The organism is Paraburkholderia sediminicola (assembly GCF_046027825.1).
Taxonomy (GTDB): Bacteria; Pseudomonadota; Gammaproteobacteria; order Burkholderiales; family Burkholderiaceae; genus Paraburkholderia; species Paraburkholderia sediminicola_D.
In genome coordinates this window covers 56733-109208 of sequence record NZ_JAQQDU010000020.1, presented here as the reverse complement: position 1 = coordinate 109208, position 52476 = coordinate 56733, and the positions used below count along the sequence as shown (strand labels likewise).

At 63.6% G+C, this 52476-nt stretch carries 52 protein-coding genes, 2 tRNA genes and 1 pseudogene (1 of these 55 cut by a window edge); 30 read left to right on the top strand and 25 right to left on the bottom strand.

The features are described 5' to 3' along the window. From PQQ96_RS13960 to PQQ96_RS13920, 9 genes and pseudogenes are all read right to left on the bottom strand, one after another. Positions 1-326: pseudogene (locus PQQ96_RS13960) on the bottom strand (polysaccharide biosynthesis/export family protein); the annotation flags it as partial. Between the two features lie 37 nt (positions 327-363). Next, positions 364-1317, bottom strand: a complete 954-nt coding sequence (locus PQQ96_RS13955; RefSeq protein WP_408292487.1) for a glycosyltransferase family 2 protein — start codon at positions 1315-1317, stop codon at positions 364-366. Between the two features lie 2 nt (positions 1318-1319). Then, positions 1320-2705 (bottom strand): undecaprenyl-phosphate glucose phosphotransferase, encoded by a 1386-nt coding sequence (locus PQQ96_RS13950; RefSeq protein ID WP_408292485.1) that lies wholly within the window; start codon positions 2703-2705, stop codon positions 1320-1322. A gap of 45 nt (positions 2706-2750) precedes the next feature. Next, complete coding sequence (locus PQQ96_RS13945; protein WP_006048767.1) at positions 2751-3485, bottom strand: Crp/Fnr family transcriptional regulator; 735 nt, start codon at positions 3483-3485, stop codon at positions 2751-2753. A 631-nt stretch (positions 3486-4116) separates the two neighbouring features. Continuing rightward, entirely contained in the window at positions 4117-6660 is a 2544-nt protein-coding gene (locus PQQ96_RS13940) for a glycosyl hydrolase 2 galactose-binding domain-containing protein (protein WP_408292499.1), read from the bottom strand. A 114-nt stretch (positions 6661-6774) separates the two neighbouring features. Further along, complete coding sequence (locus PQQ96_RS13935; RefSeq protein ID WP_408292483.1) at positions 6775-7839, bottom strand: DUF1839 family protein; 1065 nt, start codon at positions 7837-7839, stop codon at positions 6775-6777. Then, positions 7836-8900 carry an amino acid--[acyl-carrier-protein] ligase gene (locus PQQ96_RS13930; RefSeq protein WP_408292481.1) on the bottom strand — a complete coding sequence of 355 codons (1065 nt, stop codon included), beginning with the start codon at positions 8898-8900 and terminating at the stop codon, positions 7836-7838. The genes PQQ96_RS13935 and PQQ96_RS13930 overlap by 4 nt, the downstream gene beginning before the upstream one ends. Position 8901: 1 nt before the next feature. Continuing rightward, positions 8902-10200: an acyl-CoA dehydrogenase family protein gene (locus PQQ96_RS13925; RefSeq protein WP_408292479.1), complete on the bottom strand. Its 1299-nt coding sequence runs from the start codon at positions 10198-10200 to the stop codon at positions 8902-8904. Then, positions 10197-10448 (bottom strand): acyl carrier protein, encoded by a 252-nt coding sequence (locus tag PQQ96_RS13920; protein WP_408292477.1) that lies wholly within the window; start codon positions 10446-10448, stop codon positions 10197-10199. The genes PQQ96_RS13925 and PQQ96_RS13920 overlap by 4 nt, the downstream gene beginning before the upstream one ends. Before the next feature lie 369 nt (positions 10449-10817). On the opposite strand from PQQ96_RS13920, the gene PQQ96_RS13915 reads away from it, so the two are divergent. Genes PQQ96_RS13915 through PQQ96_RS13890 form a run of 6 tightly spaced genes read left to right on the top strand, consistent with a single transcriptional unit; the run spans position 10818 to position 18815 of the window. Further along, a complete protein-coding gene (locus tag PQQ96_RS13915) occupies positions 10818-11351 on the top strand; it encodes a GNAT family N-acetyltransferase (RefSeq protein WP_408292475.1) in 534 nt (177 codons plus the stop codon). Next, positions 11351-12895 (top strand): O-antigen ligase family protein, encoded by a 1545-nt coding sequence (locus tag PQQ96_RS13910; protein ID WP_408292473.1) that lies wholly within the window; start codon positions 11351-11353, stop codon positions 12893-12895. The genes PQQ96_RS13915 and PQQ96_RS13910 overlap by 1 nt, the downstream gene beginning before the upstream one ends. Positions 12896-12918: 23 nt before the next feature. Beyond that, on the top strand, positions 12919-14097 hold the full coding sequence (locus PQQ96_RS13905; RefSeq protein WP_408292471.1) for a glycosyltransferase family 4 protein: 1179 nt from the start codon (positions 12919-12921) through the stop codon (positions 14095-14097). Then, positions 14094-15248 carry a glycosyltransferase family 4 protein gene (locus PQQ96_RS13900; protein ID WP_408292469.1) on the top strand — a complete coding sequence of 385 codons (1155 nt, stop codon included), beginning with the start codon at positions 14094-14096 and terminating at the stop codon, positions 15246-15248. The genes PQQ96_RS13905 and PQQ96_RS13900 overlap by 4 nt, the downstream gene beginning before the upstream one ends. Before the next feature lie 13 nt (positions 15249-15261). Then, positions 15262-17658, top strand: a complete 2397-nt coding sequence (locus tag PQQ96_RS13895) for an NHL repeat-containing protein (protein WP_408292467.1) — start codon at positions 15262-15264, stop codon at positions 17656-17658. After that, positions 17655-18815 carry a glycosyltransferase gene (locus tag PQQ96_RS13890; RefSeq protein WP_408292465.1) on the top strand — a complete coding sequence of 387 codons (1161 nt, stop codon included), beginning with the start codon at positions 17655-17657 and terminating at the stop codon, positions 18813-18815. Before PQQ96_RS13895 ends, PQQ96_RS13890 begins: the two co-directional genes overlap by 4 nt. 120 nt (positions 18816-18935) lie before the next feature. On the opposite strand, the gene PQQ96_RS13885 is transcribed toward PQQ96_RS13890, so the two are convergent. Then, positions 18936-20393, bottom strand: coding sequence for an oligosaccharide flippase family protein (locus PQQ96_RS13885; protein WP_408292463.1), 1458 nt, complete (start codon positions 20391-20393; stop codon positions 18936-18938). 217 nt (positions 20394-20610) lie between these two features. Here PQQ96_RS13885 and PQQ96_RS13880 point away from each other — a divergent pair, with 217 nt between their 5' ends. The 7 genes from PQQ96_RS13880 to lepB all read left to right on the top strand — a co-directional run bounded on the left by PQQ96_RS13880 (position 20611) and on the right by lepB (position 28484). After that, entirely contained in the window at positions 20611-21609 is a 999-nt protein-coding gene (locus PQQ96_RS13880; RefSeq protein WP_408292461.1) for a glycosyltransferase family 2 protein, read from the top strand. Positions 21610-21767: 158 nt separating this feature from the next. Next, positions 21768-23696, top strand: coding sequence for an alpha/beta hydrolase family protein (locus PQQ96_RS13875; RefSeq protein ID WP_408292459.1), 1929 nt, complete (start codon positions 21768-21770; stop codon positions 23694-23696). Between the two features lie 52 nt (positions 23697-23748). Continuing rightward, positions 23749-24582, top strand: coding sequence for a class I SAM-dependent methyltransferase (locus PQQ96_RS13870; RefSeq protein WP_408292457.1), 834 nt, complete (start codon positions 23749-23751; stop codon positions 24580-24582). Positions 24583-24690: 108 nt separating this feature from the next. Continuing rightward, entirely contained in the window at positions 24691-25308 is a 618-nt protein-coding gene (locus PQQ96_RS13865) for a flavin reductase family protein (RefSeq protein WP_408292455.1), read from the top strand. Between the two features lie 523 nt (positions 25309-25831). Beyond that, positions 25832-26551 (top strand): FadR/GntR family transcriptional regulator, encoded by a 720-nt coding sequence (locus PQQ96_RS13860; RefSeq protein WP_408292453.1) that lies wholly within the window; start codon positions 25832-25834, stop codon positions 26549-26551. 127 nt (positions 26552-26678) lie between these two features. Continuing rightward, complete coding sequence (locus PQQ96_RS13855; RefSeq protein ID WP_408292451.1) at positions 26679-27665, top strand: Gfo/Idh/MocA family protein; 987 nt, start codon at positions 26679-26681, stop codon at positions 27663-27665. Between the two features lie 120 nt (positions 27666-27785). Further along, a complete protein-coding gene (lepB, locus tag PQQ96_RS13850; protein ID WP_408292449.1) occupies positions 27786-28484 on the top strand; it encodes a signal peptidase I in 699 nt (232 codons plus the stop codon). A 91-nt stretch (positions 28485-28575) separates the two neighbouring features. Here the strand turns inward: lepB and PQQ96_RS13845 are convergent, their stop codons facing one another. The 7 genes from PQQ96_RS13845 to PQQ96_RS13815 form a co-directional block, all read right to left on the bottom strand. Beyond that, positions 28576-29235: an amino acid ABC transporter permease gene (locus PQQ96_RS13845; protein ID WP_408292447.1), complete on the bottom strand. Its 660-nt coding sequence runs from the start codon at positions 29233-29235 to the stop codon at positions 28576-28578. Between the two features lie 137 nt (positions 29236-29372). Then, a complete protein-coding gene (locus PQQ96_RS13840; RefSeq protein WP_408292445.1) occupies positions 29373-30167 on the bottom strand; it encodes a cystine ABC transporter substrate-binding protein in 795 nt (264 codons plus the stop codon). A gap of 177 nt (positions 30168-30344) precedes the next feature. Beyond that, positions 30345-31406, bottom strand: a complete 1062-nt coding sequence (locus tag PQQ96_RS13835) for a quinone-dependent dihydroorotate dehydrogenase (protein WP_408292443.1) — start codon at positions 31404-31406, stop codon at positions 30345-30347. A gap of 164 nt (positions 31407-31570) precedes the next feature. Beyond that, positions 31571-32392 (bottom strand): arginyltransferase, encoded by an 822-nt coding sequence (locus tag PQQ96_RS13830; protein ID WP_408292441.1) that lies wholly within the window; start codon positions 32390-32392, stop codon positions 31571-31573. Between the two features lie 116 nt (positions 32393-32508). Continuing rightward, positions 32509-33246, bottom strand: a complete 738-nt coding sequence (gene aat, locus PQQ96_RS13825; RefSeq protein WP_408292439.1) for a leucyl/phenylalanyl-tRNA--protein transferase — start codon at positions 33244-33246, stop codon at positions 32509-32511. Positions 33247-33255: 9 nt separating this feature from the next. After that, the gene (locus tag PQQ96_RS13820; RefSeq protein WP_097392281.1) at positions 33256-33801 is read right to left on the bottom strand and encodes an NUDIX hydrolase; all 546 of its coding nucleotides are present in this window, start codon (positions 33799-33801) and stop codon (positions 33256-33258) included. 401 nt (positions 33802-34202) lie between these two features. Then, positions 34203-34279, bottom strand: a tRNA-Met gene (locus PQQ96_RS13815). A 264-nt stretch (positions 34280-34543) separates the two neighbouring features. Between PQQ96_RS13815 and PQQ96_RS13810 the strand changes: the two genes are divergently transcribed. Both PQQ96_RS13810 and PQQ96_RS13805 read left to right on the top strand, forming a co-directional pair. Then, entirely contained in the window at positions 34544-35041 is a 498-nt protein-coding gene (locus PQQ96_RS13810) for a heme-degrading domain-containing protein (RefSeq protein ID WP_120304017.1), read from the top strand. A gap of 10 nt (positions 35042-35051) precedes the next feature. Then, positions 35052-35384 carry a DMT family transporter gene (locus PQQ96_RS13805; RefSeq protein WP_408292497.1) on the top strand — a complete coding sequence of 111 codons (333 nt, stop codon included), beginning with the start codon at positions 35052-35054 and terminating at the stop codon, positions 35382-35384. Positions 35385-35387: 3 nt separating this feature from the next. On the opposite strand, the gene PQQ96_RS13800 is transcribed toward PQQ96_RS13805, so the two are convergent. Further along, positions 35388-35771 (bottom strand): hypothetical protein, encoded by a 384-nt coding sequence (locus PQQ96_RS13800; RefSeq protein WP_408292495.1) that lies wholly within the window; start codon positions 35769-35771, stop codon positions 35388-35390. A 64-nt stretch (positions 35772-35835) separates the two neighbouring features. Continuing rightward, positions 35836-36027, bottom strand: coding sequence for a hypothetical protein (locus tag PQQ96_RS13795; RefSeq protein WP_408292438.1), 192 nt, complete (start codon positions 36025-36027; stop codon positions 35836-35838). Between the two features lie 274 nt (positions 36028-36301). Here PQQ96_RS13795 and PQQ96_RS13790 point away from each other — a divergent pair, with 274 nt between their 5' ends. After that, entirely contained in the window at positions 36302-36586 is a 285-nt protein-coding gene (locus PQQ96_RS13790) for a DUF1488 family protein (RefSeq protein ID WP_408292436.1), read from the top strand. Between the two features lie 78 nt (positions 36587-36664). Here PQQ96_RS13790 and PQQ96_RS13785 read toward each other — a convergent pair whose 3' ends face one another. Next, entirely contained in the window at positions 36665-37675 is a 1011-nt protein-coding gene (locus PQQ96_RS13785) for an NAD-dependent epimerase/dehydratase family protein (RefSeq protein WP_408292434.1), read from the bottom strand. A gap of 134 nt (positions 37676-37809) precedes the next feature. On the opposite strand from PQQ96_RS13785, the gene PQQ96_RS13780 reads away from it, so the two are divergent. Further along, complete coding sequence (locus PQQ96_RS13780; protein ID WP_408292432.1) at positions 37810-38823, top strand: TetR/AcrR family transcriptional regulator; 1014 nt, start codon at positions 37810-37812, stop codon at positions 38821-38823. Between the two features lie 46 nt (positions 38824-38869). Beyond that, complete coding sequence (locus PQQ96_RS13775; protein WP_408292430.1) at positions 38870-40006, top strand: enoyl-CoA hydratase/isomerase family protein; 1137 nt, start codon at positions 38870-38872, stop codon at positions 40004-40006. A gap of 106 nt (positions 40007-40112) precedes the next feature. Here PQQ96_RS13775 and PQQ96_RS13770 read toward each other — a convergent pair whose 3' ends face one another. After that, positions 40113-40538 carry a hypothetical protein gene (locus PQQ96_RS13770; RefSeq protein WP_172312382.1) on the bottom strand — a complete coding sequence of 142 codons (426 nt, stop codon included), beginning with the start codon at positions 40536-40538 and terminating at the stop codon, positions 40113-40115. Positions 40539-41099: 561 nt separating this feature from the next. Here PQQ96_RS13770 and ssuD point away from each other — a divergent pair. The 6 genes from ssuD (at position 41100) to PQQ96_RS13740 (ending at position 45194) form a co-directional block, all read left to right on the top strand. Next, positions 41100-42260: an FMNH2-dependent alkanesulfonate monooxygenase gene (ssuD, locus tag PQQ96_RS13765; protein ID WP_408292429.1), complete on the top strand. Its 1161-nt coding sequence runs from the start codon at positions 41100-41102 to the stop codon at positions 42258-42260. A gap of 57 nt (positions 42261-42317) precedes the next feature. After that, the gene (gene ssuC / locus PQQ96_RS13760) at positions 42318-43166 is read left to right on the top strand and encodes an aliphatic sulfonate ABC transporter permease SsuC (protein WP_408292427.1); all 849 of its coding nucleotides are present in this window, start codon (positions 42318-42320) and stop codon (positions 43164-43166) included. Beyond that, on the top strand, positions 43163-44164 hold the full coding sequence (locus PQQ96_RS13755) for an ATP-binding cassette domain-containing protein (protein ID WP_408292425.1): 1002 nt from the start codon (positions 43163-43165) through the stop codon (positions 44162-44164). The genes ssuC and PQQ96_RS13755 overlap by 4 nt, the downstream gene beginning before the upstream one ends. Before the next feature lie 47 nt (positions 44165-44211). Further along, positions 44212-44427 (top strand): TOBE domain-containing protein, encoded by a 216-nt coding sequence (locus PQQ96_RS13750; protein ID WP_028198179.1) that lies wholly within the window; start codon positions 44212-44214, stop codon positions 44425-44427. 219 nt (positions 44428-44646) lie between these two features. Continuing rightward, positions 44647-44844, top strand: a complete 198-nt coding sequence (locus tag PQQ96_RS13745) for a hypothetical protein (protein WP_054034588.1) — start codon at positions 44647-44649, stop codon at positions 44842-44844. Positions 44845-44951: 107 nt separating this feature from the next. Then, positions 44952-45194, top strand: coding sequence for a DUF6566 family protein (locus PQQ96_RS13740; protein ID WP_408292423.1), 243 nt, complete (start codon positions 44952-44954; stop codon positions 45192-45194). Between the two features lie 128 nt (positions 45195-45322). On the opposite strand, the gene PQQ96_RS13735 is transcribed toward PQQ96_RS13740, so the two are convergent. Continuing rightward, positions 45323-45589, bottom strand: coding sequence for a hypothetical protein (locus PQQ96_RS13735; RefSeq protein ID WP_408292422.1), 267 nt, complete (start codon positions 45587-45589; stop codon positions 45323-45325). A 349-nt stretch (positions 45590-45938) separates the two neighbouring features. Between PQQ96_RS13735 and dusA the strand changes: the two genes are divergently transcribed. Together dusA and PQQ96_RS13725 are read left to right on the top strand one after the other, a co-directional pair. After that, a complete protein-coding gene (dusA, locus tag PQQ96_RS13730; protein ID WP_408292420.1) occupies positions 45939-46940 on the top strand; it encodes a tRNA dihydrouridine(20/20a) synthase DusA in 1002 nt (333 codons plus the stop codon). Between the two features lie 103 nt (positions 46941-47043). Further along, a tRNA-His gene (locus PQQ96_RS13725) sits at positions 47044-47119 on the top strand. A gap of 130 nt (positions 47120-47249) precedes the next feature. Here PQQ96_RS13725 and PQQ96_RS13720 read toward each other — a convergent pair. Then, complete coding sequence (locus PQQ96_RS13720; protein ID WP_408292418.1) at positions 47250-47573, bottom strand: hypothetical protein; 324 nt, start codon at positions 47571-47573, stop codon at positions 47250-47252. A gap of 367 nt (positions 47574-47940) precedes the next feature. On the opposite strand from PQQ96_RS13720, the gene PQQ96_RS13715 reads away from it, so the two are divergent. The 3 genes from PQQ96_RS13715 to PQQ96_RS13705 all read left to right on the top strand — a co-directional run bounded on the left by PQQ96_RS13715 (position 47941) and on the right by PQQ96_RS13705 (position 50869). Then, a complete protein-coding gene (locus PQQ96_RS13715) occupies positions 47941-49533 on the top strand; it encodes a tetratricopeptide repeat-containing sulfotransferase family protein (RefSeq protein ID WP_408292416.1) in 1593 nt (530 codons plus the stop codon). Next, positions 49530-50102, top strand: coding sequence for an adenylyl-sulfate kinase (gene cysC / locus PQQ96_RS13710; RefSeq protein WP_408292414.1), 573 nt, complete (start codon positions 49530-49532; stop codon positions 50100-50102). The genes PQQ96_RS13715 and cysC overlap by 4 nt, the downstream gene beginning before the upstream one ends. A 107-nt stretch (positions 50103-50209) precedes the next feature. Continuing rightward, positions 50210-50869 (top strand): trimeric intracellular cation channel family protein, encoded by a 660-nt coding sequence (locus PQQ96_RS13705; RefSeq protein WP_408292412.1) that lies wholly within the window; start codon positions 50210-50212, stop codon positions 50867-50869. On the opposite strand, the gene PQQ96_RS13700 is transcribed toward PQQ96_RS13705, so the two are convergent. Beyond that, positions 50855-51067 carry a DUF3820 family protein gene (locus PQQ96_RS13700; protein WP_006048800.1) on the bottom strand — a complete coding sequence of 71 codons (213 nt, stop codon included), beginning with the start codon at positions 51065-51067 and terminating at the stop codon, positions 50855-50857. The genes PQQ96_RS13705 and PQQ96_RS13700 overlap by 15 nt on opposite strands. Before the next feature lie 138 nt (positions 51068-51205). On the opposite strand from PQQ96_RS13700, the gene PQQ96_RS13695 reads away from it, so the two are divergent. Then, positions 51206-52258, top strand: coding sequence for an NADP(H)-dependent aldo-keto reductase (locus tag PQQ96_RS13695; protein ID WP_408292411.1), 1053 nt, complete (start codon positions 51206-51208; stop codon positions 52256-52258). Between the two features lie 202 nt (positions 52259-52460). On the opposite strand, the gene PQQ96_RS13690 is transcribed toward PQQ96_RS13695, so the two are convergent. Continuing rightward, positions 52461-52476, bottom strand: partial view of an MFS transporter gene (locus PQQ96_RS13690; protein ID WP_408292409.1) — the end only. Its footprint extends 1268 nt past the window's final position; the window shows 16 of its 1284 coding nt (coding positions 1269-1284); its start codon lies beyond the right edge, outside the window; the stop codon is at positions 52461-52463.

Genomic DNA, 52476 nt, shown 5'->3' with positions numbered 1-52476 from the left:
CCCCCCCCCACGCCCGTGCCACCGCCGGTCAGTTCCGGGTGATCCCAGACGATGATGCTCAACTGGTCGCCGATACCGAGCCGATAGTCGTAGGCGCCGCGCGTCTGCGGCGTCAGGCACGATAGCGGGCAGACGGCCGGCACCGCGGCCGCGCGTTGCCGGCGAAAATAGCTGACATCGATGGTGTGCACCGGAAACTTCTCGGCGGTCTGCTCCGGCGGAGGAGGCGGCTCCAGCCGCTTGGTGTCCAGATAAGGTCCTGGCGCCAGTGAACAGGCGCATAGAGATGCAGCCGCGAGCCCTGCGGCAATCGTTCTGATAGTCATTTTAGTGGTCCCTCGCGTGAAGCAGCACGTTGATCGGTCAGCGCGCTGCCTCCTGCCATGCCCCGCGCATCGCGCGTAAACCAACTCGCCATTTGCGAAGCGCGAGTGCCACGCCGCCGCGCTCGAATGCCAACGACAATGCGCGCAGGAACCCCGGGTCCGCGCGATCGCCGATCAGCGTCGAGTAAACGACGAACGCCCATCGGCCGGGTGGCGTCAGGTATTCGCACATGATGAGTCGGAGATTGAATGACGCGTTATAGAAGGCGGCGTCGTTAAATGTGAAGCGCTGGTCTTCGTCGCTGCGCTGGGCCGGGAAGTGCTCCACCAGCAGCGACGGGTCGTAAATCAGGGTCCAGCCGCGCCGCTGCACGTCCAGACTGAAGCCCATCTCGCAGTGAACCTGCGCGCCGGTACCGCGCAAGCGGGCGTCGAAGCGCAGCGTGCCGATCGCCTCGCGGCGAAACGCCATGTTGACGCCCTTGAGCACCTGGACTTCGCGTGCCGCGCCGTGGCCGATATGGTGATTGCCGATGGTCCGGCCATACCAGCGCACGAGGCCGACGCGTGGCTTCTGCCCCTGGAGAATGCCATTGCGTTCATGCACGATGTCGCGTCCACCGAGGCCGCCGAGCGCCGGGTCGTTGTTGAACGCGCGGGTGATCCGCGCGATCCAGTCGGAATGCGGCGCGGCGTCGTCGTCGGTGAAGCAGAGCACGTCGCCGCTCGCGCTGTCGATGCCGAGGTTGTAGGCCGCGACCACGCCCGGCTTGTGCACCAGCACGATCCAGCGGCGCGGGTCGGGCCGGGTCGCGTCGCGCGTGCGCAACCAGTCGAGCGTCGCGTGGTCGTCGTGACGTGCTATCACGATCACTTCGTCGGCACGGCGCTCCTGCGCATCGAGTGCCGCGAGACAGCGTGCGAGATCCGCCGTGCGCCGGTACGTCGGCACGATCACGGAGACTTTCACAGACGGTTTCCGGAGTGGCATGGTCAGAATGCGTTGTGGCCGACGAAACCCTTGAAAATCGTGATGAACACGATCTTCATGTCGAACCAGAACGACCAGTTGTGGATATAGAAGAGATCGAACTTGACGCGCGCCTCCATCTTTTCGACCTTGGTGGTGGCGCCGCGATAACCGTTCACCTGCGCCCAGCCGGTGATGCCGGGTTTGATCCGGTAGCGGTTCATATAGCCATACACTTGATCCTTGTAGAGGTCGTCGTGTTCGACCGCATGGGGACGTGGCCCGACCACCGACATCTGGCCGAGCAGCACGTTCAGGAATTGCGGCAATTCGTCGAGACTGGTGCGACGCATGAAGCCACCGAGCTTCGTGACGCGCGTGTCGTTGCGCGCGGCCTGCGTGACCTGGCCGTGCGCTTCGTGGTGCACGGTCATCGAACGGAACTTGTAGATCGCGAACGGCTGGCCATCGACGCCCTTGCGGGTCTGGCGGAAGAACACCGGCCCGGGCGAGCTCAGCTTGATGCCGATCGCGAGCGCGATGAACACCGGGGCGAGCGCCACCAGCGCGGCCGCCGCGAACAGGCGGTCGAAGATCAGCTTGGGCCACATCTGCGGCGACGCGACGGGTGTCGCGCTCAGATTGAGCGTCGGTAAACCGACGACATCGACCAGCGCGTGGTTGAAAAGCGAGAGGCTGCGCACATCGGGAATAAATCGCAGATTCACGAAGTCATGTCGGAACATGTGCGTGAAGCGATAGATCATGTGTTCTTCTGAGAGCGGTAAAGCGAGCCACACCTCGTTCACATGCTCTTCGCGCACCTTGGCGGCGAACGCATTCAGATCGGTCAGCACGGGGAGGCGATTGAGACGCACGCCATAGGTGCCCGCCGCTTCGATGCTGGTGTCGAAGACGCAGACGGGCCGGAAGCCGGCTTGTGGCGCATGGTTGAGATGCGCAAGCAAGGTACGCGAGAAACCGGGTGCGCCGACGATTGCGACCGTGCGGAAGTTCATGCCGCGCCGGCGCACGCTCTGCAAGGCCACATGCACGAGGCACTTGGTGATGATGATCAGCGCGCCGGAGATCAGCGTCGAGTACGCGAACCACAGCCGCGACACCGCATCCATGCGGTGCAAGGTGAACGCCAGCAGAAGGGCGGTGGCGACCACCACCAGCCAGGCGGCGGCGACTCTCAGCAGCATGGAAGGCAGCGCCTTGCCACGCCACGTTTCATAGACGCCGAAGCCGGGAAACATCAGCAGCACGAGCACGCAGTTGAAGGCGATCAGAAGGCGCTCGGTGTCCGACAACGCAATTGGCGTCGAAAAACGCATCCAATGAGCGAGCAGTCCGCCCGCAATCACAAAGAGTGCGTCGAGACATCGCGCAGTATTCCTGAACATGTTGATCTACCCTGTAATCGAACGATGCAGCCCCTGGTCGATTGCTTACTCGACGGTTTCAGCCTGACGCAGGCGCGGCAGCAGGCGATCGAATTCGCGCTTGACGAGGCCGTAGCATTCGCAGGCGCGCGCTTCGAGACCTTTGCGGTCGAGTACCTTGATGTGGCCGCGGCTGTGATGAATCAGGCCTTCGTCGTGCAGCTTGCCGGCCGCTTCGGTGATGCCTTCGCGGCGCACGCCGAGCATGTCGGCGATCAGTTGCTGGGTGACCGTCAGATCGTTCGATGCCACGCGGTCCACTTCGATCAGCAGCCACCGGCACAGTTGCTTGTTCAAGGCGTGGTGGCGATTGCAGGCGGCGGTTTGCGCGACTTGCGTGAGCAGCGCGTGCATGTACAACAGCATCAGGCGGCGCAGGAAATCAGAGCGTGCGAATTGCTGCTTGAGCGCCTGTGCGCTCATCCGGTAGGCGAAGCCGGCGCATTGCACCTGCACGCGGTTCGGCATGGTTTCGCCACCTGTCAGCACCGGCACGCCGGTCATGCCTTCGCGGCCGACCGCGGCGATTTCGACCGAACTGCCGTCTTCCATCGTCGAGAGCATCGAGATGATCGCAGTGGTCGGGAAGTAGACGTGATGGATGCGTTGACCAGAATCGCACAGCAGTTGCTCGGTGCGCAGATGAACCAGTTCGAGATGCGGGGCAAGGGCTTGCCATTCGTGTGACGGCAACGCGCCGAGCAAATGGTTGCCGTGCAGATCTGATTGAAGTGTCAACATGATCGGTCCTCGCTGAAGCCGCGCGCAGCGTGACTTCGTGTTTTTTGATCCGATGCCTGCACCCTTGAATAAACGACATGCTGCCTGGCGAGCAGCGAGGGATGGACAGGAACGGCCCCGTATTGGCCTGATGCGTCACCGCGGTTCTTGTAGGTCGCGTTGCGGCGACGCGGTGTTGCGCTTTCTCTTTAGCGAGGAGCGTGCCAACCCTGGGGAAAACGAGTGCTGGTGCGGCGCAGCGAACCAGGCCTTAGCGGTGCGCGAAGCCAAATGTGACTTTTTGTTTCAATTCTGTACAACGCCTGCTTAATGCGCGCGCCCTACGCAGGGTATTTCTATTCGAGTCAAGTCCTTGATCGGATTGGGTTAGAGGCTGATGAGCATACCTTTGCAGGGGGTGTCTCATGGATGAAATAGCCTTTGTGCGCGCGTTGCCGGGGGGCGTCCGGAATGTGCCGGAATTGATTCAGATGTGTTCCATGCGTTGCGTACGGTGCCGCACGCATTGTCTTTTTTTGAAGATCGGAAAGTCGCAAAAGAACTAACAGTGTTTCTGTAGACCAGACAGTGGATTCGCACAGCGCGAGGTTTTACGCGGCTTGCGAAGGCAAAGCTAGTTCAGGGACGACAATCAACCGTAAAACGTGGCGGACATCGCATTGATTGCGCGCACTTCACCGGCGGGTGCCTCGCATGTTGCGTCAGCTTTAAACACCGCGTTAGATGCACGCGCAACGAATTGCTCAACGGGTAGGAGCGGCACAACGCAGGGGCCGTTCGGCGGCAGATGGAACCAGTCGTGCGCCGCGCGGTAGTGCGTGTCAATGATATGAACGAAGCGCGCAAAGCGCTTCGCTTCGATGACCAACTGCCAGCCGTCGGCGGTGCGCTCGGCGCCGACCGTAAGGCCTAGGTCGTGACGAACGTCTGCGCGCCGCTCCGGCAAATGAACCGCTTCTGAGACAACCCGGCCGCTCGCTGATTCGCGCAGCGTCGCAATCGTGACGTCGTGGGCGCGCGGGCCGAAGCGGTAGGCGTGCGTGAAATCGAAGAACTGGCCGAGGCACGCGGCCGCGCTGATGCGCTGGGTGCTGTGCGGCGCCAGTTCGACCGCGCGGCTGGCCGATGCGACCTTGACGCTGCCCTCGCGCAGGCAGACCAACTCCAGTTGCACCTGCAAGGGCCGAGCACGTTCGTTCAGCAGATGAATATCGAGGCCGTTGAGGCCTTCGTCAGTCATGACCACCTGGATGGGTTGCAGCGCCCGCGCGAGGCCGTGCAGGGCGCTTTTAGGCCGTCCTGTGGCATCAATCAAGCCCCAGCCTGCGCCGGCGCGCAGATCCTGGAGCTGCCAGACCAGCGCGCCGCCGCACGTCGAGCCGGCGCGCCGCCATTCGGCGAATACGTCGGCCATCAGGTCGGCGACCACCGCGCGCGACAGGTCCAGATAGCGCTCGGGGTCTTCGTAACGCAACCGCACCGGATCGACGCTGTAAAGCGTCTGAAGATAATGGTCGCGCACGTCGTCGAAATCCCAGCCGGCGCCGGGGTCACGCGGCACGGCTGCTTTCCAGCGCGGATCGTGCAGATGAATTGTGCCCAGCGCGCCGTGCAAGGTGGCGTCGTCGGGCACATTAGCGAAGGCGAGGCATTCGGCGGCGAAACGCACCTGCGAACGTCGGACGTCGTCGAGCGGGCGTTGATAGGCGCCCACGCCGTAGTAGTGCGTGATGCCCTCATTAGTTGAAAACGGCCACGCGCCGCCCGAGGGCGAGTTGCTCACGTACGGAACATCCGACCGCTCGCGCGCAACGATAGCCGGTAACTGTTCGGTAAAAAGTGGTTGCGCGCGCATCGAAGCGGGCAGGCCGAACATGGCTGCCTGCTGGTCGACTTCGCTGCCGCCGCACAGCACCGCGAGCGATGCGAAGCGGCGCGTGCGGGTCAGAAATTGGGTTGCTTCGCGTTCAATGGACGCACTGAAAGCGGCATCGTTCGGGTAGTCGAAATTCGCCAGCGCGAAGTCTTGCCAGACGAGCAGGCCGTATTCGTCAGCAAGCGAATAGAAGGTGTCGGACTCGTACACCATCGTGCCGCCGACTCGCAGCATGTTCATGCCTGCATCGCGAGCGAGCGCGAAAGCGTGACGCAATTGCGCCTCGGTGCCGGTCAGCGTGACGAGATCCGCGCTGGTCCAGCAGGCGCCGCGGCAGAACACCGGCGTGCCATTTACGCGTAAAGCGAAGCCCGCACCGTCCGCGCCGCGATCCACTTCGATGCTGCGAAAGCCGATCGATCCCAATGATTGGGATATGACGCACTCGTCATCAAGCTGCAACGTCAGAGGATATAAAGTGGGCTCGCCATGCGTGTGCGGCCACCAGCATTCAACATGCGGTACACGCACGCTGCCGGTCAGCGTATAGGCATCGTGCCATTGCAAGGACGAAACAACGCCACCGCAATTCAACGAAGCGGTGCACGTGTCGACGTCATGCGGGTGAAGGAAATGTAGCGTTAACGAAACAACGCCGTCGTCGTCTTCGAGTCGGCTTGTCAGATCAATCGTGTCGAATGCGTGTGGCACGTCGCTCAACATTTCAATCGGTCGCCATGGGCCGACTGCCTGCACCGACGGACACCATCCCGGCATATGGCCGAGCAGGGTGGTGCGCACGTTGCGCAAGGTGGAGGGTGTGACGAGCCGCGGCCGCCAGCGGGCGCGTGAGCGTTTTGCCGCCAGCGCCGGGGTCAGCGAGCGAAAGCACAGCGCGAGTGTCGCGCTGCCGTGCAGTTCGATGTCGAGATCGTGCGTGACGAACATCGAATCCGACGCCAGACGCTTGATACCATCGAGCCAGACTTCCGCGAGCGTGGCGAGGCCGTGCAGGCGCAAGCGGCGTTTGCCGGTGCCGGTCAGCGTGAGCCGATACCAGTGGTCGTCGAAGGCGAGCGGTGGCGGATTCGCGGTGTCGAGCAGGTCTGCGGCTCGGCGCGCGCTTGCCACCGTGCCGGGCACTTGCGCGGCGAGCCAGCCCTGTGCGGGCAACTCGGCGGGCGACGCGCAGGCACCAGCCGGCGTGCTGACGCATTGCCAACCCATGTCGAGTTGCTGCGGCCAGAGCTCCTGGGATTCCTGAGATAGTGCGGTGGGCGCGGCATCGACCGTTGTCATGCCGGCCGCGTCGGCCGTCTCAGCAAACGGCGGCGGGAGCGAGCCGCCTTCATCGGGTACCAGGTCAGTCGTCAGCGCGTCCACGGCAATTTCCTGAAGCTCGACTCGAGCTCGTCACAGCACCAGCGCGGCCAGCGGCGGCAGCGTCTTTTCGTAGGCGCTTTCGAGTACGTCGAAGCAGTCTTCACACGAATCGCGGCGTCCGCGCGCGATGGCCCGCACGAGCCGGAACTGCATGACCATCGACTCCGATGCGATACATTGCGCTGCCGCCGGAATCGACGCCGGCACCTCGAAACCTTGCGCGGAGAGCCACACCAGATACTTCGAGAGAAACTCGAAGTTCGCGCCGAGCTGCCGCATGAGGTTGAACGAGTACGGATGAAAGAATGCCTCACCGCGTTCAAGCAGCGTATCGAGATGCGCGGGAAACGCGGCGCGCCACTGCGAGATCGGATTGGTCAGCGGCCGCCGGTTTAGATGCGCGCACAACAATTCCGCGGATGCTTCGGCGAGTGCGGTGCCCTCCAGCGCGGGCCGCGCCTGCTTGGCGAATTCGACGTATGGAAACAGCAGATCGGGCTGTTGCGCGAATTGCGGCAGCTTGCGGAATACGCCGTCGTAGTCTTCGCCGTCGAGCACGTGGTAGCCGGTGTTGTGGAAATAGCCGAGGCGGCGCGCGGGCGGATCGATAAAGTCGATCCCCACCGTGGTTTTCGGATGTTCGCGCCGATACGACGTGGCGCGCGTATTCGGCAGGTAATAGCCGTCCACTTCCACCAGCACGGTATGGCCGCGCGAGGTCTGTGCGAGCACGCGGGCTTCGAGCGAGTCGTAGATCGCCAGTTCCTGCACCTGGGTGCCGTACAGCCGCTCCAGGTCTTCGAGCGGGAATTTGAAGAACGTGAACTGATCGCCTTCGAAGTCCTGCGTGACGGTAAAACCGAGCGCCGCGCGCGGATCGAGCCCGAAGCCGTGCAGCAGTTCGATCCACAGGTCGACGTAGCAGTTGGTCTCCTGCCAGACGCGCTCGCCTTGATGCAGCGCGTGCGACGCGTGCTGGCGCAACGGCGCGGCTGCGGGCGCAGTCGCGCCGCCCGCAGCCGGCAAATCGATCCGGCGGGGCAGCGGGAAGGGGGATGGCACGCCTTTGGGCACGGGGATCGGCGAGGGATTCATGCGCTATCTCCGGCACCCTGAGCCGCCGCCCCGGAAGCCGGCTGCATGGACTGCATACCCTGCGCCACGCGCGCCTTGGTGTCGCCCCACAGCAGCGCGCGAACATCGTCCGGCCATGCGTCGACGTGGAGCCCATGATGACGGAACAGCGCCAGCGTGATGCGCTCCATGCCGAAGCCGACGCAGCCTGTGTGCGCCACCGCGCCGTCTTCGCATGCAATTTTCCAGATCGCGCCGAAATGGTCCATGTGATAGTTGAACGAGAGGCATGCGGTCTTGCCGCGCGGGTCGGCGACCGGAATCAGCAATTCGAATTTGAGGGCCTGGGCACGCTGGCTATCGGCGACGATCTTGCCGCCGCGGCCGAAGAACGGATCGTTGGCGAGATCCACTTCCACCGGCAATTGCAGTAGCGTAATCAGCAGCGAGCCGCGCTCCACCCACATCTGCCGGAACGCCATCACCTGCTCGGCGCTGCCGAGACGCACGTATTCGCGCTGCCGGAACATCTGCATGCGGCCCGGATCGAGCGACGGTTCGTGGCGGAAGCAATACGACAGCACGTCGATGGTGCGGCCGCCGGCGGGCAGCGGGCCGCGCCGTGCCATCACGGGATAGATCGGATAGCAGGCGGCCGGCGTGAGAACCACGCGAGTCGGTTTTTGTTGCGCCATCCATTCTTCGCTGCGTTCGTCGTCGCGCTCGGTCATGGCGTCGTCGAGTGCGCGCAACAGGCGCTGGTGGCCCATGTCGTTGCCGCAGAACGAGTGGATCGTGCCGGCGAGGTTCGGGAAGCTTTTCAGATACTCGCTGTCTTCGAAATCGGTGCGGCGCATGGCGGGCGGAAAGCGCAGCACTTCCGGCTGCTGGTCCGCGCCGAGATGCGTGATCGCCACGTTCAGGCGCTCCACTACGTCTTCGAAAATCTGGCTGCGGCCGTACAGGCCGTCTTCGCCGGTATCGATCAACAGGCCCGCGGCCAGCAGTTCGTCGCGGAAAGTCGGCGCCGCGGCTTCGGGGGCGGCAGCGGCCAGCGCGGCGGTATCGGTCATCGTGTTCATGTCAGGCTCTCCCCGGGGTGGCAGGACGCTGCGCGAGCAACAGGCTCGCCGTGTTCTGCGCGATACGGTCGTTATTGATCATCAGGGGCGCGGAGTAGAGGTCGCGCAGATGCCGTCCCACGCTGTATTCCGTGCCGTTCTTGTAGCCCGCCATGCCGCAGATCATCAGCACTTCCTGCACGACTTGCAGCGCCGTGGTCGAGATGCTGGTTTTCAGCGTATTCATGTCGGAGGCGAAGCCGAGCATCGCCGAGAGCGGCGCATCGGCCTGGCAGCCGCCGTGCCGCGCGTGGTGGGCGGTGCGCGCCGCGTCGAGCGCGACCGACAGGCGCGCCTGCATCATCTGCAGCAGACCGACCGCTTCGGCGAGGCGCAGGCCGGCCGGCGGAATCGCACCGGGTTTTGAGCGGGCCTGCGCACGAAAGAAGGCTTTCGCGCGATTCACGGCGTCGCTGGCCACGCCGGTCCATACCGAGGCCCACAGTGTGTGCGAGACCGGCAGCATGGTCTGATCGGCGATATCGGCGAAGGGTGTCGGCAGGATCTGCTCGGCCAGCCCCGTGGCGACGAGCCGGAAGCCCTCGCTGCAGGTGCCGCGCATGCCCATCGAATCCCAGCCGCCGCGCTTTTCCAGTTGCGTTTCCTCACGTAACGCGACGATCAGCACCTGGTCGGCCGCAGCCGATTCGGCGGTGCGGCGCGCGGTGACCAGAATGCCGTCGGCGTGCGCGCCGTACGAGATCGTCGGCGCGAGCTTTTCGATGCGAAAGCGCTGCTTGCCTGGCTCTCCGTCGAGCTCGACCGAGCAGGCGCTGGTGCGCATATTGCCGCCGATGGTTTCTTCGGAGGTCGCCGAAGCCAGCAGCCATTGATGCTCGACCAGTTGTGCGAGCAACTGCCGGTGCCATGCCGACTCGCTGCCGTGCGCCTCGATGCAGGCCACCTGGATCTGATGCATCGCGTACACCATCGCGGTCGAGGCGCATCCCTGCGCGAGCGTGTCGCAGATCGCACCGACATCCGCGAGCGAGAGCCCCGCGCCGCCGAACGCGGCCGGCACCATCGCCGACAGCAGAAGTTCGCGCTTGAGCGCGTCGAAAGCCTCGTGAGGAAAGCGCGCTTCGCGGTCCACCGGATCGGCGAACTGCGCGGCCACGGCGGCGCAGCGCTGCGCGGCGGCGCGCCAGGCGGGTTCGGATTCCACCGTGCTCAGTACGACGCCTGCGCCGGCGGGTTGTGCCGCAGCGGGGTCGGCGAGCGGCGCCGCCACTGCGGCTGTGTCCAGCAGCGGGGCGTTCATGCGGCCGCCTGCGCCCGTTGCAGCTCGACGACCGCGGCGGCCATCGAATCGATGCTGGAGAACAGCCGGCGCGTGAGCATGCGGTCCGGAATTTCGATGCCGAATTCATCTTCGATGGCGAGCATCAGATGCACTGTCGCAAGCGAGGACAGGCCCGCGGAGTACAGATCGGCGTCGTCGGCCAGGGTATCCGGCGGAACGTCGAGACGGGCCGATTCGGAAAGGATGCGTCGCAGTGCGGTTTTCATGTTGAGGTGCCCCCTTGTTGGTCAACGGTCCTTCGAGTGTGGCGACGTAAAACGAACGGATGTCGTCGTTTCTGGGTGTCTATCGCGGCGCGTGACGTCATCGCGGCGCGTCTGGTGGCGGTTCGGTGCGTATCTTTGTCGCCCAGGCACGGTCCCCTGAAGCCGTTTTGGCGGTTTCTTGCTACAGCATGTCCCGACGCCCCGTATTTAAGAATTGTCAAAGCCCAGCGTCAGTGCGATGGCGCACGGAAACACGCGTTTCGCGGACGTACCGTGTAGCCATGACAACAGGCCGGCGTGTTGAGCCAGGCCGGCGAGGGCGGCGTGCGACGCCGGTCTCGCTGAACTTATTTACCGCTGGGGAATGCGATGAACTGGAAAACGCTGGACTTCGAGCAGCTTTCGGCACGCGAGTTGTATCTGATCTTGCGGGCGCGCAGTGCGGTCTTCGTCGTCGAGCAATCGCACGTCTGTCTTGACGCCGATGGACGCGACGAGAACGCGTTGCATGTCTTTGCAGTCGAGGACATGGCGCGGCCCATGCCGATTCTGGCGTACGCACGCCTGCAACCCGGCGACGCCGAAGATCCGGAAGTCACCATCGACAAGGTGCTGACGAGCCCGCTGCGGCGTGGCGACGGCACCGCTGAACAGTTGCTCGAACGGGTGCTGCAGGCAATCGCGGAGCGTTGGCCAGGACACGCTGCGCGCGTGAGCGCGCCGCTTGGGTTGCGCGACTTCTACGAGCAGTTCGGTTTTCGTAAAACGGAAGGGCCGTATCTGGAGCATGGCGTGCCGTTCATCGGCTTGACGCGCCAGGTGCGCGGCAGCCAGCCGTTCTTCGGCATACGGCGCCGCGAACGCGATGGCGTGGCGCTCGTCAACACCTTCGAGCTCCTGTAATGGTGCGAATGCTGATCACGCCTTCCACGCAGGTTGGACTATCGACGTCGCCGGGCATACCGCGCGCGCTACCCGGTGAGACGGTTGCGCCTGATCGGGCCATGCCTGCCGCCCCGGCAGCCCGCACGGGGCGCAAGGGCTTGCGTCATCCGCTGATCTTGCCCTTGCTCCTGTTTGCCGCGACCCTGGGCTTGATCCTTTTGCATCAAGGCAGGCTGGTCGAATATTTCTTTCCGCTCGGCGCGTTCGGCGTGGCGGCGGTGTTGTACTGGCGCTCGCCCGCGCATTACATCGGATTCGTCTGCTGGCTGTTTTTTCTGACACCGGAAGTGCGGCGCCTCGCGGACTTCATCAACGGTTCTTTCAATGAGCAAAGTCCGATCATGGTGGCGACGTTGCTCGCCGTCGCGCTCACCGGCCTGACGCTGATCCGGCGTGTCGCGTTGCTGGGGCAACGCCGTGCAGCGCCGCTGGTGCTGATCGTGATCGCGTTGCTCTATGCCTTTGTGGTCGGCATGGCGCAAGTCGGCCCCGCGGCCGCGACGTTTACGCTGATCAACTGGCTCTATCCCGTGATGGTGGCGTTCTATCTCACCGTGACGTGGCGCCACTATCCGGACTATCACCGCGTGCTGCTCAAGACCTTCGTCTATGGCGGACTCCTGATGAGCGTGTACGGCCTGCTCGAGTTCGTTTCGCCGATGCCGTGGGATGCGTTCTGGCTGATCTCCTCGAAGATGCTGTCCGAGGGGCAGCCGGTGCCGTTCGGCATGCGCATCAGCAGCACGATGAATTCATGCGGCCCCTTCGCGGTCACGCTCATGACGATCCTGCTGATGTCGCTGGCCGCGCGGGGTAAAGCGCGCATTGTGCTCGGCTGCGTGGGGATTCCCGCGCTGCTGCTCACCAGCGCGCGCAGCACGTGGGGCGGCTTTGCGATTGCACTGGTGTATTCCTTCGCCATGCTCGACGGCAAGAACCGGATGCGGTTGATGGCCGGCGTGCTGGGGCTGGCCGTGGTGGCCGCGCCGCTGATGATGATCGATCAGGTCGCGGAACCGGTGATGCAGCGCTTGAGCTCGATTCAGGACCTCGGCAAGGACAACAGCTTCCAGGCGCGCGCGGATTTTTATAAATCGTTCATGTCGTCGGCGCTAACCGATATCGCCGGCCAGGGGCTCGGCACGACCGGCCTCGGCAGCAAGCTGTCCAACGACACGGCGGCGCAGGCGATGCTCAATTTCGACAGCGGCCTGATGGAGGTGCCCTACGTGATGGGGTGGCCAGGCACGCTGCTTTACACGACCGGCATCGTGATGTTGCTGTGGCGCGCGTATCGGGCGAGCCGGCAGCACCCGTCCGACCTGCTGGCGATCTCCGGCGTCGGCGTAGCCGTGGCGATTCTGTCGATGATGGTTTTTATCAACACGCTGACTTCGGTGTCGGGGATGTTTTTCTTTCTCGGCGTGACCCTACCGGTGATTTCGCTGCGCTATGCGCGTGAACGCCACAGCGCGGTCACTGCCGCGCCGGCACGACCCTAAAAAATACCAGGAAGAAGGACCACATGCGGATTTTGATTGTCACCCACGTCGTGCGCAAGAACGATGGGCAAGGACGCGTCAACTACGAGATCGTGCTCGCAGCGCTCGCGGCCGGCCATTCGGTGACACTGCTCGCCGCCGAGGCGGCCCCCGAGCTGGTGCAGCACCCGCTTGTGCGCTTTGTGCAGATTGCCGGAAGCCGGCTGCCCACCAAACTCGCCCAGTACCAGATGTTCGCGTGGCGTTGCGGTGCTTGGATCCGTGCACATCGTCAGGCGTTCGATGTGATTCACGTGAACGGCTTCATCGCCTGGGCGCGCGCCGATGTCAACGCGGCGCATTTCGTCCACGACGGCTGGTATCGCTGCGGTTTCTATCCGTTCCGCCTGTTTCGCAGCGTCTACGACGCGTATCAGGTCACCTACACGTTGCTGAATATCGCCTGCGAAAAATGGGCCTTCCGGCATTCGGAGGTCATCGTGCCGGTCTCGCATGCGGTCGCCGCCGAGGTGCGCGCGCTGGACATCGGCCCGGCGCAGCTGCAGGTGATTCATAACGGTGTGGATGTCGACGAATTCGCACCGGGTGCGCCTGAGCGGGCCCGCTTCGGTTTGCCGTCAGGGCCGTTCATGCTGCTGTTCGCGGGCGACCTGCGCATGTCGCGCAAGAATCTCGACACGGTGCTGCGCGCCCTCGTGCACACCTCGCCCGATGTGCATCTGGCGGTCGCGGGGATTCTGCACAACAGTCCGTATCCGGCGCTGGTGGCTTCGCTCGGGTTGACGGAACGGGTCCACTTCACGGACATGGTGATGGACATGCCCGCGTTGATGCGTTCGGTCGATGCGTTCGTGTTCCCCTCGCGTTACGAACCGATGGGACTGGTGCTGCTCGAAGCGCTGGCCGCGGGATTACCGGTCATCACCGTGCGCAGTGCGGGCGGCGCGGAAGTGATTACGGCCAGAAGCGGCATCGTGCTCGACGATCCCAACGATGCGGCCGCGCTTGCCGCGGCGATCGAACGCCTCGCGAGCGATCGCGACTACGCGCGCCGCCTGGGGCAGGCAGCGCGCGAAGTCGCCAGAACCTTGAGCTGGCAGGCCATGGCGGAGCGCTATCTGGCGGTCTATGAGCAGGTGCATGCGCGGCACACGGCGCAATCGTTGCCGGCCGGCTGTGCGACCGCATCGGTGGACCTATGAGCGCGCCGATCGATTCGCTGCAGATTGGTATGCACTGGTTCAACGAGCGGCCGGGTGGCCTCGATCGCATGTTCAAGGCGCTGATCGATACGCTCCCGGAGCAGGGCGTCAATGTGCGTGGGATGGTGGCGGGCAGCCCCGCTGTGTTCGATGCGTCGGGCGGCAGCGTGCTGGCCTTCGCCGGCGTAGAGGCGCCGCTTGGCACGCGCCTGTGGGGCTCGCGCAGGCAGTCGCGTGCGCTGCGGGCCGCGAAGATGCCCGACGTCGTCGCCGCGCATTTCGCGCTCTACGCGGCGCCGACCGCGGGCCTGTTCAGAAACGTGCCGAAGGTCGTGCATTTTCATGGGCCATGGGCGGCCGAGTCGTATCCGGGCGGCGGTGGCGGCTGGTCGCGCGCGATGCGGGTGGCGCTCGAACGCTTCGTGTACCAGGGCGGCACGCGTCATATCGTGCTGTCGCAGGCGTTCGGGAAGATTCTGCGCGAGACCTACGGCGTACATGAGGAACGCATCCGGATCGTGCCAGGCTGCGTCGACGTTGGGCTATTCGATACCCGCGTGACGCAGCGGCGGGCGCGTGAGCGCCTCGGTTTGCCGCTGGATCGGCCACTGCTTTTCTGCATGCGCCGCCTGGTCTCACGCATGGGACTCGAGGACCTGATCGATGCGATGGCCATCGTCAAGCCCTTGCTACCCGACGTACTCCTGACGATCGCCGGTAAAGGACCGTTGGAGGCGAAACTGCAGGCGCGCATCGCGGCGCGCGGGCTTGAGCGCCACGTGCGGCTCGCTGGTTACGTGCCCGACGACAAGGTACCGCTCTGGTATCGCGCCGCCGATTTGACGGTCGTGCCGACCGTGTCGCTCGAAGGCTTCGGGCTCACGACGATCGAATCGCTTGCCGCCGGCACGCCGGTTCTGGTGACGCCGGTAGGCGGTCTGCCGGAAGCGGTCGCGCCGTTATCGGCTGAGCTGGTGCTGCCCTCGGGGGGATTCAAGGCGATCGGTGACGGCATTGCCGATGTCCTGCTTGGCAGGCGTGTGGTGCCGGACTCGCAGGCATGCCGCGCGTATGCCCGCCGGCATTTCGACCGGCCGGTGGTCGCCGCGCAGGTCGCGCAGATTTACCGCGAAGCGATCGACGCGTTCTGACGCGTAGAAGATCATGCGACGCATTGCACGCAAAACCTTCGAACGGCTCGTATGCGCCGCCGCGCTGGCGTTGCCGGTGCTCGTGCTGATCGCGGCAAGCGGCTCGGGAGGCGGCACGACACTGGGGCCGGCGCAGACCACCCAGGCCGCGCCGGGTCCAAACGTCGTGGCTTCCGCTAGCAAGCCCGCCGCCGAAGCACGCGCCGCCGCCGCGCATCCGTCGTTGTCGTACCGCACTTCGTGGATCGGCAACACCTGGGGCTACGCGGATCATCGCTGGGTGCAGATCGACGTGCAGGCGCTCGCTGTCACGCCTGATGGCGACGTCTTCACGAACGCGCCCTGGGACGAAGGCGGCGGCGAGATTGGCCAGTACCGCAACGGTCAACTGGTTCGCTACGGCGGCGAGTCGCACGGCTGGGGCATGATGGGCGGCGACGCGATCGCCGTGAACGATGAATACGTGTTCGTCGCGCAAACCGTCGTCAGTCTCGGCAACGAGATGGCTCAACACCGGCGTATGCCGCGTGAGGGCGAACAGTGGACCGGCGTGGCGCGGCGCAGCCGCACCGATATCCGTGACGGCGTACCGTTCGCCGGGCAGGTGAGCTGGCCGGGCGGCAGCCGTCTGGCGTTTCTGCTGGTCTCGACTTTTTCGAGTAAGGAAGATTACGCGATCCGCGGGCTCGCCGCGGACGAGACGCGGCTCTTCGTGTCGAATCAGCGTGACAACCGCGTGCAGATCTTCGATGCCCAAACCATGCAGGCGGTCGGCAGTTTTCCGGTGCACGAACCGGGCCGCCTCGCGCTCGCGCCCGACGGCTCGCTGTGGCTCGTCGAGAACAGCCGCACCGAAGGCGCCGAGCGCGTGGTCCACCGTGCACGCGATGGCGCACGCCTGGGCGAGCTCGCCTTGCCGCGAGGCGTGGCGCCCGCGGATCTGACGGTCGACACCCGCGGGCGATTGCTGATCGCCGACAACGGCGCGCGCCAGCAGATCCTGATTTTCACGGCGAATCCTGACGTGGCGGCATCCGGCGCTGCGCAGGCGGGAGCGGCCATGCACCTGTCGGCGAGCTTTGGGGAAGAGGGCGGCATTTATGCCGGCCGCGCCGGTGCGCCAGGGCCGCGGCGCTTCAATGGTTTGACCGGCGTCGGCGTGGACCGGGCCGGCAACATCTACGTGTCGATGAACGGGGCGGGACCGCGTGCCATCGGCACGGGGCCGAGCACTTACGACGGCGCGCTGATCGAGAGCTATGCGCCCGACGGTACGCAGCGCTTCAGTCTGCAAGGGCTGCTGTTCGTCGATGGGGCGCAGTTCGTCGATGGCGAGCCGCCCTCGGTCTATAGCGGCAGCAAGCGGTTCACACTCGATCTGACACGTCCGGTCGGCGAGGAGTGGTCTTACGCCGGTTACACCGCCGACCGTTTCCGCTATCCCTACGATCCTTACTTCCATCTGTACCTCGGCGGCCAGCGCGGCATGCCGCTCGTGCGTGACGTCCACGGACATCGGCTGCTCTATACGACGGACATGTACTCGTCGTATCTGCGCATCTATCGCTTTACAGCCGATCGCGAGACGGCGATTCCTTCGGGTCTCTTCTCACAGTCGCACATCGACGGCGCGTGGCCGCCCAACCAGCCGCCGCAAGGTGAATGGATCTGGCGCGACGCGACCGGCAAGGGCGACTTCTCCGCCAGCGCGTTCGACCAGAACACCGGCAGCACGGACGCGCCGCAGATGCGCGCGTGGTGGGTCGACAGCCGCGGCGACATCTGGCAGGGCACGGAGGCGCAGGGCATCCGCCTGTTTCCGTTACAGGGTTTCGACCGGGTCGGCAATCCGATCTATCGGTACGCCGCGATGCGGCGGTATCCGCCGCCCGCGCCGTTCAACCGTATCGCGCGCATGAATTATTTCCCCGCCGACGACACGATGTTCATCTCCGGGTCGACACCGGCGCATCCATTCGTTCAGGACAACTGGAATAGCGCGGGTTCGCAACTGGCGCGTTATGACCACTGGAAGAGCGGCAAGCCGGTGCTGCGCTACGTCATCGGCTTGCCCGACCGCGGCGCGCCCGACTGGTCGTCGATCAGCGGCTTCGCGGTGGCGGGCGACTACGTCTTCGCCATCGAAACCCGAAGCGCGATCGTGCGCGTCTACGACCGGAATACCGGGCGCGATGTCGGCCGGCTCGAACCGGGCAAGGAAGTCGGTTCGACGAGCGGCTGGATCGATGTGCCGATGCCGATGACCGCCCATCGCCTCGCGTCGGGCGAGTACCTCGTGCTGGTCGAGGAAGACGCACACGGCAAAGCGCTGATGTATCGCTTCACGCCACAGACGGCGCCGCTCGCAGCGGCGCCCCCTCACTCAACGGATGTTGCGCAGACTCCATGAAAATCATCCATCTCGCCAATCACGCGCAAAGCGTCGGCAACGGCATCGTCAACGTGATGATCGATCTTGCCTGCCTGCAGGCACGCGCGGGCCACGACGTCACGGTGGCGTCGGCGGGCGGCGGTTTCGAAGACCTGCTGGCGCGCCACGGCGTGCGTCACGTGCTGCTGCCCCAGTCGCCCAGGCCGTCGCGCGTGCCGGGCATGGTGGCGGGCTTCAGACGTCTTGTCGCGCAGGTCGACCCCGACGTGGTGCATGCACACATGATGACGGGCGCGCTGATTGCACGCATGAGCGCGCTGCGGCGGCGTTTCGTGCTTGTCACGACGGTGCATAACGCGTTCCAGCGGAGCGCCACGTTGATGGGCGTCGGCGACCACGTGGTGGCGGTCAGCGATGCCGTGGGGGTGGAGATGGTGCGGCGTGGCATACCCAGGGCGCGTCTGAGCGTGGTGCGCAACGGCACGATCGGCACGCCGCGCCTCGCCGGTATGCCGGTTCCCGCGGCGCCGCAGTTGGCGCATCCGTGCGTTGTCACGGTGTCGGGCATGTATGAGCGGAAGGGTATCGGCGATTTGCTGCGCGCCTTCGCGTTGCTGAGCAAGCGCGTGCCTGACGCGGTGCTGTATCTCGTTGGCGATGGGCCCGATCGCGCCGCGATGGAAGCACTCGCCGGGCAACTCGGCATTGCCGGGCAGACGCGCTTCGAAGGCTTTGTGGCCGACCCGCGTGCTTACCTTGCGCAGGCCGACGTGTTTGCGCTGGCATCGCACTTCGAAGCGGCCGGACTGGTGCTGTGCGAGGCGCGCGAGACGGGACGCGTGATCGTGGCGACGCGGGTTGGGGGCATTCCCGAGATGCTGGATGGGGGCGAGGCCGGTCTGCTGGTACCGGCTCACGATCCGGTGACGCTTGCAGAGACGCTCGGGTTGCTCCTGACCGATCGCGTCGCGCATGCGGCGCTGGCTGAGCGGGCGGTGCAGAACCTCGACACGTTCAGCGTGCAGCGGGTGAGTGACGGCTATCTGTCGATCTACGAACGTACCCTGGCCCGTTGCCAGCCGCGCCGCTTCGCGACCATTGCGACGCGCAGCAGCAGCGTGCCTGGCATCGCCACGGCCACGCTCGCGGTGCCGGATGCCCTGAACAAGCCTTGAAACAGCGGGCCGCCATTTAAACTGCACCCCAAAAGTTGGACACTGATCCAACCTTTGGCGCGCAGTTAAATTCGTGGTCCGATTCAACTCCCTGCATCAGCTCCCGCTACAACTGGTCGACTAACTCGCGGACAGCGTCACGCGCGTCCAGAGTTTGTAGACGACACTCCTGAGTTCGCTGGACCCATGCAGCGACATGCCCAGATTCGCCGCCGCCATGACGAGTGCCGCGGCGATGAGCGTCGGCAACGCGGTGATCGATTCAGAGAGCACCAGCGCGACGACCAGGAACGCGAGATGGGCCGCCATATTGCGCACGATGGACCAGACATGCAGGCGCGCAAACCACAGCAGCACGGCGTAGTCGAACAGCGACTTCATCACCACGACGACACCCGCGCCCATGATCCCGAACCAGTGAATCCCGCACCACAGCGCACCGGCGAACACCGGCAATTCGAGCCAGCTCACGCCGGCCACGTAGGCCGGGCTTGTCTGCGCCTGAATCAGAATCCCCAGAATGCCCGACTGCCCGCTCAGCCACACGCCTAACACGAGCACGCCGGCAACCGGTGCCGCAGCCGCGACCACCGGTCCCAGCCAGAGCGTCAGAAAGGGCTTGAGGGCGAACAGCGCGACGATCACGCACGGCGTGAAGGCGCCGTTCAGAAAGGCGAGGGAACTATGCGCAAGTGCGTCGGCGTCGGCGCGCGAGACGGCTGACAGGCGTGGGAAGAGCGTGCGCACCATCGCGATCGGCAGCAGGTTCAGACGCGTGATGAGATTCTGCGGGGTCGCATAGTAGGTGACAAAGCGCGCGCCCAGCAGCGCGCCGATCAGCACCCGGTCGAGTGTCGACGCGATCATGCTGGCGCCCGAGAACATCAGCATCCAGCGGCCGTAGCGAAAGAGTTCGGCCATCACGCGCCATTGCGGCATCCGCACGCGACGAATGCCGATCGCGCGGAACGCTGCCGCGCCGAGCAGCACACCGGCAATCAGACGGGCCACGACCGCGGCGGGAATGACCACTGCGAGGGAGGGCGAGAAGCAGAAGATCGAAGCGAGCGGCAGCAACTGGAACAGCGCCGTGCCCAGCGTCTGGTTGATATTGAAGCTGGTAAAGCGTTCCACCCCGTTGATGGCGCCGGCAAAGACCCACGAGACGTTCGCGATCGGCACCGCCACCGCGATCCACGGCAGGCTCGCCATCACCTCGCGCTGAAAGGCGGGTTCGATCTTTACGCCGTGCGTGATGTAGAGAAACGTGCCGAGGTACACCAGCAGGCCACCCACGATGCCGGTCCCCAGATTCATGAACCACGCGCTCCAGAAGATGCGCTCGATCGAGTCGTCATTGGCGGCGCGCGCCTTGGAGATCTGATTCTCGGTGGCGAGACTCGTGCCGAGATCGAGCACGCTGAAGTAGCCGATGAGCGTCCACACCAGATTGATGACCCCATAGCGCTCGACACCCATCAGGTGGATATAGGCAGGCACGGTGACGAGGGAGATGAAGGTCGGAGCGATCGCTCCTGCAAAGTTGATGAAGATGTTCTTGACGATACTTCTTTCCATGGTGCGCGGTCCGGCGGGTGAAGTCGTTGGATGATGCGGTCGATCGTGGATGCTGTCGGTGCGCAGCCGCACCCAGCAGCACGCTTGAAGCGATGGTGCCGGTCTGTCGTATGCACTCGATAGTGCGCCTTCGCCCTTTGCGGATGTGTGGGTGGCCGTACAGATAAATGGGGTACGGCAGGGTTAAATGAAATCCGTGACGGTTTGCGGAACATCCATGATTAAGACCATAAACGGGGCGGGGCAGGGCAGCGGCAGTGAATTGGCCGCGCGTCTGATCTCCATCTGCATTCCGACCTGCAATCGTCCTGCCTTGCTCGAACAGGCCATCGACAGTTGCCACGCGCAGACGTATGGCGAGTTTGAAATTGTGATCGGTGACGACTCGAACGACGACAGCGCGCAGCAGGTAGTGGAGCAGTGCCGCTTGCGCGGCATGCGACCGATCCCGATCCGTTGCGAACGCAATGTGCCCCGGCTTGGACAGGCGGCCAATGTGAACCGGCTGTTCGCGCGCGCACGTGGCGCGCGGCTCGTGCTGCTGCACGACGACGATCTGCTTGAGCCGAACGCGCTGACCTGTCTCGACGCGTGCTGGCACACCTATCCCGAGTTGACCGCCGCGTTTGGCAAACAGCACGTTATCGCCGACGACGGCACGCCGCGGCCGCAAGCCACCGAACGTCTGAACCGCGATTATCTGCGTGTGCCTGAACGCGCCGGCCGCCTGCCAGTACCGGCACTCGCGGGGATCGACCAGATGTTCCCGAATAACGGCTATCTGGTGGATACCCTGGCCGCGCGCCGGATCGCCTATCGTGCGGCCGCCGAAGTCGGCGAAGCGTGTGACTTCGATTTTGGTTTGCGGCTCAGCGTCGATGCTGTCGCGATCTGTTTCGTGGATGAGTTCGTGTCGGTTTCGCGCGAGACGGCGCTGTCGATATCGACCCATGCGTTGCCGGCGATGCACGCGTTCGCGCAATTGCGCGCGAGCAGTGTGCCTGTCGCCGCGCAGGCCGCGCGCGCGGACGCGCTGCGGCGCGTCGCGCCGCGCGCTGCATCTGCCTATGCGCGCGCCGGTGAATCAGCCGCCGCATGGCGTGTGCTGCTGTCGCGGCATTACCCGATGCGCGACCGGCTGCGCGCGCGCTTTCTCTATCACGTGCTGCTCGCTACCCGGTCCACCTTTACGCTGCGTGCACCGCACCGCGGTTAAACGAAGCGTCGATCTGGGGCAAGTCAGTTGTTATCGCGTGCCACGCGTCAAGCCGCATAAGCATCGGAGTCCGACCTAATGTGGGAGGACGTACAGATGAATCAGACGGCGTTTGTTGTAGTGATCGAAAGCGGAGTTGCCCCGGTGAGGAGCCTAGCGTGAGGCCAGTAATGTTCGATGGCCGGTTCGGATGGTTGCATCCGGCGGAGGGGTCAAGTGGCGTGGTGCTGTGTTACCCGTTCGGGTACGACGCACTGTGCACCTATCGCGGCATGCGCAGGCTGGCTGAGCGGCTTGCCGCGCGCGGCATGCCGGTGCTGCGGTTCGACTATCCCGGCACCGGCGATGCGGCGGGCGAGGCGAGCGAGCCCGGCCGCTGGCGCGCGTGGATCGACAGCATCAAGCAGGCCGTGGCGCTGCTGCGGGAGACCACCGGTGTCGAGCGCGTGACCCTGTGCGGGCTGCGCCTTGGCGGCACGCTCGCGGCGCTGGCCGCTCAGGAACTCGGTGGCGTGGATGGTCTCGTGCTGCTGGCGCCGGTTTTATCGGGCAAGAATTATCAGCGCGAGTTGCGCGCGCACTATCGCACGTGGCTGTCGATGCCGGCCGCGATGGATTGCGAAGCCGAGCCCGAGACCGATGCCTTTGTCGAAGCGTACGGTTTTCGTCTCTATAGCGACACGCTGGAGCCCTTGCGCGCAGTCGATCTGCAGCGCGATGCCGTCCGGCCGGCCGAGCGTGTGCTGATACTCGATTCGCTGGACCCCGCGCGGGTCGACGCGCTGGTGGCGCGCTATCGTGAACACGGCGTGCAGGTGGAGCGGCAGCCGTTCGACGAATACGGCAAGTTCATGATGGAGGCGCTCGATAGCGAGATTCCGCAGGCGGCGTTTCGATCGATCGAGGACTGGCTGGCAGGCGCTGCTGTTGACCCCGTTGCGCATACGTACCGGGCAACAGACGATAACGCTGGCGCACACGCCGATCACATTGCCTGGCAAAGGGCAGCTCACGTTGGTGATCACCCTGCGGGTCATCTCGTCGAACCGGGCGTGATTGAAACGCCAGTATGGATCGACGGCGGCAGGATGTTCGGCATCTATTGCGTGCCCGAATCGTGCCCGGCCGCTGCCGCGCCCGCGGTGCTGATGTTGAATACCGGCGCCGTGTCGCGGATCGGCAATGCGCGACTCGGCGTGCGCTTCGCCAGGCGCCTTGCGCGGCAAGGTATCGCGTCGCTGCGTGTCGACCTCGGCGGTCTGGGTGACAGCCAGCCATCGCTCGATGCAGTGAGTCTCGATGCGCTGTATGCGCAGGCAGGCGCCGACGATGCCGCGTGCGCGGCGCGTTGGCTAACGGCGCAAGGACACCGCGGCGCGGTGCTGCTCGGCATCTGCGCGGGCGCCTTCGTCGGCCTGCACGCGGCGTCGCGTGAGCCGGCGGTGATCGGTGCCGTGCTGGTCAATTTGCAGAAGTTCACGTGGCACAACATCTGCGATGAACACGGCAAGCCGGTCATCGCAGTCGCTGCCTTCGGCTCGACGCGCAGCTACCTGCGCTCCATGTGCCAGCCTCGCAAATGGGTTCGTGTCGTGCGGGGGAAGTCGGGCGGCTTACCCGTCGCGCGTGAGCTTGCGGCGCGCTTCGCGGCCAGATTGGGCGCGACGCTCGCCGACCGGATCGAACGCATCTGTGGCATCCAACTGGGATCGAAGGACGTGCAGCGCCTCTTCACTGCGCTACATGCGCGAGGCGTCGATACGCGTCTTTTCTACGGCGTACTGGATGAGGGCGTCGAGGAGCTCGAACGCTACTTCGGCGTGCGTGGTGGGCGGTTGCGGCGCTTCGGCTGCATCGGCGTGGCCTTTTGCGAGCGCACCGATCACGCGATTCTTTCGGCACGCGCGCAGGAAAACGTGATGTCGTACTTCGAGGATTATTTCCGCAGCAGCTTCGGCGAGACCCGTCAGCCCGAGCCATCGATTACCGGCGGGCCGCTCCGTGCGCGGCTCGACTGGCGGCATGCACGCGCCACTCAGTGGCTTCTAAAACGTGCGCGTGCGCTTCGTCTATCAGGGGAAGCGTAATGAACGCACGGGTTGTCATTCCGGCGCACGGCCACTTTGCAGGAGCCAGGCCATGAACAGTCAATCCGAGTTGGACCGCATCAACCGTGTCGCATGGAATTCGCCGGATGCCACCCGCGTATTCACACTCGAGAAGACGTTCTCGGACCTTGGCGAACAGGCCGCGTTCGAGTGGCTTGCGCCGCGCTGCGCCGGCGAGCCGGTGCTGGATATCGGTGTCGGCACGGGCCGCACGATCCCGCTGATGACATCGATCTCGACCGATTACACCGGCGTCGACTACACGCTGAAACTGCTGGAGATCGCGAAGTCGCGCTATCCCGACCTCGACTTGCGGCATATGGATGCGCGCGACATGTCGGCTTTGCCGTCCGGGCATTACGGGCTCGCGGAGTTCAGTTGGAACGGCATCGACTGCGTGGATTACGACGACCGCGTGAAGATTCTCGACGAGATGTATCGGGTGGTGCGACCCGGCGGTTATGTGCTGTTTTCGTCGCACAACCGCGGCGGCCCGGGTTACCGCGAGAACATCTGGCAACTGCTGCCGCAATTTTCCTTCAATCCGCTCAAGCTCGGCTGGCGCACGCTGCGCTCGATGCGGCGTTTTCAGCTCGGCACGTTGAACTATATGCGCAACGTGAAGCTGAATCACGACTACGGCAGCTACGCAGTGAAGACGGCGGCGGCGCACAACTTCGGCATTGTGATCGTTTATACGACGCTGCGGGAGCAGCGCCGGCAACTCGCGCAGATCGGTTTTCAGAGCGAAGCGGTGTTCGGTAGTTGCGAAGGCAATCGCATTGCTGACGACGTGGAACGCAGTGACACGTGGTGGTTTCACTTCATCGCACGCAAACCGCTCGCCGCGTGCCGCTTCGACTGACCGAACGGGAATGGCACATGAATCGCATTGTTGAACCAGGCGGCTATCTCGACGAAGACGACATCGTGCGCTTCGACGATCCATACGGCCGCGATCGGGGGAGCCGTCATGCAGGCACGGGTACGTCACGCTGACGGGCGGCAGGAGGCCGAGGCCGTAACGTTGCAGGAGCAGGTGGCTTGCGCTGTGGGTGGCCGTTGCGATGTTAAGTCCGGCACGGCCGGACGTGCCCCGACCGGCGCGAACGGGTTCGACGAGCGCCGCTTCCGCCATGCGCTGGGGCGTTTTGCCACCGGCGTGGTGGTGATTTCGACCGGCAGTGGCGACGGGATGCACGCGATGACCGCCAATGCCTTCATGTCCGGTTCGCTCAAACCGCCGCTGATCGTCGTGTCGGTCGGGCACCGTGCGCGCATGCACGAGCGTCTGATGAGCAGCGCGAGGTTCGGCGTGAGTGTGTTGTCCGATGCCCAGGAACCTCATAGCCGCCACTTCGCCGGCGAGCCGCAGCGCCGGCTCGCGCCGCGCTTCGCGCCAGTGGACGGCTTGCCGGACGTGGTGCTGCTCGAACACGCCGCGGCCCGTTTCGCGGCGCGCATGGTGGACCGGCATCCGTGCGGCGACCACACGCTCTTTGTTGGCGAAGTGCTGGTGTTCTCGCTCGACGAACACGCGCCGCTGATCTTTTTTGGCGGGCGCTATGCGTCGGTGGGTACACCGCTTTGAGACACCGGCTTTGAGAACCCCGCTTTGACGCACCGTTTACCTCGCCGCTTGCCATACCGGTCACCACGCCGGTCACATCACCGCTCACGACGGGCGCCGGCCAACGCGCTGAGTTGGCTGAGTTTCCTTTCAATTTCCCCGTTTTGCTTACATTCAATGACAGACGATGCCGGACGCCTGACGTTCCGCCTCGTTGCATCAGTCTTTTTGCGCCTGTCCGGAGCCGCCCAGGGGGTGTGGATCAGACAATTCGATTCACTACGTGCGTCTTCGCACTATGCAAATTTTGCAACGCAGGCACGCTTGAGACGCAAGCTTATGGCCCGTCAAAACATGCGGCGTTACAAGGACGAAACAATTCTTCAGAGGGATAACCCTCTCAGGAAGTTTCCCAACTGGCGCAACCGTTTCGATGCTAGCAACGTATCGTAAAAGAATAATGAACCACCGATAAAACGACACACTTGGGCCGCTTGATCAACAGGCTACGCGGGGGCAAACACCGCTTCGGGGAGAGAGGGTCATGGAACAGGCAAACAAGGATAGATCGCTGGTCAGCAAAGTCATGGACGGACTTGTGACTGGCATCGTCGAAGAGAAATACGGCGCCATCCTGCCACCGCAGGATGTGCTGTCGAAGGAGTTCGACGTCAGCCGCACCGTCATGCGCGAGGCGCTGTCGATGCTGCTCGCGCGCGACATGCTGGACGTGCGGCCGAAGATCGGCACGCGCATCCGGCCGATGAGCGATTGGCGCATGATCGACGAAGACGTCGTGAACTGGCGTTTTCGCGCGAAGCCCGATCCGCTGTTTTTGCGCGATGTGATCGAGTTTCGCATTCTGATCGAACCGCGCGCCTCGGCGCAGGCAGCCGCGCGGGGCAGTGCCGCCGACATCGCGGCGATTCGCGAGGCGTTCGACGCGTTCCGCGTGATCCAGCCGGGCGAAGCCGGCTATCAGGCCGCCGACGAACTCTTCCACGCGCGCATTGTGGTGGCGAGCGGTAATCAGTTCTTCAAACAGATGGCGGCGATCATCCGCGGCGCGCTGTCGACCGTCACCCCGATCCTCCATCACAAGGAAGGGATGTGGGAGAAGGCGGTGAGCACGCATCAGCGTGTGATCGAAGCGATCGAACGGCGCGATCCGAAGGAAGCGGAAATCGCCTCGCTGGCGATGATCGACACCACCACGGAAGATCTCGGCGGCAACCTTTCGGCGGAACCGCCGGCGCGCGAGTGAGCGCGGCCGCTGTTGTGGCGGCTCAGGTTGTCTTCCAGCAGGGACTTTGCATAACGAACGGCGCGGCTTGCTTCACAATAGCGCCTGTTCTGAACTGCACGGACTTGAAGGAACGATGACAATCGCAATGCAAGAAGCCCCCGCGGGCGACGTGATTCGCTGGGGGATCGTCGGAACGGGCCGCATTGCCCGTCGCTTCGCTCTTGGACTCACGCATGTGCCAAAGGCGCAACTGACCGCGCTGTGGTCACGTCGCGCCGAACCGGCCACGGCCTTCGCCCAGGAATTCGGTGGCGAGGTGTGTGCGAGCTTCGAGGCGCTGCTCGCCAGCGGTATCGATGCGCTTTATATCGCCACCGTCCAGGACAGTCACGCCAACTACGCCATCGCCGCGCTGCAAGCCGGTCTGCACGTGCTGTGCGAAAAACCCGCCACCATCAACAAGCCGCAACTCGAGCGCGTGCTTGAGGTTGCGCGCGCCGAGCAACGGCTGTTCATGGAAGCCATGAAGCCGCCGTTTTATCCGCTCTACAGAAAGTTGCGCGCGCATCTGGATGCGGAGCCGATCGGCGAAGTGGGTCTCGTGCGCGCCGGCTGTTCGGTGCCGGGCGTGCCGGACGATCATCCGTCCATGTCGTTCGAGCATGCGGGCGGCGCGCTGCTCGATATCGGCGTCTATGAGATGTTTCTCGCGGTCGACTGGCTCGGTGCGCCGCGTGAGGTGCAGACGCTTGGGCGGCTCGGCTCGACCGGCGTCGATACGTTCGCGAGCCTGAACAGCCAGCATGAGCGCGGCATCGCGCAACTGTTTTGCGGACTCGACCTGCACGGCAAGGGCGACGCGTTGCTGATGGCCCGGGACGGCCATGTCACGATTCACGAACCCTGGTGGAATCCGGCGCGCGCGACGATCCGGTACGCCGACGGCCGTGTGGTCGAGCTCGACGAGCCGTTCGAAGGCGGCGGTCTGAACTACGAGACCGCGCATTTTTGCGAGCTGATTCGGGCGGGGCAGATTGAGAGCCCGCTGATGCCACATAGCAAGTCGTTGCAGATGATCGAGATGGCCGATGCCGCGCGCGCCGCGTTGGGACTTAAGTTCGCGGGGGAGTGAGGGCCCGTTGCCGCGTTGTTTCCAGTGGCGGTGGTACGATTTGCAGGGGCGTGTGGGCTCGTATAAGACAGAGCCCGCCGACCCACAGCTTTCGATCACCTTCCACTGGAGCCGCCTGCGATGCGCATGCTTGGAAAACTGTGGCGCGACAACAAGAGTCTCGTCGCCTTTCTGTTTCTGATGGTGCTGTTCCGCAGCGCTGTGGCCGACTGGAATGTCGTGCCGAGTGGTTCGATGTTGCCGACAATCCGCGAAGGCGACCGGATTTTCGTCGACAAGATGGCCTACGATCTGCGCGTGCCGCTCACCCACATCACGATCGCGCATCTGCACGATCCGCAGCGCGGCGATATCGTCACGATCGATTCATCGGCCGCGCATGAGTTGATCGTCAAGCGTCTGATCGGCTTGCCCGGCGACAGCGTCGCCATGCGCGACAACGTGCTGTACGTGAATGGCGTGCGCGCGGATTATCAGCCGCTGCACCTGAAGCCGCTGCCGGGCGATGCGACGTCCCCCGGCGACTATCTGACCGAGCGCTTCGACGGTGTTGTGCATACGGTGCGGCTTGCGCCTGATGCGCCGAGTCCGCGCAATTCGTTCGGGCCGGTGGTCGTGCCGCAAGGCAAATATCTGATGCTCGGCGACAATCGCGACGATAGCGCCGACTCGCGTTACTTCGGCTTCTTTCCACGCAAGGAACTGATGGGCCGCACGCGTCACGTCGCGTTCTCGCTCGACCCGGACCACTACTACAAACCGCGCTTCGAGCGCTTCGGCGCGCCGCTGGATGCGGCGTCGCTTGCCGCCAGCCGCTAAGCGGCGAGCGACAGGTGGCTTAGTGGAGTGCGAGATGGGGTGTTAAGCGGGGCACCAGGCGGCGCACTCTGTGACGTGCACTGTGACGCGCTCAGTGGCGCGACGGCAGCGCGAGGCGCCGTTCGTACCAGCGCTGCACCCACTCGAGCACCTGACACAGCACCCAGTAGACCGCGGCTGCCGCGAGGTATAGCGGCAGCGGCTGATAGGTCGACGCGATGATCTCCTGCGCGCTGCGCAGCAATTCGGTCACGGTAATCACCGACACCAGCGACGTATCCTTGATCAGGCTGATCAGGCTGTTCGACAGACTCGGCACGGCAATGCGCAAGGCCTGTGGCGCGATCACATAGCGCAGCGTCTGACGCCGCGAGAGTCCGAGGCTGTACGCCGCGAGCCACTGGCCTTTGTGAATGCCGAGAATCGCGCCCCGCATGCTTTCCGACAGGTAGGCCGCCACGTTCGCCGACAGCGCGATCACGCCTGCGGGCGTGGGGTCGAGCGAAATGCCGAGACTCGGCAAGCCGTAATAGATCACGAAGATCTGCACCAGCAGCGGCGTGCCGCGGAACACGCTGACATACACGCGCGCGATCCAGATCAGCACGCGGTTGTGGCTGATGCCCATCACCGCGAGCACGGCGCCGGCAATCAGGCCGAAGATCATCGACAGAACCGCGAACTTGACCGTCAGGACGGCACCCTGCGCAAGCACAGGAAGCGATTGGACGAGCAGGGAAGTGGTGGACATGAGCGGTGGGTAGGGTTAGCGCGGCAAAGCGCACATCATAAACTTTGGCCGGAGTGGGCGTGAGTGCGAGCGCGGGGGCCGCAAACGCGAAGGGCGGCATCGTCGACGATGCCGCCCTTCGTTTCATTCAGCGCGCGTTACTTGATCGGCTTGCTGACGTCGATGCCGAACCATTTGTCCGAGATCTTCGAGAACGTGCCGTCAGCTTCGAGTTGGGTCATTGCGTCGTCGATCGCCTTGGCGAACTTCGGATTGCCCTTCTTGAACGGAATGCCCGACGGGTTGCCCGCGCCAAGCGTCGCGCCGGTGCGCAGCGGCAGTTGCGAGTTCTTCATCAGATACGCAAGCATCAGGCGGTCGTTCAGTGCCGCGTCCAGACGGCCGGCGGCCAGATCGCGCAGGTATTCAGGCGCACCCGGATACGTCTTCACGTCGATGCCCGGCACCGACTTTGCCATGTCCATGTAGTTCGTGCCCAGACCGACGCCGAGCTTCTTGCCCTTCAGATCGTCGAGCGATTTGAACTGGCGCGTGTCGTCCTTACGCTGGATCAGTTGCGCGGCCGAATACGTGTAGGCCGGCGAGAAGTCGAGCACCTGCTTGCGCGCGTCCGTGATGCCGACCTGGTTGACGATCACGTCGAACTTGTTTGCCTGCAGACCGGCGATGATGCCGCTCCATTCGGTCGTGACGAATTCCGGCTTCACGCCGAGCTTGGCGGCGACGGCCTTGGCGATGTCGACGTCATAGCCGACCAGTTCGCCAGACGGCGCTTTCGAATTAAACGGCGGGAAGGTGCCTTCCAGACCGATGCGCAACGTGCCGCGCTGTTTGACCTGGTCGAGCAGGTCGTCCGCATGGGCGGTGACAGCAGTGAACGACGCGCCGATCAGGCCGGCGACGAGCATCTTTTTCAGCAAGCCAAATTTCATCGTGTTCCTTTTTGTTCGTCTGGCGTTTTAACAGACGAAAGCATAACAAAGCAGACTATCGAAACCTAAATACCGTTTGTTTATGTCTATATTACGGATGCGGATTGGGTTCCGATTCGATGGGCAGCCCCGGCGCTCAAAACCGGGTGCAAACCGCGCGCACCCGAAGGCCGTCGCTTAGCGCAGCGCCTGTGCGCATTCGGCCACCAGGGCCGGTCCGCGGTAGATGAAGCCGGTATAAAGCTGCACCAGCGAAGCGCCCGCCGCGAGCTTCGCGCGCGCGTCCTCGCCCGAAAAAATCCCGCCCACGCCAATGATCGGCACCGTTTCGCCGACTTCCGTGCGCAGTTTGCGGATCACTTCGTTCGACGCGTCGAACACCGGTTTGCCCGACAGGCCGCCGGCTTCGTCGCCATATTGCATGCCGGTGACGGCGGTGCGCGACAGTGTGGTGTTGGTGGCGATCACGCCTTCGAACTTGTGGCGCAACAGCGTATCGGCGATCGATTTGATCTGTTCGTCGTCGAGGTCGGGTGCGATCTTCAATGCGAGCGGCACCAGCTTGCCGTGCATGTCGGCCAGACGCTGCTGCTTGTCCTTCAGGGCGGCGAGCAGCGCGTCGAGTTCGCCCGCGCCTTGCAACTGGCGCAGGTTCTTCGTATTCGGCGACGAGATGTTGACCGTCACGTAACTCGCAAACGGGTACACGCGTTCGAGACAGTAGAGATAGTCTTCGGCGGCGCGTTCGATCGGCGTGTCGGCGTTCTTGCCGATGTTCAGCCCGAGAATGCCGCGATAGCGCGCGGCCTGGACGTTTTTGACGAACTGGTCGACGCCCGCGTTATTGAAGCCCATCCGGTTGATCACGGCATTCGCCTGCGGCAGGCGGAACATGCGCGGGCGCGGGTTGCCCGGCTGCGCGCGCGGCGTGACCGTGCCCACTTCGATGAAACCGAAACCGAGCGCCGCCAGACCGTCGATGCACGCGCCGTCCTTGTCGAGGCCCGCGGCGAGTCCGACCGGGTTCTTGAACGTCAGCCCCATGACGGTGCGCGGCGCATCCGGCACGCGTGGCGCGAGCGCGCCGGCAAGGCCGGTCCGGCCGGCGGCGCCGAGGATGCGCAAGGTCAGGTGATGAGCGTCTTCCGCATCCATGCGAAAGAGTTGGGCGCGTACGAGCGGGTAGAGGGAACTGAACACGGGACGGAGCCGGGCGGCCGGAAAATGGTAACCCTCCATTTTACCGGCTTTGGGGCTTTAATGAGACTAACTGGAGGGGGCGCGAAAGGCGGGGGGCGGGGACGCTGCGGGTGAGGCTGCTTGACGTGGCCTGGCGTACTGGCCCAGCGGCGTCATTCGGTGCGCGCAGACCGTTCCGCCTCGCCTGGTGGAGCCCGCAGTTGTTACGGCCGCAGCGGCCCGCGCTTGCCCTGAATCGCCAGATCGACCGGCGGCAGATCGATGGTGGCGGGATCGAGCACCTTCCACGCACCGTCGATCAAACCTTCGAGCGGTCGGAAATTCGCCTTGTACGCCATCTTCGGACTCTCGCGAATCCAGTAGCCAAGGTACACGTAGGGCAGCTTGAGGCTCTTCGCCTGTTCGATCTGCCAGTAGATGTTGTAGGTGCCGAAGCTGGTGTGCGGCAAACCCGGTTCGAAGAACGTATAGACCGACGAGAGCCCGTCACCGAGGATGTCGATCATGCTGATCATGCGCAGAATGCCCGGCGCGTCCGGATGATCCGGCAGCGGCTCGCGAAACTCGACCAGCCGCGAGTTGATCCGGCTCTGCAGCAGGAACTGTTCGTACTGGTCGCGGCTGTCGCGGTCCATGCCGCCACCCGCATGCCGTGCCGACTGATAGCGCATGTAGAGCGCGTAGTGCTCTTCGTCGTAATGCAGTGGCGCGACCGTTGCGACCAGCTCGCCGTGCTTTTTCCAGATCCGCCGCTGCGTGCGGTTCGCTTCGAACTGATCGACCGGCACGCGCACGGGCACGCAGGCGCGACAGCCATCGCAATACGGGCGGTAGGTGAACACACCCGAGCGGCGGAAGCCGGCTTTGACGAGGTCGGTATAGACGTCGGAGTTGATCAGGTGGCTGGGCGTGGCGACTTGCGAGCGCGCGACGCGTCCATCCAGATAGCTGCAGGGATAGGGTGCCGTTGCATAAAATTGCAGCGCGGAAAGCGGGGAAAGAGGCAGCTCGTTGGGATGAGTCACGTTGGCAGCTCTCGAAGCGTCTCTGGTATTGCAAACCCGGCGCCTTGCGGATTTCAACCCGCGGCTCGTGACCCGCGGCTCGGTAGGCGACGGATCCGGATTCGGCCTGATTCTTTCTACGCCGCAGGCGCGACGACATCGCGCAATACGGTCTTGTCGAAGCGCCAGGGAATCGGTGGTGCGTCGACAGCGGTGCGAACATGCGCGATGAACGCCTTGCGCGCTATCTCACGGCCGCCCAGCGATGCCAGATGCGACGTGTTCTGCTGGCAGTCTATCATTTCTATTTCGTGACGGCGCAAGTGTCCGACAAGCGCGGCCAGCGCCATTTTCGACGCATCGGTGACCTCCGCGAACATCGATTCGCCGAAGAACATCCGGCCGAAAGACACCCCATACAAACCGCCTACGCGCTTGCCTTCGAACCAGGTCTCGATGCTGTGCGCATCGCCCACCCGGTGCAGCGATGAATACGCTTCGACTACGTCGGCGGTGATCCATGTGCCGCGCTGGCCGCGGCGCGGCGCCTGCGCACAGGCGCGCATCACGGCGGCGAAATCATGGTCGACACGGATTTCCCATGCGTCTTCGCGCAGCACTCGCTTGAGCGTTTTGCGCAGCGACGGCGACAGTTTGAACTCGGCGGGGCGCAGAATCATGCGCGGGTCGGGGCTCCACCACAACACGGGTTGCCCGTCCGAATACCAGGGGAAGATGCCGCGCCGATAGGCGTCGATCAGCCGCGACGGCAGCAGGTCGCCGCTCGCGGCGAGCAGGCCCGGCGCGCCGCTGGCCGCGCCGAGCGCGCGCTCGACGGCGGGAAACGGATCGTCAGGTCCGAGCCAGGGCACCATGCGCGCCGCTCAACCTTCTCGCAGCGAGCGGAAGATATCGCCCGTGTGCAGCCCGAAGCTGCCGGCGGCGCGGTCGGCGAAAAAGAAACGCAAGGTCTGGCCGACGGTCGGGAAGGCGATCTCGTCCCATGGAATGTCGTGCTCCTCGAAGAGTTTCACTTCGAGGCTTTCTTCCCCGGCTGCGATGTCGAGGTCGAGCAGGCGCGCCATGTAGAACAGATGCACCTGATGCACGTGTGGCACGTTCAGCAGCGAAAACAGGCTCTGCACCTCGACGCGCGCGCCGGCTTCTTCCAGCGTTTCGCGCGAAGCGGCTTCGGCGGTGGTTTCACCCATTTCCATGAAGCCCGCCGGCAGCGTCCAGTAGCCGTAGCGCGGTTCGATCGCGCGACGGCACAGCAGCACTTTGTCGTCCCAGACCGGAACGGTGCCGACCACGTTGCGCGGATTCTGATAATGCACCGTGCCGCAACTGCCGCATACGAAGCGCTCGCGGTTGTCACCCGGCGGAATGCTCAGGCTGACGCCGTGGCCGCAGACAGAACAGAATTTCATAGGAAGGGGACGAGAAAGAGTGATGGGAGTTTATCACTGGGCTGGCGTTTTCTGAGGTCGGGCAAAGGTGGCGTGCTGACGTTGGCATGAAGACAACGGCGTCCGGCGCCCGCGGGACGCGGCTTGGGCGATTGTGGCCCAGGCCGGTTGGCTGACGCTGGCGCTTTTGCGCGCTATTCGAGGATGGGTGAGTTAGGATTGCTACCCATATAACCGGGGCAGAAACCGTCTCGCCGAGCGTAGCTCGGGCGTCTCCAGGACTTTGGCGCAGAGCTGGCCACGGGAAAGGGCGAGGTGCAGAACGCATCTCAGCCATGAAAGGCGAGGCAGAAAATAAAAAAGGCCTGCCGGATGGGCAAGCCTTTGATGTTGTTTCGACGGTTCGAACCGCATGAATCACTTGGTTGCGGGGGTAGGATTTGAACCTACGACCTTCGGGTTATGAGCCCGACGAGCTGCCAGACTGCTCCACCCCGCGTCCGTCGAAGAAAAGATTATAGGACAAAGCGGCAGCCAACGCAATAGCTATTTAAGAACCGACTTCATACATGCCAGGCGGTGCGGCTTCCAAAGCGTGGTCCGGTCCAAAGTGGCGCCGCTGTCCAACGTCGCGCCGCGCTTGGCCGGCGTCGCATACCGGAAGGCCCTCGTAAGGCACTGCGCTAGAATCCAGATTTTCTTCGCGGCGCCGGGGTGCATGTGCAACGGCGCGCGCGTCACCTCTTACCTTGCTCAGAACTCCATGGATATCGCTCACGATCTACAGGTGATTGCCGCTCAGGAACACGCGCTGGTGTTCCCGCAATTCGACGCCGACCGCGCATGGCAGGTCGGGGCGTATCTGCACGAGGTCGCAAGAGCACGCGGCATTGCCGCTGCCATCGACGTGCGCACGTTCGGTCAGCCGCTGTTTTTCAGCTTGCTCGACGGAGCGACGCCGGACAACGTCGACTGGGCGCGTCGCAAGGGCAACACGGTCGCGCATTTTCGGCGCAGTTCGTACGCGATCGGCTTGAAGATGCAACAGGCGGGCAGCACCCTCGCTGACAAGCACGGTTTGCCGGTCACGGAATATGCATCCCATGGCGGCGCTTTCCCATTGACGGTAGTGGGCGCCGGTGTGATCGGCTCGATCACGGTATCCGGTCTGCCGCAGCGTGCGGATCACGAACTGGTGGTGGAAGCGCTGTGCGCGCACCTTGGTCACGACTACAGCAAGCTCGCGCTTGCAAAGGCCTGAGACGATGCGGATGCCTCCTTATGCCTTGCTCGCCATTGCGATCGTCGCCGAAGTCATCGCGACCTCCGCCATGCGGGCCTCGGAAGGTTTTGCGCGGCTCTTGCCCGCAACGGTCGTGGTGATCGGCTACGGCATCGCGTTCTATTGCCTGTCGCTCACGCTGAAGACCATTCCGGTCGGCATCGTCTACGCGGTGTGGTCCGGCGCCGGCATCGTGCTGATTACGCTGGTCGCGGTCGTGATGTACCGGCAGGTGCCTGACCTACCGGCCATCATCGGGCTCGGGCTGATTATTGCCGGGGTGGCCGTGTTGAACGTGTTCTCGAAGATGCAGGCGCACTGAGCGTTACTTGCAGCGCACGATCATAGAACGGTTTTTCACGTTGGCCGAGACAACGTTCGTGACGCTGCCGCCTGCAGCGCCGCCTTCGTCGTTGTCTTTCGACACGATGTCGTAGCCGGTTGCGCCACAGGCCTTGCCGGCCTGCACGTAGCAGGAGGCCCAACTGGACGCGGCGTCGGCACCGCTGCAGTTCACCGCAAAACCAGTCTGGCCGTTTGGCAGATTGATGAGCGATGTGGTGTTCGACGATGCGCAGCCGGCGAGACTCGCGCCGAGCAACACGGCAGCGGGTAGGGCGGCAGACAGGGACGCCCTGCGGACTAGCGCAAGCGCGGTGGTGCCGGATCGCACGTGACCGGCGCGGCGCAGTTGCGTCATGAAATGCATCGTGAAGTTTCCTTTCAAATTGGTGTCGAGAATCGCCATGCACACTGTCAGTGTGCCCGCAAGGCTAAGGCGTTTCGATCGTGATGCCCGCCGCGCTGACCCGTTGGCGGCTTTCCGTTCCGCTTTCGGTCGCTGCGTCTTCCCAGATGCTGATGGCTTTCGGAATGTCGATGCCGTGGCTCTCGGCGTAAGCAAACCATGCGTTTGCCGCATCCGGCTCAGGCAGTTCGTGGTTCTGCAGAAAGTATTTTCCCATATTGCGCTCACTCGACTCGAAAGGGTGTCACTGCATCAGCACGGGGTGTGCCGGCGAACCACTTCGACAGAAGCAGGCGGAACAAGTGCAATCCGGCGTTTCGACCGGCATGCGGAAGCGCTCGGCTCGCGGGGCCGCGCGGCTGCGACCAGGAGGGCTAGGCTAGGGAGGCTGGACCGCGGTTGAGGCGCGCGAGTACCATAACGGGCATGTCCGGGGGTGGCCGGTTCTCACCGGTGTCCGTTTCCTGCCGGATCCTTCTGATGAGGCGACCATGGAAATTCGGTTTCCCGCGGACGCGCCTGCTTACCGCGACTCCAATCTGACGGTGGTGTTTCCCGCGCTCGTGAACGGTGAGCCGGTGCCGTGCGCGATCTCGGTCGAGGCGCTCGAGGATCATTTCGGGGCGTACTCCGAGGATCTCGACGGCTGGCTGCGCGCGTTCGACGCCGGGCGCCCACGTATCGAGGCGGTTGCGCGCGAGCATCTGCAGATCAGCAATGGCACGCCCGTGCTGCTCAAGAGCGGCCATTTCCCGCCGGGCAACGTCGCGGCCTGATCCGGCGGGTTCGCTGATACGCGGATAACGTGCTTCAAACCCCCTCGTTTGCGAAGCCGTGCTCGGTCATGCCGTCGTTCAGGCCGTTTTCGCGGTGTCCCGGTGCGTGTCAGCACTCGCCAACGCCGTCGCGCGCGCGGCCTCGAACGCATGCCGGATACCGTCTTCGTACGACGTTTTTGCGATCGGGCCGATCAGCTTCGTCAAGGCGGCATCGTCAAGCACGACCGGCTCCGTCATCAGGTAATTCATCTCCACCAGCTCCCGCATAAGCGGATTGAAGAGGCCGAGCACGCGCAGCATGGTCTTGCCGGCCACCATCAGTTTCGGCTCGCGGCCTGCTAGCGCATAGGCCTGTCTCGCCACCTCGCGCTGCGTGATCGTGCCCGAGCCGGCCAGGTGCCACCACCGGCCGTATGCGTCGGGTGTGCGCGTGAGTTTCTCGACCACCGGCCCGATATCCGGCAGGTAGATGAATTCGTGCGGCACATCCACCGGCCCGATCACCTGCGCGCGCTTGCCGTGCGCCGCGCCCTCGAATATGCCGTTGATCAGACTGCGTTCGATACCAGGCCCGTAGAAATCCGGCAGGCGCAGCACCAGCGTCGACAGGCGGGTCGCACCGCTGGCGCGTCCATGCGCCGCCAGCACCCGCTTTTCCTGCTCGAGCCGCATCTTGCCTTTGAACGTATGGGGCTCACGCGGATGATCTTCGCTGATCGGATTGCCGCGTGCGCGGCCGTAGGGATACACGGTGCCGATCAGAATGAAGCGCTCGACCCCCGCCGCCGTTAGGCCGGCGAGCGTTTTTTCCACGAGCGGCGGATGCGCGGCAAACTGATCGTAGGGCACGCCCACCAGATAGATCACGGTCTGCAAACCGGCTGCCGCAGCGCTGATCGAGGCCGGGTCGTCGGGATTCCACGTGACGATTTCCGCATGCGGGTCATGGCCGAAAGCCGCTTCGAGCGGCGCGCGCGAGCGGCCGACCACCCGGTAATCCCGCCCCGCTGCGCTTAGCGCGGCGGCGATGATTTGACCTGCCGCGCCGGCGGCACCGAATAAACCGACTTTTCCTGTGGCTTGCATGACGACTCCTGGATACGGCGCCGTATCGCGCCGGGATGATGCTGGCTGATCGATGAGAAGTTAATGAACGGTGTTCAGTAAACAGTGTTCAGTTTAATTTGACTTTTCAGTTTGTCAACCCGAAAATGTTCTCCATGGGAATCGTCGAACGAAAAAGCCGTCAGAAGCAGGCGCTGCGTGAGCGCATCCTCGATGCAGCGCGGCGCATCGTGATGCGCGAAGGCTTTGCCGCGCTGTCAATGCGCAAGATTGCGGACGCCATCGAGTATTCGCCTGCCACGCTGTACCTGCACTTCGCGAGCCGCGATGAGATCGCGCAGGCGTTGTGCGCGGAGGGCTATGCCCAATTGCTGGAGACCTTCGTGCCGCTTGCGCAGATCGCCGATCCAGCTGAGCGGTTGAAGGCGCTCGGGCGTGCTTATGTGGCATTCGGTGTCGCGCATCCGGAAACCTACCGGCTGATCTTCATGGAAGACCCGAGCTACACGGGCGCGGCGCTGGGCGGTGTGGCGGCTGCGTCGGGTAAGGGCGCCTCGGCGGCTGCGGTCGCGGATGCCGGTGCGGCGGACGAAGCCGTGGGGATTACGGCGGCAGGAACGCCGGCCGTGGGTTCTGCTGTGTCCGGAAAAGCGAGCCTTGCGCCGGCGAAATCGGACGACGATCCCGGCGACGCTGCCTTGGCCATCATGATCTCCGCGCTTGAAGAGTTGAAAGCGGCGGGGCGCTTGTCCGCATCGATGGACGTGGCCGTGTGGGCGGAGGCGTTCTGGGCGACCATGCATGGCATCGTCGCACTCAACCTTACATGTCCCGTGTTTCCGACCGCGCCGCTGGATAAGGTGGTCGGTGTCGCACTCGATGCCTGGCTGGGCACGCAGAACGCCGGGCATCCGCCAGGCGTCGCGGGCGCCGTCCGCGCCCGCAAAAAGAAGTCTGCTGACACACCGGTTGAAGCGCTCGTCGAGCCGGGCGGCGAACTGGCCGCTCAGCCATCACAGCCATCTGCGCCGTTGGGCAAAAAGCCCGCCAACCGGCCGGGACCATCGGCGATCAAACCCGCCAATGATGCGGATGCCAGCGCTGTCATCAAAGCGGACACCCAGCCCGCCGTCAAACCCGCCACCAAGCCCAAAGCCGCGAGTGCGTGATAACGTTCAGTTCCAATTCATTTCGCGCCATCGCGCTTAGCTCTCCATGTCCATTTCTGCCTCGCCCGCCGTCAGCGACGAAGTCGCGACTTACGTAGCCAACCGCATCGGTTTTATCGAACTGGAAAGGCCGAAGGCGCTCAACGCACTGTCGACCGGCATGATTCGCGCGATGCACGCGGCGCTCGATCAGTGGCGCGAAGATCCCGACGTGCTCGCCGTGGTGGTGCGCAGCCAGCATCCGCGTGCATTCTGCGCGGGGGGCGATATCCGCTTTCTGTACGAGTCGGCGCAGCGCGGCGAGCACGACTCGCGCGATACCTTTTTCACTGAGGAATACCGGCTCAACCACGCGATCTTCACCTACCCGAAGCCGTATATTGCGTTGATGAACGGCGTGGTGATGGGCGGCGGCATGGGGATTTCGCAGGGCGCGCATCGCACCGGCGGCCTGCGCGTGGTGACCAACTCGACGAAGATGGCGATGCCCGAGACCCGCATCGGACTCTTTCCCGATGTCGGCGCGAGCTGGTTTCTGGCGCGCACGCCAGGCGCGCTCGGCCGTTATCTGGCCGTCACCGGCGAGACGATCGGCGCAGCCGACGCACTCTACGCAGGCCTCGCTGACGCCTATATCGACGACGCGGCATTGCCCGCGCTAGTCGATACGTTGCGCACGGAGCTGTTCGAACGGGGGGCCGACGTGATCGCGTGCATCGAGCGCGAGACAGCCGCGCATCAGGTCGTGCCGGAACCCGATGCTTCGCCGCTCGCGAGCACACGTGCGTTGATCGACCAGCATTTCGCCTTGCCCGACGTGGCGCAGATTCTCGCTTCGCTCGAGCAGGAACAGGCGCGTGGCGGCGAGGCCGCTGACTGGGCCGAGCAGACGATTGCCGTATTGCGCGAACGTTCGCCGCTATCGATGGCCGTGTCGCTGGAAGTGGTGACGCGCGCGGAGGGTTCGATGGCGGACGTGCTGCGCGCCGATCTTGATCTGACACGTACGTGCTTTGCGCAGGGCGACACGATCGAAGGGATTCGCGCACGCATCATCGACAAGGACAACGCGCCGCGCTGGCGTTTTGCGCGCATCGAAGACGTGAGCGCCGCCGATGTGGCGAAGATGTTCGAAAGCCCGTGGCTGGCAAGCGAACACCCGTTGCGCGATCTGCGCGGTTAAGCGGGGTCAGGCCACAGCGTCAAAACAATCGAAGCAGAAGGGCTATGCCGGGCGCCGTCCAGGCATAGCCAGACGAGCCCGCACCAGCAAGACGCTCAGTTCTCGCTCAGTCCTCGTCTTCGCTCGCCATGAAGGCGCGCATGAACACCAGCGCGCCCCAGCCCCACATCGCATTCGCCGCGAAACCCACCGCGAGGCGCGGCAGCATGTTGCCGCTCGGCCAGATGCCGCGCAGCGGATCGACCACGAACACGCTCGCCGCCGTCAATGCGATGCCGCCGAACACGAAGGCGGGCACCCACGGCGCGCGCCGCCCAGGCGCCACGCGCAACAGCCATGCCATCAGCACAGCCCAGAATGCGCTCCAGATCGCGTTCGCAATGAACTCAGGCAGCCCGAGTGGCAAAAACGGCGCCGTGGAAAAACCGGTAGGGTCGATCAGACCGGCTGCGTGCAGCAGCGCCAGGGTCGATTCATGAAAAAACAGGGAAGCCAGAAAACCGGCGACGAACGGCAGGATGAGTTTTTGCATGCATGACACCGCGAGAGCTCAGGCGGCGCGGTTCGCGCGGCCTGCACCGGATTATTGGAAACGTGGCGCCATTATATATAGGGGTATCCCGTTTCCAGCGTAGGTCAGGCGCAACACCCGTATGCTTTAACGTCGGGCTAATCACGAAAGTGGAAAACCTAAGCTAAAAAAAATCGTTCAAAAGCCGGGCCCCGATCCATAGACTGTTTCTCCATGCAGACGGCGTTTGCCGCCGTCGCCCATTTAATCGAGCGCGTCACGCGCACGTCTGGTCGAGGGAAGCCGTCGCGATGTCCTGCCTGATGCCGATCTTCAACTGCTGCCTGGCGCGCGCGCGTTTGCGGATGCGCTGTCGGAACTAGTCCGCGCCCCACCGCAGTATTTCCGTCCTTTTTTGCGCTTGCCTCTCCGGCTCTCATGCCGGATGGATGCGCACGGCTAGTGGCGCACGGCTAGTGGTGCGCGACCAGCGGCGCGCGGCCGGCGTGTGCGCTTTCACGTCACGCATCGTCGTTACATACGTCTCCATTCAATCCAGTTTCGAACAAGCAGGAGCAGCAAATGAATGTGTTCTGGTTCATTCCGACTCACGGCGACAGCCGCTATCTCGGTACGTCCCAAGGCGCACGCGCAGCCGATTACGACTACTTCCAGCAGATCGCCGTGGCCGCGGATACGCTCGGCTATGAGGGCGTGCTGTTGCCGACCGGCCGTTCATGCGAAGACGCATGGGTCGTCGCATCGAGCCTGATTGCCGCGACCAAACGTCTGAAGTTTCTGGTGGCGATCCGTCCGGGCATTTCATCGCCGGGTCTGGCAGCGCGCATGGCGGCGACCTTCGACCGTCTGTCGAATGGGCGTCTCTTGATCAATGTCGTGACCGGCGGCGATTCCGCTGAACTGGAAGGCGACGGCGTGTTCGTCGATCACGACACGCGCTATGAAATCACCGACGAATTCCTGCACATCTGGCGCAAGCTGCTGACCGCCGCGCATACCAACGACGCGATCGACTTCAACGGCAAGCATCTGACCTCGAAGGGTGGCAAGGCGTTGTATCCGCCGGTGCAGAACCCGCATCCGCCGCTGTGGTTCGGCGGTTCGTCAGCGGCTGCGCACGACATCGCGGCCGATCACATCGACACGTATCTGACGTGGGGCGAGCCGCCCGCCGCCGTCGCGAAGAAGATCGCCGACATTCGCGCCCGCGCTGAAGCGCGTGGCCGCAAGATCAAGTTCGGTATTCGCCTGCACGTCATCGTGCGCGAGACCGAAGAAGAAGCATGGGCCGCCGCCGACAAGCTGATCAGCAAGCTCGACGACGAAACCATTTCCCGTGCGCAGGCTTCGTTCTCGAAGATGGATTCCGAAGGGCAACGTCGCATGGCGGCATTGCACGGCGGCAAGCGGGGTGGCCGCGAAGAACTCGAGGTGTATCCGCATCTGTGGGCGGGCGTGGGTCTCGTGCGCGGCGGCGCGGGGACGGCGCTGGTCGGCAATCCCGAGCAGGTGGCGGCGCTGATGAACGAATACGCGGCGCTTGGCATCGATACGTTCATCCTGTCCGGTTATCCGCATCTCGAAGAATCGTATCGCTTCGCTGAACTGGTGTTCCCGCTGCTGCCGGGCCGTCAAAGCAGGACCTCGGGCGGTCCGCTGTCGGGTCCGTTCGGCGAGATTGTCGGCAACAACTATCTGCCGAAGGCGGCGAGTTCGAGCTGAGCGCTTGCGCCCGGTTCGATAACGACGCCCAACGATCAAGCATTGAGGAAAGTAATCATGGCTCAATCCACTGTGAGTGCGGAACGAGGCACACACGCAGGCTCGGGTCCGCGCGCGGGGCTCGGCGTATTACGCCGCATCGGCGCGCATCTTGCTCCGTGGCTCGCGCCGCTGGCGATTCTGCTCGCATGGGAATTCGCGGCGCGTAGCGGCATTCTCTCGACGCGCGTTCTACCCGAGCCGCTCGCGGTCGTGAAAGCCGCGTGGTCGCTGATCCAGTCGGGCGAAATGTGGGCGGACGTGAAGGTCAGCACGTGGCGCGCGGTGTCGGGCTTTACGATCGGCGGCGGCATCGGACTTGTGCTCGGCCTCGCTACGGGTCTCTTCAAACCCGTCGAAATCGCGCTCGATTCGACGGTGCAGATGGTCCGCAACATTCCCGCGCTGGCGATGATCCCGCTCGTGATTCTGTGGTTCGGTATCGAGGAAGAAGCGAAGGTGTTTCTCGTCGCGCTGGGCGTGTTTTTCCCGATCTACGTGAACACGTTTCACGGCATCCGCTCGGTCGATGCCAATCTGATCGAAATGGCGCGGAGTTACGGCGTGAAGGGTTTCTCACTTTACCGGCACGTAATCCTGCCGGGTGCCTTGCCGTCGATTCTGGTCGGCGTGCGTTTCGCGTTCGGCCTGATGTGGGTCACGCTGATCGTCGCTGAAACCATTTCCGCACAATCGGGCATCGGCTACATGACGATGAATGCACGCGAATTCCTGCAAACCGATGTCGTGGTGGTCGGCATCCTGCTGTACGCGGGGCTCGGCAAACTCGCCGACGTGCTGGCCAAGAGTCTCGAGCGCGTGTCGCTGCGTTGGCATCCGGCCTATCAACGAGGAGCGAAAGCATGAGCGCAACGACATTGTCGGCGTCATTCGGCGGCATCGCGGGCAGCGATCTCGAAGCCGAACTGGCGCAACCGCGCACCGTCGATCACGACGCAGATGAGGCCGCCGGCTTCGAGCGCGCAGATCCGGCGCACGATCACCATCGCGTGGGCGTCGTGCCCGCGGCTGCGGGTGCATCGGCGCGCAACGACGCACGCCGGTCCGCCGATTTTTCCGTCGAGTTACGCGGCGTCGGCAAGCAGTACGGCGAGCGCAAGGTGTTGTCCGATTTTGATCTGTCGATCGAGCGTGGCAGCTTCGTGGCCATTGTCGGCCGCAGTGGCTGCGGGAAATCGACCTTATTGCGGTTGGTCGCGGGTCTGGAAAAGACCACGTCGGGCGTGCTCGAAAAGCGCACCGAAGACGGCCGACCGCTCGATACCCGCATCATGTTCCAGGACGCGCGGCTTTTGCCCTGGAAGAGCGTGCTGCAGAACGTCATGCTCGGCCTCGGCCGCAGCGCGCGCGAAGATGCCCGCGCCGTGCTCGCCGAAGTCGGTTTGCTGGAGCGCGCCAACGACTGGCCCGCGCAGCTCTCCGGCGGTCAGCGTCAACGGGTGGCGTTGGCGCGGGCGCTGGTGCATCGGCCGCAATTGCTGCTGCTGGACGAGCCGCTCGGTGCGCTCGATGCCCTGACGCGCATCGAGATGCACGCGCTGATCGAACGCCTGTGGCGTGAACATCAATTTACCGCGCTGCTGGTGACGCACGATGTGCACGAAGCTGTCGCGCTAGGCGACCGGATTCTGCTGATCGAAGAAGGGCGCATCGCGCTCGATCAGCCGGTGCCGCTTGCGCGCCCGCGGGCGCGGGCGTCGGCCGGTTTTGCCGCGCTGGAAGAACATGTGTTGCAACGCGTACTGAAGACGGCGCCGAATGACGACGCACTGTCCCATCGCGCTTACGACGCACGTGACGAGGGCCGCGTCACGCGGCCGACAGACGTCCGTTGGGCCGTCTGACATCCCTTGACTGACTGTTTTCAATCGCTTTTCTGGAGTCGCTCGATATGACCATTTCCGCAATCAACGTACGCAATCAGTTCAAAGGCAAGGTCAAGGAAATCATCCGCGGGCCGGTGGTGTCCGAGGTCGATGTGGATACGCCGTTCGGTATCGTCACCTCGGTGATCACTACGCGCTCGGTCGACGAACTCGACCTGAAGGTCGGCTCGGAAGTCGTCGCGCTGGTGAAGTCGACGGAGGTGTCGATCGCGCGTCTGTAAGCGCGCGACTGCATTATTCGCACTGTTCGTACCGTCACGCGCGCCGACGCTATGTTGCGTTGGCGCCGCTTCGCTCCCTCTCGTCCCCCTTTCCGATACCGCTTGCTGGTTTGCTGCCGCCGCGCATCCGTACGGCACGCAACCCGTATGCTGCGACGTGCCCCTGCGTGCGGCCGCGAAACTTGCTACGATAAATTCAGCACCACGACGGAGACGGCCATGTCGAAGTCATTAAGTCCGGAAGCGGTTGAAGCGTTGCGGCGCCTGAACGATGTCGGCGTCGGACAGCCCATGCCGAAGTTTGAGCAATCCGTCACGGCGGAGTTGCTGACGAACGGGCTCGCCGCCGAAGCAAGCGGCGGCGAAGTCGAAATCACCTGTAGCGGCCGGCAGTACCTTTCTGGCGATTGCGACTGATCGTCAGGCGAGGGCAGGCCGGTGCATGCTCCGAGCCGCAACGACGGCCCGGTGGACAGGTATGGCCGCCGACATTTAAGGGCACGCAGGACACCAAGGAGGCGATCATGGAGCCGAAAGGCCTCGACATGGGCGACTACCAGGAGCGCTATCAGGACTACGACATCGAAGTTGCGGTCGAACAGGTGCTCACCGGTGTTAAAGCGCATTTTCGGGTCTTGCGCGACGACGCGGTGGTGGTCGACTGGCGGCTCGTGCACATCGACACGCTGTGGTCCACCGAGCATGCCGCGGCCGAGGCGGGCTTCCGGGCCGCGCGCGAAACGATCGATGCCGGTCTTGCCGCCTAGCCACAAGCACGTGAAACGGCGAGGTTCACTCGCCGCGTAAACGGAACTGGGCGCCGGCATGCATTGCTGCACACACGGCGCCCAGTTCGGCGGCCGTCTTGTGAACGGCCCCCTTCAACAGCGACAGATTAGTGGCCGAAGAAAACCGATTGCGGGCCCGAAACTGCCTCACGGGTACCCGATTGCGACGACACGTTCTTCACGCCGCCGTATGCATTGGAGTCAGCGTTAGCGCGTTCAGCAGCGACGGTTTGCGCGTTCTGGCCTTGTTGCGAAGCCGGTGCGCCGACCGACGGACGATAGAACGGTGCCGGGCCGTAGCCGCTAGCGAATGCGGGAGCAGCGATCGAGGCAGAAACAGCAACCAGCAGGGCGGCGATGAGCTTGGTCTTCATGGTGTGACTCCGATAAGTTTCGATTTCATTTCAGGAAGGCGTCGCAGGAGCCGGTAGGGGTGTGTCTGCAACGTCGATGGGAGGCAGTGTATACCCCTACTATTAAGAATTTGTATCGATAATCTGAAATTACTATTCTCGATGCTGAAATAATCGGTCAGCGGTATATGCGACAGGCGTAAGCGGTGGTCTGACCCCGTCTGTCAAGCGTTTTCGGTGGCCAAAGACCCGGCTGGGAGGGCGGTTATCGGGGGTGTTTTCGGGGAATGCCGCCTTGTCATCAGTGTTTCAGGGGCGTTGGGCTACTTGCGGTAAAATTGTGGTTTGATTCAAGCCGTCTGGCCGCCCCATGTCTTCAGCTCAAACTCCCAGCCCACGCCGCGTTTCCGTCGCGCCGATGATGGACTGGACCGATCGCCACTGCCGCTCGCTGCATCGCGTGATATCACGCCATACGTGGCTCTACACCGAAATGGTCACCACCGGCGCGTTGCTGCACGGCGATGTGCCGCGCCATCTGGCGTTTACGCCCGATGAAGCGCCAGTCGCTTTGCAACTCGGCGGCAGTGAGCCTGATGACCTCGCGCGCTCCGCTAAGCTCGGTGAGCAATGGGGCTATGACGAGATCAATCTGAATTGCGGCTGCCCGTCCGAGCGCGTGCAGCGCGGCGCGTTCGGCGCTTGCCTGATGAACGAGCCGCAACTCGTTGCCGACTGCGTGAAAGCAATGCGCGATGCGGTCTCCGTGCCGGTGACGGTCAAGCACCGGATCGGCGTCGATGCGGTCGAGGAATATGACTTTGTGCGGGACTTCGTTGGCACGGTCGCGGACGCCGGCTGTAACGTGTTCGTCGTGCACGCGCGCAATGCGATTCTCAAAGGCTTGAGCCCGAAAGAGAACCGCGAGATTCCGCCGCTCAAATATGAGTACGCGTACCAGTTGAAGCGCGACTTTCCGCATCTGGAGATCATCATCAACGGCGGCATCAAGACGCTTGATGAAGTGGAGACGCATCTTCAGCACATCGATGGCGTGATGCTTGGGCGCGAGGCTTATCACAACCCTTATGTGCTGGCCGATGTCGATGCGCGCTTCTATGGCTCGACGGATGCACCGCTCACGCGCGAGCAGGTCGAGGCGAAGCTGATCGAATATTGCGCGGCTGAAATGGCGCGCGGCACGTACCTTGGTTCGATCACGCGTCATGCGCTCGGTCTTTACCGCGGTGAGGCAGGCGCACGTGGATGGCGTCGCGTGTTGTCCGATAGCAAACGTCTGGCAGCGCGCGATCTGACCATCTTCGACGAGGCAAGACAGCATCTGCGTGAGCCCGTCGAAATTTTTGAATAAAGGACTAGGCAAACGAGATTCTTGTTCGTATAATCTCGTTTCTTCATCGACGAGCCAAGTTTCTCAGCAATGAGTTGCTTAGCAAGTCAAGCAGATGTCAGTGGTGGCTGTAGCTCAGTTGGTAGAGTCCAGGATTGTGATTCCTGTTGTCGTGGGTTCGAGCCCCATCAGCCACCCCAAAGAATTCAAGCAGTAAAAGTTTTGCTAAACGGCGTTGTGAGAAATCACAACGCCGTTTTTGTTTTGGCCTTCGCAAAACGCCGCGCGATGCAGGATCGCCTCGCCATTCGATACGTGGTTCGATTGGCGTCAATGCCCATGTCCCCCCTGACCACCGCCGCTGCTCCACGAACTGCCGCCGCCGTGCCCGCCGCTTCCGCCATGCCAGCCGCCGCCGTGCCACCCGCGGCCATGCCAGTACCCGCCACCTCCGTGGTAGTAACAGCACGGACCACCCCAACCGCCCCAGATGTCCACCGAGCCGTAAGCCGGTCCGTACACCGGCCCGTAGGCATAACCGTAGCCGGGGTAATAGGGCTGCCCGTAGGCATAGTCGTATCCCGGCGCGACCACGCATCCGGTGAGACCTGCCGCCACGGCTAACATCGCGACTGATGCAACGAGCCTTCTCACGATTTTCTCCCGCCGATTTTCTCTCCCGCCTATAAGAATGAGAAAAACGGCGTGCCGAGGAGTTCAGCAGGATTTGTGTCCGCAAATTACGGCTCGGATGCGCCGCCGCGCCTGCGTGACGTCTGTGCTGCAACCCAACGCCATAGCGGCTGCGTGTTGCCGCAGCCTTCCAAACCATGACGGATTCCTTACCCTGTAACAGTTGGTTAACTTTTCGAAACGTAACTGTAGGGCGCGCCTGATACTTTCCCGTCAGACAATTTCCCTTTAAATCCAGTGCGATGCTTGCGCTGACGCTGGACGAAGAAGAACGCACCCCACCTTGCCCGGGCCGCTTGCTGCGGACCCCGCAAAAACCTGGCCGTCAATGAAGCACGATCCACAGCCGGCAACTGCAGCAGAATGGCGCGCCGAAGGCGATGCCTGTACCGCTCGCGGCCAACTCCAGGCCGCACTCCAATGTTTCGAAACAGCGCGCGGGCTCGATCCCGCCGACGCCGTCGTTCCGGAGCGCCTCGCCACGACGCTCGCCATGCTGAACCGCTTTCCCGAAGCCGTCATTCGTTATCACGAAGCGATCGGGCTCGATCCGCGGAACACCGATTTGCATCACGGTCTTGGCTGGTCGCTCGAACAGATGCACCGGCTCGAGCAGGCGGTAGACGCCTATCGCGAAGCAGTCCGGCTGAACCCGAAAGCCGACGGCTCACATAACAACATGGGCAACTGCCTGCAGGCACTCGGTCGCTTTGACGAGTCGCACGAAGCCTATCGCCGCGCGATCGAGGCCGCCCCGCAGGTGCCGCTGTACTACCGCAACTTCGTGCAGTCCAAGCGCCTTACCGCCGACGATCCGGTGTTCGTGGCGCTCGAGCAATTCGCCGACGTGGCCGGTTCGCTCACACCCGCCAATCAGGCGGAGATTCACTTCGCATATGGTCAGGCGCTGTCCGATGTGGGCCGCAACGATGCGTCGTTCGATCACTTCGTGAAGGGCAACGCGCTGTACCGCACCGGCGTGCGTTATGACGAAGCGGCGTCGCTCGGCCTGTTCGCGCATTTGCCGGAGCTCCTGACGTCAGAGGTGCTCGCGGCGAAGCGCGGTCTGGGCGATCCGTCGGCAGCACCGATTTTTATCGTCGGCATGCCGCGCTCCGGTTCGACCCTGATCGAACAGATTCTCGCGAGTCATCCGCAGGTTTTCGGCGCAGGCGAGCGTACGGAGTTCGGCGAGGCGCTGGTGAATAGCATCGGCCGCGCGGTGGACGACCCGCTACGCATCGATATCGAGGCATTGCAGGGCGTGGGTCCCGCACCATTGCGCACGCTCGGCGCCGACTATTTGCGCCGCATGAACAAGTCGTTGCCGGAAATGCAAGCCGCAACGCCGGGCTACACACGCTTCACCGACAAATACCCGTTCAATTTCATCAACGTCGGGTTGATTCATCTGGCGTTGCCGAATGCGCGCTTCATTCATAGCAGCCGCTCGCCGTTGCAAAGCTGCCTGTCGATTTTTTCGCGAATTTTTCACGACGTGCCGTTCAGTTACGATCTCGGTGAACTGGGCCGCTACTATCGTGCGTACGACGCGTTGATGGCGCATTGGCAACGTGTGTTACCCGAGGGCACGATGATCGAGGTCAAGTATGAAGAGCTGGTCGAAGACTTCGAAGGCAATGTCCGGCGCTTGCTGGCGCACTGCGGACTCGACTGGGACGAGCGCTGTCTATCGTTTCACGAAACCACGCGGCAGGTGAACACGGCAAGCGCGGCACAGGTGCGCCGTCCGCTCTACAAGACGTCGCTGCAACGCTGGCAGCCGAAGCAGGCGTTGCTGCAACCGTTGTTCGAGGGTTTGGGGCCGGCGTTGGCGCCGGCTGGGAGCCTCAGCACGCAAGAGCGTGCGCCTCTGGCCGATGCCGGCGCGGCGGCGACTGACACGGAGCGGAAGTCATGAGCGCAATCCGCGGGGCCGTCATATGGATGACCGGTTTGTCCGGTGCCGGTAAATCGACCTTGGCCGACGCGTTGGACCAGCGTCTGAAAGAAGCCGGGCATGCTTCGATCGTGCTCGACGGCGACGTGCTGCGACGCGGCCTGACCGCCGGGCTCGGCTTCACACCCGAAGACCGCGCCGAGAATCTGCGGCGGGTCGCACACGTCGCGGCGCTGTTCATGCAACAGGGCTTCATCGCCACGGCCGCGGTGATCTCGCCCGAGCATCAGCATCGGCGTATGGCGCGTGAGATCGTCGGCGACGGTTTCGTCGAAGTGTTCGTGAATGCGCCGCTGACGGTGTGCGAAGCGCGCGATGTTAAAGGCCTCTACGCGCGTGCGCGGCGTGGCGAGATTCCGAATTTCACCGGTATTTCCGGGCCGTTCGATGTGCCGCTCGACCCCGATGTCATGATCGAAACCGATCGGCTGTCGATCGAAGAGGCGGTGGATCGCCTGCTTGTGCATCTGACCGCCATGGGTTGTCTGCCCAGGGAGCGCGGGCTCGGCAAGCCTCGTCTCGCGAAGTAATCAGCGCGAGACCCATACCGCTTTTCGGTCGCGCAAATTTTCCACCAGGCGCCAGGCATTTCGCTATACCTTTTCGGCTACTCGTGGACCGAAGGGGTAATGCGTCGATGCCGACATTGTCGATACGGAAAATAAAGCCGAACGTCGAAGCGCTTGTTCTGGCAGCCGATCTGGCAGGCACAATCGTTTTCGCGATCGAGGGCGCGCTCAGTGCGATGCGCGGTGGTCTCGACCTGCTGGGCGTGATGGTGATCTCGTTTGTCGCCGCGCTCGGCGGCGGGGTGATTCGCGATCTGTTGATCGGCGATTCACCGCCTAACGCGATACGCGACTGGCGTTATCCGGCGTTGACCTTCGTCACCGGTCTGCTCACGTTCATTTTCCATTCGACAGTGCAGCAGTTTCCTGTCGCGCTGATTACCGTGCTCGACGCAGCCGGTCTAGCGCTGTTTGCCGTGGCGGGCGTCGAGAAAGCGCTGCTTTTCGGGATCCGTCCGTTTATCGCGATGCTGATGGGCACCATCACGGGCGTGGGCGGCGGAGTGATCCGCGATGTATTGATGGCGCGCGTGCCGCTCGTGCTGCATGCGGACATCTATGCGACCGCGGCCTTCGCCGGCGCATTCATTGTGGTGCTCGCGCGGCGTGCCGGCTTGCCGCCGGGCGTCGCGGCCCTGGCCGGTGGCGTGGTCTGCTTCATCTTGCGCGTGCTCGCCGTCACCTATGGCTGGCATTTGCCGAAGGCGTCGCTCTCAGCGCTTGCGTAAAGGCTCGATCAGCGACGACAAACCGTTGTGGTCGATCTCGTGCATCAAGGCGAGCAGACGGCCGATCTCGCCCGGCGGAAAGCCCTGGCTCGCAAACCAGTTCAGATAGTGACCGGGCAGGTCGGCGATCAGCCGCCCTTTATATTTTCCGTACGGCATCACACGCGTGACCAGCAGTTCGAGATGTTCGGGATTCATCGCAGATGGGTCGGCGGAAAGTTCATGGATCGCAATGGCGTGAGCGCCTGCTGAAGCAGCATTTTAGCTGCGCTGCAGGCATTGCGCCGGCATGGTAACGTCATGCGCTTTCCCTTTACACACAACAGGACAGGTTCGATGGAATACCGCAGACTCGGCGACTCGGATGTGAAGGTTAGCCTGATCGGTCTCGGCACCATGACGTGGGGCGAGCAGAACACCGAGCAGGAAGCGCACGCACAGATCGATTACGCGCTCGACCACGGCGTCAATCTGATCGACGCCGCGGAAATGTACCCGGTGCCGCCGCGTCCCGAGACGCAAGGCTCGACCGAGCGTTATATCGGCACGTGGATCGCGCAGCATCGCAGCGCGCGCGAGAAGATCGTGCTGGCCACCAAGATCGCCGGCCCGGCGCGTCAACCGCACAATCCACGTCATATTCGCGGCGAGGGCAACCAGTTCGACCGCAAGAACCTGACCGAAGCGCTGAACGACAGCCTGAAGCGTCTGCAAACGGACTACGTCGATCTGTATCAGTTGCACTGGCCGGATCGCAGCACGATGACGTTCGGCCGTCCCGCCTATCCGTGGGTCGACGACGCCTATACGGTGCCGATCGAAGAAACGCTGTCGGTGCTCGCCGAATTCGTCAAGGCAGGCAAGATTCGCCACATCGGCGTGTCGAACGAAACGCCTTGGGGTGTCGCGCAGTTTCTGCGTGCGGCGGAAAACCTCGGCTTGCCGCGCATCGTCAGTATCCAGAATCCGTATAGCCTGTTGAACCGTACGTACGAAATCGGTCTGTCCGAGTATGCGCATCGCGACAACATCGGCTTGCTGGCATATTCGCCGCTCGCCTTCGGCTGGTTGTCGGGCAAGTATGAGGGTGGTGCGCGTCCGGCCGGCGCCCGCATTTCGCTGTTCGAGCGCTTTCAACGCTACAGCAAGCCGCAAGCGGTTCAGGCAACCACGCGCTATGTGGAACTGGCGAAGCAGCATGATTTGTCGCCCGCGCAGTTCGCGCTGGCCTTCGTCAACAGCCGCCCGTTCGTGACGAGCAATCTGATTGGCGCCACGTCGCTCGATCAGTTAAAGGAAAACATCGCCAGCGCCGCGGTGAAACTCTCGCCGGAAGCGCTCGCGGAGATCGACAAGCTGCATGAACGGCAGCCTAATCCCGCGCCTTGAAGTAGTCGCGTTGTGTGTCGACTTGAAGTTGGCCTGAGCGTAACTCGAGGTTGGTTTGACACTGACCTCGGGTTGACTTTGGGTTGACAGGCGATCGGCCTTAAGTCGGTAGTACGTCGACTGGGTATTGCTCCGGCTACATTGCCGCGGGCGGCAAGGCGAGTTGATCCGCCTTGCCCGCCTCAACTTCACTCAACCTCGCTTAGCGAATCTTCAGC

Bases quoted from the DNA above. Each gene is read 5' to 3' on its own strand.
- PQQ96_RS13930 (WP_408292481.1), bottom strand. From the start codon at position 8,900: ATGAACACGATGACCGATACCGCCGCGCTGGCCGCTGCCGCCCCCGAA.
- PQQ96_RS13925 (WP_408292479.1), bottom strand. From the start codon at position 10,200: ATGAACGCCCCGCTGCTGGACACAGCCGCAGTGGCGGCGCCGCTCGCC.
- PQQ96_RS13905 (WP_408292471.1), top strand. From the start codon at position 12,919: ATGCGGATTTTGATTGTCACCCACGTCGTGCGCAAGAACGATGGGCAA.
- PQQ96_RS13810 (WP_120304017.1), top strand. From the start codon at position 34,544: ATGGATATCGCTCACGATCTACAGGTGATTGCCGCTCAGGAACACGCG.
- lepB (WP_408292449.1), top strand. From the start codon at position 27,786: ATGCGCATGCTTGGAAAACTGTGGCGCGACAACAAGAGTCTCGTCGCC.
- PQQ96_RS13700 (WP_006048800.1), bottom strand. From the start codon at position 51,067: ATGAATCCCGAACATCTCGAACTGCTGGTCACGCGTGTGATGCCGTAC.
- PQQ96_RS13935 (WP_408292483.1), bottom strand. From the start codon at position 7,839: ATGAATCCCTCGCCGATCCCCGTGCCCAAAGGCGTGCCATCCCCCTTC.
- PQQ96_RS13745 (WP_054034588.1), top strand. From the start codon at position 44,647: ATGTCGAAGTCATTAAGTCCGGAAGCGGTTGAAGCGTTGCGGCGCCTG.
- PQQ96_RS13840 (WP_408292445.1), bottom strand. From the start codon at position 30,167: ATGAAATTTGGCTTGCTGAAAAAGATGCTCGTCGCCGGCCTGATCGGC.
- PQQ96_RS13805 (WP_408292497.1), top strand. From the start codon at position 35,052: ATGCCTCCTTATGCCTTGCTCGCCATTGCGATCGTCGCCGAAGTCATC.
- aat (WP_408292439.1), bottom strand. From the start codon at position 33,246: ATGGTGCCCTGGCTCGGACCTGACGATCCGTTTCCCGCCGTCGAGCGC.
- PQQ96_RS13715 (WP_408292416.1), top strand. From the start codon at position 47,941: ATGAAGCACGATCCACAGCCGGCAACTGCAGCAGAATGGCGCGCCGAA.
- ssuD (WP_408292429.1), top strand. From the start codon at position 41,100: ATGAATGTGTTCTGGTTCATTCCGACTCACGGCGACAGCCGCTATCTC.
- PQQ96_RS13855 (WP_408292451.1), top strand. From the start codon at position 26,679: ATGCAAGAAGCCCCCGCGGGCGACGTGATTCGCTGGGGGATCGTCGGA.
- PQQ96_RS13895 (WP_408292467.1), top strand. From the start codon at position 15,262: ATGCGACGCATTGCACGCAAAACCTTCGAACGGCTCGTATGCGCCGCC.
- cysC (WP_408292414.1), top strand. From the start codon at position 49,530: ATGAGCGCAATCCGCGGGGCCGTCATATGGATGACCGGTTTGTCCGGT.
- PQQ96_RS13845 (WP_408292447.1), bottom strand. From the start codon at position 29,235: ATGTCCACCACTTCCCTGCTCGTCCAATCGCTTCCTGTGCTTGCGCAG.
- PQQ96_RS13705 (WP_408292412.1), top strand. From the start codon at position 50,210: ATGCCGACATTGTCGATACGGAAAATAAAGCCGAACGTCGAAGCGCTT.
- PQQ96_RS13820 (WP_097392281.1), bottom strand. From the start codon at position 33,801: ATGAAATTCTGTTCTGTCTGCGGCCACGGCGTCAGCCTGAGCATTCCG.
- PQQ96_RS13790 (WP_408292436.1), top strand. From the start codon at position 36,302: ATGGAAATTCGGTTTCCCGCGGACGCGCCTGCTTACCGCGACTCCAAT.
- PQQ96_RS13695 (WP_408292411.1), top strand. From the start codon at position 51,206: ATGGAATACCGCAGACTCGGCGACTCGGATGTGAAGGTTAGCCTGATC.
- PQQ96_RS13865 (WP_408292455.1), top strand. From the start codon at position 24,691: ATGCAGGCACGGGTACGTCACGCTGACGGGCGGCAGGAGGCCGAGGCC.
- PQQ96_RS13775 (WP_408292430.1), top strand. From the start codon at position 38,870: ATGTCCATTTCTGCCTCGCCCGCCGTCAGCGACGAAGTCGCGACTTAC.
- PQQ96_RS13860 (WP_408292453.1), top strand. From the start codon at position 25,832: ATGGAACAGGCAAACAAGGATAGATCGCTGGTCAGCAAAGTCATGGAC.
- PQQ96_RS13915 (WP_408292475.1), top strand. From the start codon at position 10,818: ATGAACTGGAAAACGCTGGACTTCGAGCAGCTTTCGGCACGCGAGTTG.
- PQQ96_RS13785 (WP_408292434.1), bottom strand. From the start codon at position 37,675: ATGCAAGCCACAGGAAAAGTCGGTTTATTCGGTGCCGCCGGCGCGGCA.
- PQQ96_RS13835 (WP_408292443.1), bottom strand. From the start codon at position 31,406: ATGGAGGGTTACCATTTTCCGGCCGCCCGGCTCCGTCCCGTGTTCAGT.
- PQQ96_RS13900 (WP_408292469.1), top strand. From the start codon at position 14,094: ATGAGCGCGCCGATCGATTCGCTGCAGATTGGTATGCACTGGTTCAAC.
- PQQ96_RS13880 (WP_408292461.1), top strand. From the start codon at position 20,611: ATGATTAAGACCATAAACGGGGCGGGGCAGGGCAGCGGCAGTGAATTG.
- PQQ96_RS13920 (WP_408292477.1), bottom strand. From the start codon at position 10,448: ATGAAAACCGCACTGCGACGCATCCTTTCCGAATCGGCCCGTCTCGAC.
- PQQ96_RS13870 (WP_408292457.1), top strand. From the start codon at position 23,749: ATGAACAGTCAATCCGAGTTGGACCGCATCAACCGTGTCGCATGGAAT.
- PQQ96_RS13890 (WP_408292465.1), top strand. From the start codon at position 17,655: ATGAAAATCATCCATCTCGCCAATCACGCGCAAAGCGTCGGCAACGGC.
- PQQ96_RS13735 (WP_408292422.1), bottom strand. From the start codon at position 45,589: ATGAAGACCAAGCTCATCGCCGCCCTGCTGGTTGCTGTTTCTGCCTCG.
- PQQ96_RS13945 (WP_006048767.1), bottom strand. From the start codon at position 3,485: ATGTTGACACTTCAATCAGATCTGCACGGCAACCATTTGCTCGGCGCG.
- PQQ96_RS13940 (WP_408292499.1), bottom strand. From the start codon at position 6,660: ATGACAACGGTCGATGCCGCGCCCACCGCACTATCTCAGGAATCCCAG.
- PQQ96_RS13780 (WP_408292432.1), top strand. From the start codon at position 37,810: ATGGGAATCGTCGAACGAAAAAGCCGTCAGAAGCAGGCGCTGCGTGAG.
- PQQ96_RS13885 (WP_408292463.1), bottom strand. From the start codon at position 20,393: ATGGAAAGAAGTATCGTCAAGAACATCTTCATCAACTTTGCAGGAGCG.
- ssuC (WP_408292427.1), top strand. From the start codon at position 42,318: ATGGCTCAATCCACTGTGAGTGCGGAACGAGGCACACACGCAGGCTCG.
- PQQ96_RS13955 (WP_408292487.1), bottom strand. From the start codon at position 1,317: ATGCCACTCCGGAAACCGTCTGTGAAAGTCTCCGTGATCGTGCCGACG.
- PQQ96_RS13740 (WP_408292423.1), top strand. From the start codon at position 44,952: ATGGAGCCGAAAGGCCTCGACATGGGCGACTACCAGGAGCGCTATCAG.
- PQQ96_RS13950 (WP_408292485.1), bottom strand. From the start codon at position 2,705: ATGTTCAGGAATACTGCGCGATGTCTCGACGCACTCTTTGTGATTGCG.
- PQQ96_RS13750 (WP_028198179.1), top strand. From the start codon at position 44,212: ATGACCATTTCCGCAATCAACGTACGCAATCAGTTCAAAGGCAAGGTC.
- PQQ96_RS13910 (WP_408292473.1), top strand. From the start codon at position 11,351: ATGGTGCGAATGCTGATCACGCCTTCCACGCAGGTTGGACTATCGACG.
- dusA (WP_408292420.1), top strand. From the start codon at position 45,939: ATGTCTTCAGCTCAAACTCCCAGCCCACGCCGCGTTTCCGTCGCGCCG.
- PQQ96_RS13755 (WP_408292425.1), top strand. From the start codon at position 43,163: ATGAGCGCAACGACATTGTCGGCGTCATTCGGCGGCATCGCGGGCAGC.
- PQQ96_RS13800 (WP_408292495.1), bottom strand. From the start codon at position 35,771: ATGCATTTCATGACGCAACTGCGCCGCGCCGGTCACGTGCGATCCGGC.
- PQQ96_RS13770 (WP_172312382.1), bottom strand. From the start codon at position 40,538: ATGCAAAAACTCATCCTGCCGTTCGTCGCCGGTTTTCTGGCTTCCCTG.
- PQQ96_RS13795 (WP_408292438.1), bottom strand. From the start codon at position 36,027: ATGGGAAAATACTTTCTGCAGAACCACGAACTGCCTGAGCCGGATGCG.